At 50.7% G+C, this 57,671-nt stretch carries 50 protein-coding genes (1 of these 50 only partly in view); 27 read left to right on the forward strand and 23 right to left on the reverse strand.

The features are described 5' to 3' along the window. Nucleotides 1–1,968, reverse strand: the 5' portion of a protein-coding gene (locus tag ACYQ8U_RS10070) for a ChaN family lipoprotein (RefSeq protein ID WP_459945409.1). It extends 1,110 nt beyond the left edge of the window; 1,968 of the gene's 3,078 nt are visible here — the first part of the coding sequence; it begins with the start codon at nt 1,966–1,968; the stop codon falls past the left edge of the window. 151 nt (nt 1,969–2,119) lie between these two features. On the opposite strand from ACYQ8U_RS10070, the gene ACYQ8U_RS10075 reads away from it, so the two are divergent. The 8 genes from ACYQ8U_RS10075 (at nt 2,120) to ACYQ8U_RS10110 (ending at nt 14,635) form a co-directional block, all read left to right on the forward strand. Then, the gene (locus ACYQ8U_RS10075) at nt 2,120–3,835 is read left to right on the forward strand and encodes a B12-binding domain-containing radical SAM protein (RefSeq protein ID WP_459945410.1); all 1,716 of its coding nucleotides are present in this window, start codon (nt 2,120–2,122) and stop codon (nt 3,833–3,835) included. A gap of 126 nt (nt 3,836–3,961) precedes the next feature. Beyond that, a complete protein-coding gene (locus ACYQ8U_RS10080) occupies nt 3,962–5,146 on the forward strand; it encodes a phosphoglycerate dehydrogenase (protein ID WP_459945411.1) in 1,185 nt (394 codons plus the stop codon). A 224-nt stretch (nt 5,147–5,370) separates the two neighbouring features. Next, on the forward strand, nt 5,371–6,411 hold the full coding sequence (locus ACYQ8U_RS10085) for a DUF362 domain-containing protein (protein WP_459945412.1): 1,041 nt from the start codon (nt 5,371–5,373) through the stop codon (nt 6,409–6,411). 91 nt (nt 6,412–6,502) lie between these two features. After that, entirely contained in the window at nt 6,503–7,246 is a 744-nt protein-coding gene (fabL, locus tag ACYQ8U_RS10090; protein WP_459945517.1) for an enoyl-[acyl-carrier-protein] reductase FabL, read from the forward strand. 8 nt (nt 7,247–7,254) lie between these two features. After that, nucleotides 7,255–7,866, forward strand: coding sequence for a Maf family protein (locus ACYQ8U_RS10095; RefSeq protein WP_459945413.1), 612 nt, complete (start codon nt 7,255–7,257; stop codon nt 7,864–7,866). Between the two features lie 146 nt (nt 7,867–8,012). Then, nucleotides 8,013–9,353 (forward strand): TIGR03013 family XrtA/PEP-CTERM system glycosyltransferase, encoded by a 1,341-nt coding sequence (locus tag ACYQ8U_RS10100; protein WP_459945414.1) that lies wholly within the window; start codon nt 8,013–8,015, stop codon nt 9,351–9,353. 53 nt (nt 9,354–9,406) lie between these two features. Beyond that, complete coding sequence (locus tag ACYQ8U_RS10105; protein WP_459945415.1) at nt 9,407–12,793, forward strand: cyclic nucleotide-binding domain-containing protein; 3,387 nt, start codon at nt 9,407–9,409, stop codon at nt 12,791–12,793. Beyond that, complete coding sequence (locus ACYQ8U_RS10110; protein ID WP_459945416.1) at nt 12,794–14,635, forward strand: DnaB-like helicase C-terminal domain-containing protein; 1,842 nt, start codon at nt 12,794–12,796, stop codon at nt 14,633–14,635. Nucleotides 14,636–14,666: 31 nt separating this feature from the next. Here the strand turns inward: ACYQ8U_RS10110 and trmFO are convergent, their stop codons facing one another. The 3 genes from trmFO to ACYQ8U_RS10125 form a co-directional block, all read right to left on the reverse strand. Then, nucleotides 14,667–15,989 (reverse strand): methylenetetrahydrofolate--tRNA-(uracil(54)-C(5))-methyltransferase (FADH(2)-oxidizing) TrmFO, encoded by a 1,323-nt coding sequence (gene trmFO, locus ACYQ8U_RS10115; protein WP_459945417.1) that lies wholly within the window; start codon nt 15,987–15,989, stop codon nt 14,667–14,669. A gap of 77 nt (nt 15,990–16,066) precedes the next feature. Then, entirely contained in the window at nt 16,067–17,287 is a 1,221-nt protein-coding gene (locus tag ACYQ8U_RS10120) for an MFS transporter (RefSeq protein WP_459945418.1), read from the reverse strand. A 46-nt stretch (nt 17,288–17,333) separates the two neighbouring features. Then, nucleotides 17,334–17,897, reverse strand: a complete 564-nt coding sequence (locus ACYQ8U_RS10125) for a 3D domain-containing protein (RefSeq protein WP_459945419.1) — start codon at nt 17,895–17,897, stop codon at nt 17,334–17,336. A 309-nt stretch (nt 17,898–18,206) separates the two neighbouring features. Here ACYQ8U_RS10125 and ACYQ8U_RS10130 point away from each other — a divergent pair, with 309 nt between their 5' ends. The 6 genes from ACYQ8U_RS10130 (at nt 18,207) to secA (ending at nt 24,655) form a co-directional block, all read left to right on the forward strand. Beyond that, a complete protein-coding gene (locus ACYQ8U_RS10130; protein ID WP_459945420.1) occupies nt 18,207–18,392 on the forward strand; it encodes a ferredoxin family protein in 186 nt (61 codons plus the stop codon). Nucleotides 18,393–18,474: 82 nt separating this feature from the next. Beyond that, nucleotides 18,475–18,909 carry a hypothetical protein gene (locus ACYQ8U_RS10135; RefSeq protein WP_459945421.1) on the forward strand — a complete coding sequence of 145 codons (435 nt, stop codon included), beginning with the start codon at nt 18,475–18,477 and terminating at the stop codon, nt 18,907–18,909. Nucleotides 18,910–18,932: 23 nt separating this feature from the next. Continuing rightward, nucleotides 18,933–20,060: an alanine racemase gene (gene alr, locus ACYQ8U_RS10140; protein ID WP_459945422.1), complete on the forward strand. Its 1,128-nt coding sequence runs from the start codon at nt 18,933–18,935 to the stop codon at nt 20,058–20,060. Between the two features lie 6 nt (nt 20,061–20,066). Then, complete coding sequence (gene argS, locus ACYQ8U_RS10145) at nt 20,067–21,725, forward strand: arginine--tRNA ligase (RefSeq protein WP_459945423.1); 1,659 nt, start codon at nt 20,067–20,069, stop codon at nt 21,723–21,725. A gap of 14 nt (nt 21,726–21,739) precedes the next feature. Further along, nucleotides 21,740–21,985, forward strand: coding sequence for a hypothetical protein (locus tag ACYQ8U_RS10150; protein WP_459945424.1), 246 nt, complete (start codon nt 21,740–21,742; stop codon nt 21,983–21,985). 117 nt (nt 21,986–22,102) lie between these two features. Next, nucleotides 22,103–24,655 (forward strand): preprotein translocase subunit SecA, encoded by a 2,553-nt coding sequence (secA, locus tag ACYQ8U_RS10155; RefSeq protein ID WP_459945425.1) that lies wholly within the window; start codon nt 22,103–22,105, stop codon nt 24,653–24,655. A gap of 91 nt (nt 24,656–24,746) precedes the next feature. Here the strand turns inward: secA and ppk2 are convergent, their stop codons facing one another. From ppk2 to cls, 3 genes are all read right to left on the reverse strand, one after another. After that, nucleotides 24,747–25,691: a polyphosphate kinase 2 gene (gene ppk2 / locus ACYQ8U_RS10160; protein ID WP_459945426.1), complete on the reverse strand. Its 945-nt coding sequence runs from the start codon at nt 25,689–25,691 to the stop codon at nt 24,747–24,749. Between the two features lie 165 nt (nt 25,692–25,856). Continuing rightward, nucleotides 25,857–26,606, reverse strand: a complete 750-nt coding sequence (locus ACYQ8U_RS10165; protein ID WP_459945427.1) for a metallophosphoesterase family protein — start codon at nt 26,604–26,606, stop codon at nt 25,857–25,859. A 6-nt stretch (nt 26,607–26,612) separates the two neighbouring features. Next, nucleotides 26,613–28,175, reverse strand: coding sequence for a cardiolipin synthase (gene cls / locus ACYQ8U_RS10170; RefSeq protein ID WP_459945428.1), 1,563 nt, complete (start codon nt 28,173–28,175; stop codon nt 26,613–26,615). Nucleotides 28,176–28,396: 221 nt separating this feature from the next. Between cls and argJ the strand changes: the two genes are divergently transcribed. The 5 genes from argJ to ACYQ8U_RS10195 all read left to right on the forward strand — a co-directional run bounded on the left by argJ (nt 28,397) and on the right by ACYQ8U_RS10195 (nt 33,117). Next, entirely contained in the window at nt 28,397–29,581 is a 1,185-nt protein-coding gene (argJ, locus tag ACYQ8U_RS10175; RefSeq protein WP_459945429.1) for a bifunctional glutamate N-acetyltransferase/amino-acid acetyltransferase ArgJ, read from the forward strand. 1 nt (nt 29,582) lies between these two features. Next, on the forward strand, nt 29,583–30,275 hold the full coding sequence (locus tag ACYQ8U_RS10180) for an ATP-binding cassette domain-containing protein (protein WP_459945430.1): 693 nt from the start codon (nt 29,583–29,585) through the stop codon (nt 30,273–30,275). Continuing rightward, nucleotides 30,265–31,014 (forward strand): ABC transporter permease, encoded by a 750-nt coding sequence (locus ACYQ8U_RS10185; protein WP_459945431.1) that lies wholly within the window; start codon nt 30,265–30,267, stop codon nt 31,012–31,014. The genes ACYQ8U_RS10180 and ACYQ8U_RS10185 overlap by 11 nt, the downstream gene beginning before the upstream one ends. A 57-nt stretch (nt 31,015–31,071) precedes the next feature. Next, nucleotides 31,072–32,073 (forward strand): ABC transporter substrate-binding protein, encoded by a 1,002-nt coding sequence (locus ACYQ8U_RS10190; protein WP_459945432.1) that lies wholly within the window; start codon nt 31,072–31,074, stop codon nt 32,071–32,073. 261 nt (nt 32,074–32,334) lie between these two features. Continuing rightward, nucleotides 32,335–33,117 carry an SH3 domain-containing protein gene (locus ACYQ8U_RS10195; RefSeq protein WP_459945433.1) on the forward strand — a complete coding sequence of 261 codons (783 nt, stop codon included), beginning with the start codon at nt 32,335–32,337 and terminating at the stop codon, nt 33,115–33,117. 7 nt (nt 33,118–33,124) lie between these two features. Here ACYQ8U_RS10195 and ACYQ8U_RS10200 read toward each other — a convergent pair whose 3' ends face one another. From ACYQ8U_RS10200 to ACYQ8U_RS10230, 7 genes are all read right to left on the reverse strand, one after another. Beyond that, complete coding sequence (locus tag ACYQ8U_RS10200) at nt 33,125–34,780, reverse strand: sensor domain-containing diguanylate cyclase (protein WP_459945434.1); 1,656 nt, start codon at nt 34,778–34,780, stop codon at nt 33,125–33,127. Between the two features lie 193 nt (nt 34,781–34,973). Then, entirely contained in the window at nt 34,974–35,834 is an 861-nt protein-coding gene (locus ACYQ8U_RS10205) for a radical SAM protein (protein ID WP_459945435.1), read from the reverse strand. A 213-nt stretch (nt 35,835–36,047) separates the two neighbouring features. Beyond that, nucleotides 36,048–36,359 carry a YdhR family protein gene (locus tag ACYQ8U_RS10210; RefSeq protein WP_459945436.1) on the reverse strand — a complete coding sequence of 104 codons (312 nt, stop codon included), beginning with the start codon at nt 36,357–36,359 and terminating at the stop codon, nt 36,048–36,050. A 126-nt stretch (nt 36,360–36,485) separates the two neighbouring features. Further along, nucleotides 36,486–37,835: a hypothetical protein gene (locus ACYQ8U_RS10215; RefSeq protein ID WP_459945437.1), complete on the reverse strand. Its 1,350-nt coding sequence runs from the start codon at nt 37,833–37,835 to the stop codon at nt 36,486–36,488. Continuing rightward, nucleotides 37,786–38,532, reverse strand: coding sequence for an outer membrane lipoprotein-sorting protein (locus ACYQ8U_RS10220; protein WP_459945438.1), 747 nt, complete (start codon nt 38,530–38,532; stop codon nt 37,786–37,788). The genes ACYQ8U_RS10215 and ACYQ8U_RS10220 overlap by 50 nt, the downstream gene beginning before the upstream one ends. Before the next feature lie 12 nt (nt 38,533–38,544). Then, nucleotides 38,545–39,789, reverse strand: a complete 1,245-nt coding sequence (locus tag ACYQ8U_RS10225) for an ABC transporter permease (protein WP_459945439.1) — start codon at nt 39,787–39,789, stop codon at nt 38,545–38,547. Continuing rightward, nucleotides 39,782–40,480 carry an ABC transporter ATP-binding protein gene (locus tag ACYQ8U_RS10230; protein ID WP_459945440.1) on the reverse strand — a complete coding sequence of 233 codons (699 nt, stop codon included), beginning with the start codon at nt 40,478–40,480 and terminating at the stop codon, nt 39,782–39,784. Before ACYQ8U_RS10230 ends, ACYQ8U_RS10225 begins: the two co-directional genes overlap by 8 nt. A 411-nt stretch (nt 40,481–40,891) precedes the next feature. Here ACYQ8U_RS10230 and ACYQ8U_RS10235 point away from each other — a divergent pair, with 411 nt between their 5' ends. Both ACYQ8U_RS10235 and ACYQ8U_RS10240 read left to right on the forward strand, forming a co-directional pair. Then, on the forward strand, nt 40,892–41,428 hold the full coding sequence (locus ACYQ8U_RS10235) for a hypothetical protein (protein ID WP_459945441.1): 537 nt from the start codon (nt 40,892–40,894) through the stop codon (nt 41,426–41,428). 309 nt (nt 41,429–41,737) lie between these two features. After that, nucleotides 41,738–42,532 (forward strand): C-GCAxxG-C-C family (seleno)protein, encoded by a 795-nt coding sequence (locus ACYQ8U_RS10240; RefSeq protein WP_459945442.1) that lies wholly within the window; start codon nt 41,738–41,740, stop codon nt 42,530–42,532. Nucleotides 42,533–42,698: 166 nt separating this feature from the next. Here the strand turns inward: ACYQ8U_RS10240 and ACYQ8U_RS10245 are convergent, their stop codons facing one another. From ACYQ8U_RS10245 to ACYQ8U_RS10270, 6 genes are all read right to left on the reverse strand, one after another. Next, nucleotides 42,699–43,781 (reverse strand): GTP pyrophosphokinase, encoded by a 1,083-nt coding sequence (locus ACYQ8U_RS10245; protein ID WP_459945443.1) that lies wholly within the window; start codon nt 43,779–43,781, stop codon nt 42,699–42,701. A 231-nt stretch (nt 43,782–44,012) separates the two neighbouring features. Then, a complete protein-coding gene (locus ACYQ8U_RS10250) occupies nt 44,013–44,513 on the reverse strand; it encodes a universal stress protein (protein ID WP_459945444.1) in 501 nt (166 codons plus the stop codon). 252 nt (nt 44,514–44,765) lie between these two features. Next, nucleotides 44,766–45,659, reverse strand: coding sequence for a CBS domain-containing protein (locus ACYQ8U_RS10255; protein ID WP_459945445.1), 894 nt, complete (start codon nt 45,657–45,659; stop codon nt 44,766–44,768). Nucleotides 45,660–45,756: 97 nt separating this feature from the next. Continuing rightward, entirely contained in the window at nt 45,757–46,227 is a 471-nt protein-coding gene (locus ACYQ8U_RS10260; RefSeq protein ID WP_459945446.1) for a CBS domain-containing protein, read from the reverse strand. Next, the gene (gene dmeF / locus ACYQ8U_RS10265) at nt 46,224–47,198 is read right to left on the reverse strand and encodes a CDF family Co(II)/Ni(II) efflux transporter DmeF (RefSeq protein ID WP_459945447.1); all 975 of its coding nucleotides are present in this window, start codon (nt 47,196–47,198) and stop codon (nt 46,224–46,226) included. The genes ACYQ8U_RS10260 and dmeF overlap by 4 nt, the downstream gene beginning before the upstream one ends. Before the next feature lie 387 nt (nt 47,199–47,585). Further along, on the reverse strand, nt 47,586–48,623 hold the full coding sequence (locus ACYQ8U_RS10270; RefSeq protein WP_459945448.1) for a TRAP transporter substrate-binding protein: 1,038 nt from the start codon (nt 48,621–48,623) through the stop codon (nt 47,586–47,588). 370 nt (nt 48,624–48,993) lie between these two features. Here ACYQ8U_RS10270 and rph point away from each other — a divergent pair, with 370 nt between their 5' ends. The 5 genes from rph (at nt 48,994) to ACYQ8U_RS10295 (ending at nt 53,216) form a co-directional block, all read left to right on the forward strand. After that, nucleotides 48,994–49,746, forward strand: a complete 753-nt coding sequence (gene rph, locus ACYQ8U_RS10275) for a ribonuclease PH (protein ID WP_459945449.1) — start codon at nt 48,994–48,996, stop codon at nt 49,744–49,746. Nucleotides 49,747–49,794: 48 nt separating this feature from the next. After that, the gene (locus tag ACYQ8U_RS10280; RefSeq protein ID WP_459945450.1) at nt 49,795–50,376 is read left to right on the forward strand and encodes a pyridoxamine 5'-phosphate oxidase family protein; all 582 of its coding nucleotides are present in this window, start codon (nt 49,795–49,797) and stop codon (nt 50,374–50,376) included. A gap of 47 nt (nt 50,377–50,423) precedes the next feature. Continuing rightward, on the forward strand, nt 50,424–52,043 hold the full coding sequence (locus ACYQ8U_RS10285; RefSeq protein ID WP_459945451.1) for a DUF2339 domain-containing protein: 1,620 nt from the start codon (nt 50,424–50,426) through the stop codon (nt 52,041–52,043). After that, a complete protein-coding gene (locus tag ACYQ8U_RS10290; RefSeq protein WP_459945452.1) occupies nt 52,018–52,164 on the forward strand; it encodes a hypothetical protein in 147 nt (48 codons plus the stop codon). The genes ACYQ8U_RS10285 and ACYQ8U_RS10290 overlap by 26 nt, the downstream gene beginning before the upstream one ends. Before the next feature lie 89 nt (nt 52,165–52,253). Then, nucleotides 52,254–53,216, forward strand: coding sequence for a putative transporter (locus ACYQ8U_RS10295; RefSeq protein WP_459945453.1), 963 nt, complete (start codon nt 52,254–52,256; stop codon nt 53,214–53,216). 90 nt (nt 53,217–53,306) lie between these two features. Here ACYQ8U_RS10295 and ACYQ8U_RS10300 read toward each other — a convergent pair whose 3' ends face one another. Next, entirely contained in the window at nt 53,307–54,404 is a 1,098-nt protein-coding gene (locus ACYQ8U_RS10300) for a hypothetical protein (RefSeq protein WP_459945454.1), read from the reverse strand. A gap of 53 nt (nt 54,405–54,457) precedes the next feature. Here ACYQ8U_RS10300 and ACYQ8U_RS10305 point away from each other — a divergent pair, with 53 nt between their 5' ends. After that, entirely contained in the window at nt 54,458–54,610 is a 153-nt protein-coding gene (locus tag ACYQ8U_RS10305; protein ID WP_459945455.1) for a hypothetical protein, read from the forward strand. A gap of 42 nt (nt 54,611–54,652) precedes the next feature. Here the strand turns inward: ACYQ8U_RS10305 and ACYQ8U_RS10310 are convergent, their stop codons facing one another. Both ACYQ8U_RS10310 and trhA read right to left on the reverse strand, forming a co-directional pair. Then, nucleotides 54,653–56,548 carry a response regulator gene (locus ACYQ8U_RS10310; RefSeq protein WP_459945456.1) on the reverse strand — a complete coding sequence of 632 codons (1,896 nt, stop codon included), beginning with the start codon at nt 56,546–56,548 and terminating at the stop codon, nt 54,653–54,655. Nucleotides 56,549–56,854: 306 nt separating this feature from the next. Then, the gene (trhA, locus tag ACYQ8U_RS10315; protein WP_459945457.1) at nt 56,855–57,514 is read right to left on the reverse strand and encodes a PAQR family membrane homeostasis protein TrhA; all 660 of its coding nucleotides are present in this window, start codon (nt 57,512–57,514) and stop codon (nt 56,855–56,857) included. Between the last annotated feature and the right edge of the window lie 157 nt (nt 57,515–57,671).

The following is a 57,671-nucleotide window of genomic DNA, read 5'->3' on the forward strand; positions in this document are numbered from 1 at the left end:
GACAAACCGGAGTCCGGAAGACGTCGGTTCAATCCTTTTGGTCACGTTCCGCCCATTTTTGAAGGTCAGGTAGGAGTATTTGCCATAATGGCCGATGCGACGGGCAAGAGCTGCAGTCTGCTCTTTTGCACTGCTGGAAACCAGAACGGCCACATGATTGGGGTTCAGGGGATGACGACGTACATCGACAGTGAAGCCTTCTTCTGCATGATCCGCCCGGCCGAAAAGCCCTCTGGCCGGCGCCTGGTCGGGGCCAAGAAAGAGCAGATCATGTTCACTCAGTTCCAGGTTGCTGACTTCTGCGGCGGTGGTAATGCGCAGCCCTTTTTCATCCAGCGTATCGAGAAATGGTTGATAAAGGTCCCGGTCACTCTCCTTGCCAAGGATGACCAGCTTTTTTTCCGCGCCCATGAACCTCGACCAGACGGGGGGCAGCTCTTTTACAGTGAGCTGCCTGAGAAAGGCATGATCGGGATCAACAGTAAATGCCAGAGGTACCTGGTCAAGAGGAATGGATATATGGTTTTTTTTCTCGGTAATCGCCTTGTTTACCTCAATGGTCGATGACATCGTTTCAATGCGGATCGGCACGACCAGCGAAAAGGGCTCCGCCGATTGCTGGACCAGGGTAAAAGAGAGAATGGGGCTATTCCGGGCGTGATCGATTTTGATCTCTTCGACACCGAGTTCGGCAATCTCGCTTCTGGTCAGCCTTTCGGTGAAAAAACTGTCCAGGTCACCTCCTGAAGTGATGGTAAAACTCTTTTGCAGGTCGCTCCAGTCGGCCTGTTTGCCGTTATAATCGGCATAAAAAAGGCGTATGCCGTCAGCAAAGGCCTTTTTGCCGATCTTCTCGCGTAATTCGTAAAAGAGCAATGCTCCCCGGTTATAGCCCACTGCTCGCCGTGCTTCAGCCATCGGCTGGTTATGGCTTGCAGAGGTGAAAGCGGCCAGGGGAATGGCGGATTCCTTGTGCACATAGCTGAGGTATCTGGTAATACTCTCCAGGCGATCGGCAACCCCTTCACCTTTCTCCTCGCGAAAGGCATGGTCGGCGAGAAAGGCGGTCAGACCTTCACACCAGTTGCCCTCCGACGAGTCGACCTCTACACCATTACCGAACCAGGAATGGACGATTTCGTGGCCAAGGGAGGTTTCCTTGATGAAGGGGAGGCGCAGGACCATCTGGCCGAGAAGGGTAAAAGTCGGCATGCCGTAGCCGGTGGGAAGTCGGTTGGCGACGATAACATAGTGGTTATAGGGATAGGAGCCGATCTCTTTTTCATAACGTCTGAGAAAGTCTGCCGCTGCCTGGAGGTAACCGTCGGCAAGTTCGGCGTCTTCTTTAAAAAACATTGTATAGACCACCAGACCTTCACGGACGCGCTGTTTTTTCATGGAGTATGGGCCGGCATTAAAGTGGATGTTGGTGACCGGTTTGGAAAAAGTTGCCGAGACTGTGTTGCCCTGTTGTTGCAGTGGAAAGCTGTCGGCCTCCATGACTGCGGAAAAATGATCGGGCAGGATGGCGGTAACCTGGAATCGCATCGGCTGTTGCGGCAGCGGGTACCAGTTGCTGGACAGGGAAATCCCGTTAGGGCTGATCAGGTTGTCAAAATCTTTGTCGATGCTTCGGGTATACGAAAGGTAGAGGGTGCGTCTCGTCTCTGCCGCGGGAAGAATGAGCACATCACCGGGCGGCAGGAGTTCATGTTCCCTGCCGTTTTCATCCTGGAGCAGGGAGCCGGTTACCTCGAGGCCGTATAATGAAAGGGTAAGTTTTTCACCTTTTTTAATGGTAATCTTGCTGGTACCGATCAGCCGGCCCTCTTCAGGGACGAAGGACAGGGACAGCTCGTAGTTGCTGTTTTGCACTGCCGCTGCCAGAGATGGTAAAGCAAAATAACTGCAGAAAACAACAACGACAATGGTGATAGCGGTCGGTAGGTGATCAAAAATATATGTCATGTGACCTATTCCATGATAAATGAATGTGCTTACTTACCGGGGTGCATGCCCCGGTGGCCATTTTTCCCTTCCGGTCCGGTATAGAGTAATGTCAAAAGTCCGATCGTGCTAAAAATAATTCCAACTTTATTGTGGTTACAAGGTGTTACCGGTGAACAGCAACAAAAAACAGATAAAAATAGTCGGTCTCAACGCCAGGTTTACCCATTCGTGTCTGGCGCTTTTTTATGTCCGCAATGAGCTCTTGAAAAATTGTCCTGATATCGACTGCCAGTTGCTGCAGTTTACCATCAATGACAATTACTACGAGATGCTGCTTCGCCTGAGTGAGGAGCGTCCCAACGCCATCTTTTTTTCAGCGGCAATCTGGAACAGCAGTCTGATCGAGAAATTGACCGGTGACCTGCGTCTCTGCCTCCCTGACTGCCGGGTGGTCATCGGCGGGCCGCAGGCCTCGGTACTGGGGGATCGGCTCAATTGCGCAGAGAACAAAGGCGAGGATATCTGTACCGTGGTGCTGGGTGAGATTGAAGCAGTCGAACCGGAATTTTATCCCGACCTGCAGGCGGGGTGCCTGCGGTCCCGCTACCGTGGCTCATTTTTTGCCATGAAGAACCGAGGTTTTGACTATCCCTATCGATCGGAGGATTTTTCCGGACATCTGCAAAATCGGCATATTTATTACGAAAGCAGCCGGGGCTGCCCGTTCAGCTGCACCTACTGTCTGTCGGCGGCGGAAAAAGGGTTGTATCACAAGGAACTTGACACGGTACAAGAGGAATTACGCGATATACTCAGCCACCGGCCCAAGGTGGTCCGCTTCATTGATCGGACCTTTAATGATATGTCTGACCGGGCCCTGGCCATATGGAGGTTTCTCGCGGCCGAGGGCGGGGAGACACTCTTTCATTTCGAGATGGCCCCCGATCGGTTTACCGAGGAGATGTGCGATTTTCTTGCGACGCTGGCACCTGGGCGTTTTCAGTTTGAACTTGGTATCCAGTCAACCAATGAACAGACGTTGCTGGCGGTCAACAGGCGGGTGGATCCGGTCGAAGCACACCGGAGCATTGCCCGGCTGGTCAGTCTCGGCACCATACATCTCCATGTTGATCTTATCCTTGGTCTGCCCCATGAAACTGCTGTCAGCTTCGCCCAATCGTTTCGGGATGTTTTCGCCATGGGCGCCCACTATATCCAGATGGGGCTGTTGAAAATACTGCCGGATACGCCCATCTGTCAAGGAGCCGATGAATTCGGCTATGTGCACTGCAACGAGCCGCCCTATGCTGTCCTGCAAACGAGATGGATGGATCACCCGACCCTCGGGGATTTATATTGGTTTTCCGAAGGTGTGGAAAAATTTCATAATAACCGCTATTTTGTTTCTCTTTGGCGATACTTGCGCAGACGAAAGGAAGATATTTTTGTTTTTTTTCATGAGCTGCTCTCACGCTGCCGTGCCGACGGTTTTTTTCAGTTGGCGGCGACCCAGGAGCTGATGTGCACGAAACTGGTTGAGCTGGCCTCCAAACGAGAGGACCGGCAGCTGATCCTTGAGCTTCTCCGATATGACTGGCTTCGCTGCGGCTTTCGTTTTCTTCCCCCTTGTCTGCAGGTTGACAGTAATATAGAACAGCCGGAAGAGACAAGGTCCGTCCTGTATCAGACCTTGCCGCCGGAAATGGCCGGTGTCTACCAAAAAAATACACGTAACCATTTCTTCCGAAAATCCTATTTTTTACGAATTTCGCAGGGAGCGCTAACGGAAATTGGGCTATCGACAAATTGTGCCCGGCCCTGTCTGTGTATTCTGCAGGAGCGTGAGAATTCATTGCATTTGTTTTGCAATGTCATGATCTTGTAGGATAAATAAAGAAATACTGGAAAAAAGTTGACCTTCGGTCGAGTCGTTATATAGTGAGCAACTGTTTGGCCTTGTAACCAATGCTGAAAACGAACAAAACTCTCAATCAGAAAAAAGGAGTGTCGCATGCCGGTGTATAAGATTAAGAAAATAAACAATATTTCCAAACTGGGTTTGAAGCTGTTCGGCGAGAAATTTACAGTTTCCGCAGAGGAAGAAACTCCGGATGCCATTGTCCTGCGCAGTTCGCCCCTCAATGTTGACGATTATCCAACACTTCTCGCCGTTGCCCGGGCCGGGGCGGGCACTAACAATATCAATGTTGATCGGGCGACGGAAAGAGGTATCTGTGTTTTTAATACCCCGGGCGCCAACGCCAATGCGGTTGTCGACCTGGTGTTTCCGATGGTCGGCGTGTGGAAGCGAAATATATATCGCGGGATCGAATTTTGTAAGTCCCTTGCCACCTTAGAACCTGATAAGGTTAATAAAGAGGTTGAGGCACGCAAGGCTGCCTATAAGGGAGAAGAAATTGCAGGGAAGACCCTGGGCGTTGTCGGGCTCGGTCAGATCGGCGTGCGGCTGGCCAATGGTGGAGTGTTCAGACATATGAAGGTTAACGGCTTTGACCCTGCCCCGTCTTTGGCAAATATCCACCAACTGTCCCCGGAGGTTCGAATCTGTCGCAATCTGGGCGACGCCGTCGGCAATGCCGACGTGGTCAGTCTGCACCTGCCCTTGCTCGACCGGACACGTAATCTGGTCGATGCCGAATTTATCGCCAGAATGAAAAAAGAGGCGGTACTGGTAAATTATTCCAGGGGACCAATTGTCGATGAACAGGCAGTTATCGATGCGCTTGACAGCGGCTTTCTCGAAGCGTATCTTTGTGATTTTCCCAGTCCGGCCCTGGTCAAACACGAAAAGGTACTGACAACACCTCACCTGGGCGCATCCACCTCGGAATCAGAAGAAAATTGCTCGACCATGGCGGTGAAAGAGATCTCCAACTATTTGAAATACGGCAATGTAACGCACAGTGTCAATTTTCCGAATATCGAATCGACGCCAAGCGACAAAGCGCACTCGAGATTAATTGTCATTAACCGAGACGTTCCGGGAATGATTGCCTTTGTGTCAAATATCTTCGGTGACAATGATGTGAACATTGCAAGTTATTTGAACCAGTCCAACGGTAAGGTCGGCTATAATATCATCGATGTCGAATCCCCGGTTCCACCGGTGGTTATTGAACAAATTGAGAAGAACGCCGATGTTATCCGCACTCGGATAATCACCTTTAAACCGTAATTGCAAGAGTAAGTACCTGATTGTTAAAAAAATTAGTCGAGCTATCTCTTTGTAATCTTTTCTTAAGAGGAAATGCTCCTACGCTTTTTTTGATATAAAGTATAAAAAACTGAACACCGATGGATGGTTTTTGCTGGATTTGGCTGCAGTCACCTTTGTAATGTGCTGAATTTACGGTTTAACGTGATTGGATGAGAAATGGCATATGATATGCAATACTATTTATGCTTTATCTCTTCTCTCTTTTCTCCTGGAAAAACCGGACCCCCCTGCTAGGGTCCGGTTTTTCTATTTTCATCGACCATATCGGCAGACATCATCTTTTTTCCATGAAGACCACATCCCATAAGGTGGTGTTGCAGCGTTGCAACTTTTATGACAGATTTGTTCTCGCCGAGTACATTGATGTATCGATGAAACATATCGGTCCGTTTGGTTCACTTTACGGAAAAAAAGTGCTTTTGAAGCCGAATCTTATCAGCAGTGGTGGCCCTCGGCTCGCCTGTACCCATGGCGGCTTTGTCGCCGCAGCCGCCTTGTGGTTCCTTGAGCAGGGGGCTAAAGTGCTGGTGGGGGATTCCCCGGCCTTCGGCAGTGCGGCAAAGGTCTGTCAAAAACAAGGGATATCTGCGGCATTGCAGGGACTCGACGTGAAATTGGTTGATTTTGTCTCCCCGGTCCGGATGAAGCTGCCCGGCGGTTGCTGCGTTACTGTTGCCAGGGAGGCGCTGGCCTGCGATGTATTTGTCGGGCTGCCGAAAATTAAGGCCCATAATCAGATGTTTGTCACCATGGCCGTGAAAAACATGTTCGGCGTCATAAAAGGGGTTAACAAGGCAATGCTGCACATGGTTCATGGCGACGGTCACGACCTGTTTGCCGGAATCATTCTCGATCTCCTGTCGCTGTTTCCCTGTCAACTGCATCTGGCGGACGGCTTAGAGGTTATGCACGGATCCGGTCCACTTGACGGCAGCCCGCTGACTCTCAACTGCCTGGCCACGGCACGCTGCCCCGTGGCTCTGGACACCGCTCTCCTCGATCTTCTCCAGTTGAACCGAAACAGAAGTCCTCTTTGGCGACTTGCTGCAGCGAGAGGGATGGACGGCAGCGATAGAAACAATCTCTGTTTTCCTCTTCTTTCGCCACAGGATTTTTTTGGCTCAGGATTTATGCCTCCCGGCACCTTGAACAGCATACGCTTCAATCCTCTTCGATTTTTACGAGGATTACTGAAAAGAGTGCTTTTGCACGGTTCCGGCTGAAGGGGATTGGGATAGAGCGGACAGAAACAGCGCATTGTTTGGTCACCAGGAAAATAATTTAAAAATACGCATAAGGATCTGCATGTTTGATTTGCACGGAAAAGTCGCCCTCATTACCGGAGGGTCCCGGGGAATTGGCCGGGCCATTGCCATTCGCCTGGCGGAACAGGGCGCTGATGTTATCGTAAATTATGTCCGCCATAGAAAGGATGCGGGAGAGACTGCCGCAGAGGTAGAAAGATTAGGCCGGAAATGTCTTCTAGTCAAAACCAATGTTGCGAAGAGTGAAGACGTCAAGAAGATGTTTGCCGCTATTGACGAGGAATTTGCCCACCTGGATATCCTGGTAAGCAATGCCGCTTCAGGTGTGTTAAAACCAGCCCTGGAGTTGACGGAACGCCACTGGAACTGGGCAATGGATATCAATGCCAGGGCGTTATTGACGCTGGTGCAGCAAGGACTTCCTTTGATGCGGCGTGGAAGTCGGGTGATGGCCGTCTCAAGCCTTGGCTCGGTTCGAGCCATAGAAAACTACACCACGGTAGGGGCATCAAAGGCGGCGCTGGAATCGCTTGTCCGGCATCTGGCGGTAGAATTAGGTCCGCAGGGAATCAATGTCAATACCATCAGTGCAGGTGCCGTCGATACCGATGCACTGAAGCATTTTCCGAATCGGGATGAAATTCTCAGCGCAGCCATGGCTCGGACGCCTTTGGGACGTTTGACCACAGCACAGGATGTCGCCGATATTGCCTTGTTCCTCTGCAGTAATTTATCAACGATGATTCAGGGCCAGGTGATCACCGTCGATGGCGGTTATGCCATCAGAGGTTAGTGGGAAAAATGTATCATAACCAAGATAAAATTATTCTTGCCTCCGGATCTCCCCGCAGGCGGGAGTATCTTCAAGAGATGGGCATACGCTTTACCGTTCGAACCGCAGCTGTTGACGAGCAGCCTTTTGACCAGGAAAGTCCCCAGGACTTTGTGCTGAGAATGGCCAGGGAAAAAGCTGCCGTGGTAAGCGCTGACTTTTCCGACTATTGGGTGATCAGCGGCGATACCATCGTTTGCCTCGGGGATAAAATTCTCGGCAAGCCAGCTGATGAACGTGAAGCCGTTGCCTTGCTCATGAACCTCGCCGGCCGTGAACACTGTGTGAAAACCGGTTTCTGTGTTAGTCATCGAGCCCGTGGAGTGCAGATTGTCCGGTTGGTTACGACCAGGGTCTTTTTCGCCGATTTTTCTGAAGCGGTGGCTCGCGCCTATGTCGCTGCGGGAGAATCCCTAGATAAAGCCGGGGCCTATGGTATTCAGGGAAGAGGTATTTTTCTTGTCAAATCAATTGAAGGCTCCTACTCGAATGTCGTTGGTTTGCCGCTGTACGAGCTGATAGAGGTTTTACTGGCAAATGGTGTTATTGCACCGGGTTCACCCGGTTGCCTTGACGCCTGAGTGTGAAACCAAAATTTTTCTAAAAAAATTTTGGTGTAGAGTTCGATTTAGCATATACTGACATTGTAATTTTTTGAAAATCCAGAAAATATAAGACTGAAATAATGCCGACCTATTTCAATAAATATTATCCTGTAAGGACGATTGTGTTTTTTCTAGGCGAAGCGGGGCTTATTTTTTTATCCCTGCTGGCTGTGGACTGGGCCATGCTGGGCACCAGCCCGTTTTTTCTTGACCTTGTACCTAATGCGGCAAGGGCCTTTCTGGTTACGCTTATCTTTCAGCTCTGTCTCTATTTTTTTGATCTCTATGATCTTAGCAATGAGGTATCGCTGCCGGACACATTTACCCGGATGACCCAGGCCTTCGGCGTTGGCTGTATCATTTTAGGAGTAGTCTATTATTCGGTCCCGTCCATGATAATATCCGCGCGGATTTTCTGGGTTGGCTATCTGGTAATTTGTCTGTCGGTCTCTTTTTGGCGGGGGGCCTATTATCTCATTCTGCGGAAACGCATGTTCGTGCAGAATATCCTGGTGGTTGGAACCGGAGCGCTGGCATCGGACATTGCCAGGTTAATAGAGGGGGTGCAGGATTCCGTGTACCGGGTAAAAGGCTTTGTCGGAGAAGAAGAACCGGAGTATAACCCCCATGGAGCACCCGTTCGGCCAACGCTAGAGGATTTCGAGGAGCTCTTTTTTAGACGTGATTTTGAACGAATCATTGTCGCTCTTGATGATGGGCGGGGAGCAACCCCGGTAAAAACCCTTTTATATTACAAAATGCAAGGGATAACCATTGAGCCGAGCACGACTTTCTATGAGCGGGTTGCCGGGAAAATTCTGGTGGAGAAAATTGCCCCGAGTTGGATAATTTACTCCGATGGATTTTCTCTCAGTCGTTGGAAATATCATGTGAAAAGGCTGATTGATCTCTGCTTTTCCTTTATTTTCCTGATAGTCAGCCTGCCTGTTCTTCTGGTAACCGCCATCTTGATTAAACTCGATTCGGCTGGTCCGGTATTCTATTTTCAGGAAAGGGTCGGGCAGAAGAACAGACCTTTTCGAATAATAAAATTTCGTTCCATGCGACAGGATGCAGAGAAAGACGGGGCAGTTTGGGCCAAAAAAAATGATGAACGGGTAACCCGGGTAGGAGAGGTGATTCGCACCCTGAGAATAGATGAAATTCCCCAGCTCTGGAATATACTCAGAGGAGAGATGAGTCTGGTCGGTCCCCGTCCTGAACGTCAGGTTTTTGTCGATCAACTGGTCCAGAAAATACCCTATTACAACATTCGTCATGAGATGAAACCGGGCGTAACCGGGTGGGCTCAAGTCTGCTATCCGTATGGCGCGTCAGAGCAGGATGCGCTGAGGAAGTTGGAATATGATCTCTACTATATGAAAAATGTATCAATCGGTTTTGATCTGCTGGTTATTTTCAAGACAGTGAAAACAGTTCTGTTTAAAAAAGGTTCCCGGTGAGCGAGGATGGTTGCGGTCAAGTTTGTCAAAGATGTTCTTTGTAGCGGTGTCAGATGATGAACCAGATAGAGCAGCAGGGTAAAGATATTGAAGCACTGAAGTCGTTCAACAATACCATTGTCACGAGCAGGCTGTATCCCCCGGAAGCCCCGCAGGTCGCCAGCGCAGTGGATAGAGGGTATAAAGGTATGAAACTCTATCTGCGGCAGTATGGGGACTTGCAGTACGCCCTGCAAGGCGGAATGCCGTTTCTCTGCGGGCAGCCTTTGAGTCAGGAAACGGTTGATTCCTTCGCAAACCTGGTTGTTTATCGGCAGTTGCGGTTGCTTGGCCTCTCGAAGCTGGTTGTCAGCTCCGAGATGGACCGCTTCGCTTTTGGCCAGCTCCTTCAGGTTTTTAACGCCTCCGTTGAAAAAATCAAGAATGAGGGTGGGGGGCTCGAGTATATCACCAGCCTTGGTCTGGCCAGTTATTTTCCCGACGAGAGCGGAGAGTCCGACCAAAACACCCCCGTTGAAGGCCATGCAGATGAACCACCGACTCGGAAACCGGCAGCGGTGCGACCGGAATTGGTGGCCTGTCTCTTTGGCAAGGATACCAGACCTGTCATAGAATCCGAGCTGCAGAAAAAAATGGCCACCACGGAAACGGCAATTGATATTCTGGCGGCCGGTGCAGCGCGTGTTTTGCAGGATACGCAAAAGAAAAAGATGATTGTCGTATCAGCGGATTTTCCCTTGATGCTGGCAAAGGCCGGGGCATTGATCGCCAAGGACAGGCGACCGGAAGTGGCACTGGGGCTGGCCAAGGTATTGGATGGAAATCTTAAGGAACCAGCCCTGGGGGTTTTACTGGTTCAGGAATATTCTGATGGGCCTGATACTTTTGCCAGCACGCTCTATGATGGGCTGGTTGGTTTCCTAAGCACGGAGAAGCTAGCCGGCATAATACGGTTTTTTAAAGAGCAGTTGGCAAAAGCCCGACGTGTCGGCGGCGCTGATTCACCCCAGGTGCAGTGCCTCGGTAAGGCGTTGATGCTGCTGATGAACAGCAAAAAAGGAAAACATTTTCTTGGTGCTGAAAAGGCCAGAACTATTATTCACGAAGGTGAGAAAGAAAGGAAAAAACGCCGCCTCGAGGCCGGTATCCAAGGCTTTTTGCAGGGAAATACCAGCCTGTTAAAAAGTGAGGAGCTGGTTGATTACCTGCCGCATGCGGTGCGACAAATACAGAAAAAAACCGGGGAGGCAGAGGTGGCAATACTTCTGCGCCGCCTGACGGCATCTCTTCTAACGGAGGCTGAAGACGTTCGGCAATTACTGTTGAAAAGTATCATCACTATCGGCGAGGATTTTCTTGCAGCCGGGCAATGGAGCCACGTCGATCTCCTGCTCAAACCGCTCATGGAAGAGGTTCGGAAAGGTGGGTATGGGGATGCCCTGCTGGAGAAGGCATTTGCCCTTTTGCAGCAGGTGATGCAAAAGAGCTGGCAGGACGGAGAAAACGACCGTGGCGATGCAATACTCCGTCTTTTTCATCAGATTCGCTCCGGTCAGGGATCCTTTTCGCCTGCAATAAAGGGCATAGTGGCCAAGGTGCAGGACAAAGGAATTCGTCGGGCATATTTGCCGCAATTGCTTGCCCAGTGCCTTGCAGCTCCGCAAGATGAAAGGCTCAGTTATCGCCTGATACTTCAAGGGCCGGTTGTGCTTCGTTTCCTTGTTGAATCCCTTATCAATACCGGCAATGCGCCTGATCGTATAAAAATTATAGATCTTCTCACCGGCAATCCGCATTTCCTACCTGAGGTGATTCACGAGCGACTGCAGGAACATATGCCCTGGTACGGCAAACGGAATCTGATCAAGCTGCTCGGTGAGACCGGTACAGAAAAAGATGCCGAGAACATTCTGCCCTACCTGCGCCATGATGATTTCCGTGTGCAGCGGGAGACCTTTCTCACACTCTACAAGATAGCTGGACGAAACAGAAAACAAGTGCTGCTAAGGGCTCTGGAAGAATCCTCCGAGTCGATAAAGATTCAGATTGTCGGGGCGCTGGCCAACTCCTGTGATGCCGAAGTGGCCGGAAAACTGGTTGACCTGCTCGCCTCCCATGAACAATTCAGCGAACAAAACCGTAACGATCTGCTGCTGCAATTAATGGAAACGCTCGGTCGATGTCCCTATCCCGTGGCGCATAAGGGGGTCGATGCCTTTCTCCAGACACGCGGGCAGCGGGCGGCGAAGAAAATTTCCGAACAGGTCTGGTCCGCGGCGGAAAAGGCCTTGAAGTTTTTACAAGACGAGCTGCAGGAAACCCGAAAAAAGCATATCCAGGCCAGCCAGCTGCGGAAAAATGCCCTGAAACAGGCGGCAAAAATGAGCAAGACAGCGGTAATGCAGCGGGTTATCACTGGTTTACCGCAAGAACAGGTCGTCCGAAGCCATCTTGCGCGCGGGGATAAAGAAACAGCGGGAAAACAGCTGCTTGAACTCATTGAAAGGGCTGCTCGTCTGCGTAATTTTGTTCAGGCGGAGAAATTACGGGAATGGCTTGCCGAGATCGATTCGACGGCTCTTGGTCCTATCGTTCTGGCCGCCGAGATTATTGATCGGGAGAAAATTGCTGCGATTGATAAAGGCCATCTGGAGATTTGGAGCGACTTGTATGATATTCTGACCACGGATGAATTCAGCGCCGTCTCTCACGCCCTGAAACATAAAACCTATGAAAACGAGGAGATTATCGTCAATCAGGGGGCTTTGCAGAGCTCGCTCTTTTTCATCAACTCAGGAAAGGTCAAGCTCTATTTTGGGGGTCAGGGCAGTGAAGTCCTGGTTGACACCATGGAAAAAGGGCAGATTTTCGGGAAAGGGGCATTTTTCGAAGCCTCGGTGTGGACCGTTTCAGTGGCCGCCGTTGGAACGGCGGAAATATCCGTTTTGAAGCTGGATGCCCTGGTGCAATGGGCAGAGGACTTTCCGGGTCTGGGCGCAAAATTACAGGCTTTTTGTAAAAGGTTTGAAAATATCGAAGACTTCATCAAGCGGACCTCGACTGATCGGCGGCAATACAAGCGCTACCGGATCGCCGGCAGGGCGACAACAACACTGCTCGATGATCGTGGGCGTAGTATCGGTACCGGTTTTATGGCCGAACTTTGTGATATCTCCGAAGGTGGCCTTTCTTTCCTGCTGCGGATCTCGCAAAAAGAAAATGCCCGTTTACTGCTGGGAAGAAAGATGCTGCTGCAACTGCCGAAGGGCATGAACGTACCAGCTGGTATCACCCTTGCCGGTGATATTCTGGCCGTGAAAAACACCTACGCCGTGGAGAACGATTATTCTCTGCATATGAAATTTGATACGGTCATCGATCGCAAGGTGCTGCATGATGTGGTGAGCATGATGGGTGAGGAATCACCGGTGACCGAGTAAATGACCAGAAAGATATATAGCCAGCCTCCTGAATCCAACTCTTCAGAGCTTCGACTGGCTGCCGGGAACGATCCGATTTCCCGGTTCTATCTCAAACACCTGCCGGGGGAGTGGCGGGAAAAATTCGTTACCGAGTGTCCTTTTTGCACACAACATGGCTATGGTAGCGGTCGCCTGGTCATTTTTTTAAACCGGGAAAGTTTCTTTCATGGGTATTTTCGCTGTCTCAATCGCTGTGTTCCCGGCGGATTTCCACTCTGGTTTGCCCATCTTGCCGGCATCTCGCTCAATGAGGTGCCGGATTATGACGAGGATCGGCAGGCCGTTTTACAACAATTTGATTTTCCAGTGAAAAATATCAACGAAGAGGTTCGTGCCTTCCAGGACCGGATAAGCGAGCCTGTCTACAGGCAGTTTGAGCAGAGTGGTGTTACACAGGCTGCCCTTGTGGAAATGCAGGTGGGTTTCAATGGTCGCTATATCGTCTACCCCTATATTCAGGACGACGGCAATTGTTATTCCGCCCGCTGTGTCTATCCGGAGAAGACGGAAGACTTCTTCTGGCATGGAAATGAACAATTCAGCAGAGAGCCGTTTACTCTCTTTAATGTTCAGGATATGACCCGGTGTGAAAATGGAGCCCTGTTTCTCTGCGAGGGGGAGGAAAATCTTCTGACCTTGAAGCAGCTCGGTTTTCCAGGCGTGGCCGTGTCGCACTACAACGTATTGGAAAAACTTCCCGCCCAGCTGTTTGATAAGCTGAAAACAGTCTTTATCTGTTGCGCCAATACCCTGGAATCACAGAAGAGTGCTGCAAATCTTGCGTCAAAAATCGGTTACAAGGCGAGAATCCTTGCCTGGCCGGAAAAGAGTCCCAGGCAATATACTCTTTGGCAGCTGGCCAGGGATGCAGGGAAAACCTTCGGTGCACAGGTCGGAGAAATGGTCAAGGCGTCCCGCGCCTTCTCACCGTTTGCCTCACCCCTGCGGGAATATCATGGTTTTTTACACACTCTGGCCAAAGAGCAGGGGGAGGAATACCTCAATCTCTCCTCGGGGTTTTCCCGCCTGGATACGGCTCTTGGCGGTATTCATGGACTCAATGTCATTGGCGGGGCGCCGAAGGTTGGTAAATCGACCTTTTTAATCCAGATTGCCTCGGAAATGGCCTCAAGGAAGATTCCGGTTCTCTACTATGACTTTGAAAACGGCCGGCAAAAAATCTATCAGCGCACCTTGAGTCGCCTGGCGCGGCTGTCAACCGACCAATTGCGGAAGCAGCGGTTGTCGGCAGAGCAGCAAAAAATCTTTGAGGCGGCACAGAGAAAACTGCAGAAAATGTTTTTTTTCTGGCGGGTAATCAATGATCGCAAGGTAACCCCTGAATTGATGCGCAAACATATCGATTTTATCCGCCATGAAACGAGAAGTGACTACACCGTCGTGGTCATCGACAGTCTGCATAAACTGCCGTTTAACGAATTTACCGAGAGGCGCACCGGCATAGATGCCTGGCTGCGGCAGATGGAATCTATTCGTGATGAGCTGCAGGTGTCTTTTCTGGTTATCTCGGAACTTTCCCGGGGCGCCGGGGGCTCCTACCTCGAAGAACCCCATCTTGGCATGTTCAAAGGATCCGGGGATATCGAATACAGTGCCGATAACGCCATGGTCCTCCACCGCCCGGCCCTGAAAAATGGTCAACCGGATCAATCTGCCGGAAAAGCAAACACCCTTTCGCTGGTGGCGAGCAGGGAACATAGCCCGGGGCGCGTTGCCGACTATCACCTGGATTTTCCCTATTGGGGTTTCACCGAGCGTCCGGTATCGGACCAAGGTTAACCCGACAAAGAACTAAGAGGCAATGTCTCTTCTAGAAGAGATTTTCCAGCTGCCATTTTTCGAGCGCGGCCAAGGCCCTTTCCGCCCGTTCCTGTCCCCGGAATTTCTTTCTTATTTTTTTCTCCCAGGCTGGAAAGAGGCCGAAGTTGATGTTCGATGGTTGAAAGCGAGCTGGGTCGCTCTCCGTCAGGTGGAAGATCAGCGAGCCAAGCGCGGTCTCACGCGGGGGCACAACGGGCGGTTGATTTTTTATCAGGCGAGCGGCGTTGATTCCTGCCAGCAGCCCCATGGCGGCCGATTCCACATAGCCTTCAACGCCGGAGAGCTGTCCTGCCAGCAGCAGATCAGGCCTGATCTTGAATTGCAGGGTTGGTTGCAGCAGCTCGGGAGAGAGGACGAAGGTGTTGCGATGGATCGATCCCAATCTGGCAAATTCGACCTTCTCCATACCGGGGATGAGTCGAAAAATCCGCTCCTGTTCCGGGTAGGTCAACTTGGTTTGAAAACCGACCATATTATAGGTGGTTCCGGCCTGATTTTCCTTGCGCAGCTGGATTACCGCGTACGGCTCTTCTCCTGTCTTGGGATCGGCCAGACCGACCGGTTTCATCGGCCCAAACCGCAGGGTCTCGACCCCGCGTGAGCACATGACTTCCACCGGCAGACAGCCTTCAAAATATTTGACATCCTCAAAGTCTTTCAGGGGCATACACTCGGCTTTGCCAAGTTCGTCAATAAATTTCAGGTAGGTGTCTTTGTCCATCGGACAGTTCAGATAATCGCCGGGGCCGTCATCGTAGCGTGATTTACAGTAGATAATGTCCATGTTCAGTGAATCGGCAGCCACTATCGGCGCTATGGCATCGTAAAAGGCCAGGCGCTTTTTGCCGGTAAGCTCGGCGAGCGATTCGGCAAGGGGAGTGGAGGTGAGGGGACCGGTGGCCAGAATGACCGGCGCGTCGCCCGGTGGGGGGATTTTGCGTACCTCCCGCCGATCAATTTCGACCAGAGGGTGCGCTGCCATGATTTCGGTGATCCGGCTGGAGAATCTTTCTCTATCCACCGCCAGAGCCTTGCCGGCCGGCACCTGGGTCTCGTAGGCCGTTCGTATAATCAGAGAGTTGCAGCGCTGCATCTCTTCTTTCAGCAGGCCGACGGCCGACGTCTGATCGTTTGACCTGAGTGAATTGGAACAGACCAGTTCACCAAGTTTATCCGATCGATGCGCCGGGCTGAACTGCAGGGGTTTCATGTCGACAAGATGAACCTGACCGCCTCTTTCGGCAATCTGCCAGGCCGCTTCGCAACCGGCAAGTCCACCGCCTATGATAGTAACTGTCTGCTGCTTATCCATGGGTTCTGTTTTGCTGAAGAGATTATCGGGAAGAATATCAAAAAGTAGAGGCCGTCACGGCGCATTGTAAGCACGCCTCAGGCATCGTCAATTGGTTTTCGACCGGCGAGGACATAGTAGAGGAATCCCAAAAATTCGAGAAGCAGCATCAGGAAAAAACCGACGGCGAAGCCTTGCGGGGAGAGGGCCGTTGCGTCCCTGGTAAAAATATCGATGATGCCCCCGATAGCCCATTGACCGGCGAAGGCGGCGACGAAAACAAGGAGATTGACGGCGGTGGTAACCCGGCCGGATAACTGTACCGGAAAGGACTGGGACAGAGCGGAATAGGCGATAATACCCGAAGTTCCAAGAAAACCAAACGCCAGCCAGACAGGAACATGCCATGCGGTCGGGCCAAAAATTAACAGCAGCTGGACGACCATGAAAAGAGTCATGCCAGTTACTGCGGTGGTGGCGACAGAGACCCCCCGCTTGTTTAACTGTTCAGTGATGCTGCCAAGAGTGATAAAGCCGGCAATCATGGCCACAGCGATCCAGAAAAGCAGTCCCGCCACTTCCGTTCGCTCAAGGCCCGCAACATGGCTGAGCCATGGGCCGGCCCAGAGTCCCTGGATGGCTAAAAAAGCGGCTTGGGACATGGTGGTGAGCGGGGCGGTTCGCCAGAATTTCCTGCTGGTAAATACCTCTCGGATACCCCGCAATTGATTGTGCAGACTTTCTCCGGCGGCGGCGATTTTTTTTTCAGGGACAATAGAGAAAACAGCCACTGCCGTTAAAAGGGTCAACAGGGCCAGACCCATGAATACCCCTCGCCAGTTGGTAAACTGCAGAGTTGCTTCTACCGGGGCGGTGGCAGCCAGGGCACCAAGGCCACCGGCGGCCATCTGAAAGCCGTTGACCATCGCCCACTTTTCTCTCGGAAACCACAGGGCATAGCCCTTGAATGCGGCCATCAGGCAGGCGGAAACGCCGAATCCGATAAAGGCGCGGCCGACGACAAGACCGGCAAGGCTTTCAGCCCGGGCAAAGATAAAGGCGCCGACCGCGGCAAAAAGAAGCAGGACGGCTGCCACCTTTCTCGGGCCAAACCGGTCGAGCAGGACCCCGAGTGGCAGTTGAAAGGAGGCAAAGGCGATAAAATAGGTGGCTGTGAGCAAACCCAGGGCGGATGGACCGACGCCGATGTCGGCGATAAGATCGGGGGCTATCACCGCATTGACCACCCGATAGAGATACGATATAAAATAGCCGGCGGCAAAGGGGAGAAAAACCCGGAGGATAGTCAGTGGTTGCATGGTCACAATCCATTAAAATGGCAAAGGTTCCCTTGGGCCGGGGGTGTCATCGGTGATATTCAATGACAACCCGTACTTTTTTCCTGCCCCAGACAAGTGCATCACTGTGCGAATTAAAAAAGAGGTCAATCCGGTCCGGCCCCTTGATGGCACCTCCCCGGTCTTCGACCACACCCCAACCATAGCCCGGAACATTCATGCGGGTACCGAAAGGATAATATGTTGTATCGGCGGCGATAGTACCCTCCTGGGGCAGGAGATACCAGGGGAAAAACACCAGACGAATGGGGATCATCCAGGGACGGTGGAGAGAGTCCATGGAGAACAGTCCCTCCTCTGCTTCGTAGGGCACCGTGCCACTGGCGGTCAGGCCGCTGTATGGTTTGCCGGCACTCGGACCTGCACTGACGTAGCGGTTCCAGAAATCGAGTTTGAGCAGGTGCCAGCTCCCCCTTTCCCAGCCGCAGCAGGAAGAGCAGCCGCAATAGGCGGTGGTTTCCATTATTCTCGCAACCGGTGGCTTGGCACAGCCGCTGAGCAGCAGCAGCGCAAGCATTGACAACAAAACGAGCAGGCGACCAGCTCGGTTGCCCGGTGTATTGTTCTGCATTGCGACTCTTCGTCTCATGGCATTGTAAGGAACTCAATGAAGGAGCAATTATGCCGGCGTGCGGCAATTAATGGAAAATATTTTTATACTGCACCATGATACCACGATTCGTCGGTAATCAGTAGGTTACAATAACGGTTCCAATGATGATATGGTTTTGCGGCAACCGGTAAACCGTTTTTTCTTGACAAAAAACTGGCCGTGAATTAATGCAATATGACACCTGATAACAGGATCGTAATGATGTTCGGATAGCCAACTAAGTATGATGAATACTTGTTTTTCACTCACAATTTATGGAGGTAATTCATGTTTGAAGTAATAGTAGACAAAGATAAATGCATCGGTGACGAAGAATGTGTAGCAGCATGCCCCGCGCAGGTTTTCGAGATGGTCGATGGTAAAGCAGAGCCGGTAGAGATGGACGAGTGTCTTGGTTGTGAGACCTGTGTCGAAGTCTGTCCTGAGGGCGCCATCACTGTAAACGAAGTCTGATACCCGCGCTTCTATTTTTAAAAACAAGCCCATCTCCTGCAAAGGAGATGGGCTTGTTTCATTTATGCATGGTGAGGTGTTAATGGTAAACGATCTGTCTCGTTTTAAACCGGGGGGGAATAGACGCACCCATCTTTTCCTGTCTGCCGTGCTTTGGACGACGATTGGTTTGCTGTTATTTTGCAAAGGTATTTTTCGACTCAGTCAGTTGAGCGACTGGCAGTTCCTGATTCCATCTGCTGCGATCCTCACCGGCAGTCTTAAAGCGTATTTCATCCTCGACAAATCCGCCCGACGCGGAATTGCCCGTATCCTCACATTGAAGAATGGGACCTGTCTTGGCGCGGTATACTCCGTAAAAACATGGATATTGGTATTGTGCATGATGGGTATGGGTGTTATCTTGCGAAATTCTTTTCTTCCCATTAGTCTGCTCATTTTTCTGTATATCACCATTGGTTGGGCGCTGCTGTTGTCCAGCAGGCTCGCCTGGCAGGCATGGCTCAATAGAAAGTAATCTTCTCCGCATTTTTTGCCGCTATGTATACTACATCGTTTAATAGCATAAAAATAAACTGTACCGCGTTACAGCAGAACTATACCTTGCTGCAGAAGACAGCAGGCGCAGGGGTTCCGGTCATGGCCATGGTCAAAGCTGATGGGTACGGCCATGGCATGGTGATGGCGGCAAAGGCCTTTGAACGTGCCGGCTGCAGGAACTTTGGCGTTGCTGAATTGCGTGAAGCCGTCCTGCTGAGGCAGGCGGGCATGCAGGGTGATATTTATGTGACCATCGGTTTTGCCGAAGAAGACGCCGGGGTTCTGTTTCAATATCAGCTGACTCCGGTCATTTACAGCTATGCAGCAGCCCAGGCCCTTTCCTCTACAGCAGTTGCCCTGGGACAGGAAATCGGTGTCCATGTCAAGGTCGATTCGGGGATGAGCCGACTGGGGCTTTTTCCGGCGGAGATGCCGATGTTTATCGATGCCATCTCGTGTTTACCGAAAATTAAAATCACCGGAATAATGAGTCACTTCCCGGAAGCGGACAATCCGGCTTCGAGGAGCACGGGCCACAATTTTCAACTGTTCGCCGATGCCTGCCGGGAATTGAAAAACCGGTTCAACGGTATTTGTCATATTGCCAATTCCGGAGCAGTGCTTAATTTTCCCGCCACATACTGCGATATGGTGCGGTGTGGCATTACTCTTTATGGATACCATCCTGCCGGTCGGGTTCCCCCAGGCGACGAGAAGGCTGCGGATCTGCTGCCGGTGATGTCCTTTACCTCGAGAATTCTCCAGGTAAAGACGCTGCCTGCCGGAACGGGGGTCAGCTATGGCCATACCTTTCAGACGCATAAACAAACCAGGCTGGCCATCGTGCCGGTCGGTTATGAAGACGGTTATTCCCGGGCACTGTCCAACAGGGGGCATGTCCTTGTTCGTGGTTGTCCTGCTCCTATTCTTGGAAGAATCTGCATGAATATGTGCATGATTGACGTCAATGATATCGAGGGGGTGCAGCCAGGCGATGTGGTTGTCCTGCTCGGTCGACAGGGTTCGGGGAACATCACCGCCGACGATATAGCGGAAAAAATGGGCAGTATCAGTTACGAGGTTCTCTGTCTGCTGGGGAATAATAATCAACGAGAATATATTGAGTAGAGACGAATGATCCGTTCACAATTGAAAAAGGTGCTCGACGACTGTTTTGACCAAGGTGTTGCAGAGGGCGTATGGACAGGCGGCGCGGCCGGCAAATTTACCGTTGAGTTGCCCAAACATGAAGGGCAGGGTGACTTTTCCACTAATTTTGCACTGGTGTTGGCCGGCATTGAAAAGAAAAATCCCCGGGCGATAGCCCAGATCATTGCCGAAAAATTAGCCAGGCAGACTGATCTCGTAGCCCAAGTGGAGATTGCCGGGCCCGGCTTTGTCAACATCTTTATCAATCATGATGTGTGGCGCAGGTTGATCCCGGAGATTATTGCCCAGGGTGCAGCCTTTGGTAAAAGCAGGGTCGGTGGCCAGCGCAAGGTGATGGTCGAGTTTGTCAGTGCCAACCCGACCGGGCCGCTCAGTATAGGCCATGGTCGTCAGGCGATTCTTGGTGATGCCATCGCCAGGTTACTTGAGGCAACCGGCCATGATGTGTTTCGGGAATATTATTACAATGATGCCGGTAGACAGATGCGGGTCCTCGGCGAGTCAACCCGCGCCAGATATCTCGAGTTACTCGGTGAAGAATTTTCCTTTCCCGAAGACGGCTATCAGGGCGAGTATATAATCGATATCAGTCGCTCACTGATTGAAGAACGGGGCGATTCCCTGAAAGACCATGAGGATGTCACCCCCTTCAAGGAACAGGCGGAAAAACATATCTTCAAAGATATTTCTGCGACATTGGAACGGATGGGTATTGTTTTCGATAATTACTATAATGAACGATCCCTCTATGAAAACGGCCATATCGATGATGTGGTTGCCGAGCTGCGAGCCAAGGGTTATGTCTACGAGCAGGACAATGCGGTGTGGTTCAGGACCACGGCCTTCGGCCACGAGCAGGACCGGGTCATCATCAAAAGTAGCGGCGAACCGACCTATCGTCTGCCGGATATCGCCTATCACCGGGAGAAGTTCCGGCGAAATTTTGACTGGCTGGTGGATATTTTCGGCTCCGACCACATTGCCACGGTACCGGATGTGCTCGCCGGGGTGAAGGCACTGGGGTATGATCCGGACAAAGTGACCGTGGTTCTGCATCAGTTTGTCACGCTTACCCGGGACGGGAAACAGGTAAAAATGTCGACGCGAAAGGCCAACTTTGTCACCGTCGACGAGCTGGTGGATGAGGTTGGCGTCGATCCGGTCAGATTCTTTTTCATGATGCGTAAGGCGGATAGCCAGCTCGAATTTGATCTGGATCTGGCGACCAAACAGAGTCAGGAAAATCCAGTGTACTATGTGCAGTATGGTCACGCACGGCTCTGTGCCATTCTGCGTCAGGCGGCGGAGAAGGGATTTGCCGAACCGCAATTCGATGTTGCCGAATCGGTGCTCCTTACTGAGCCGGAAGAACTCAAGCTGCTCAAGACTATGTCGACCTTTCCGGCGACCATAGAAAGCAGTGCGCTGGAATTGGCACCGCATAAAATGATCTTTTACCTCATGGAACTTGCGGGACAATTGCATAGCTACTATAACAAACACAAAGTAATCACCGATGACATCCCCCTCAGTCGGGCCAGGCTCTGTATGATCAGAGCACTGCAGGTGGTGCTGAAAAATGGTCTCGATATGCTCGGCCTCTCCGCTCCGGATCGAATGTAAGGTGGTTGCGTCAAATGGCAGTGAGGCGAAAACCCCAGGCAAAAAAGCTCAAATTTGAGTTGACGAAGAGTGCGATCGCCGGCATCGCCGTGATAACTTTTTGTCTTTTTCTGTGGATGTTTTTGCTTGGCGTCTGGGCCGGGCAGTCACTTTTGCTGCCCACCTACGAAAAAAACGGTGTTGTTGCCAAGGAGCCTGCAAAAAAAATCGGTCCTCTGGTGATTCGTGCGGAAAAGAAGGTTGTCAAAGAAGCAGAATAGGCAACAATACAGTGTTATCCGCATGCGTGAATTTGTGCAAAGAGGATCAGCGGCGATTTTTTTGCCTTGTAATAATGTGAAGATGCTTTCACCGATAATAATAAACGGCTGGATACGATGATAGGAAAAATACTTACTAAGGTTTTTGGCAGCAGTAATGAAAGGTATCTCAAGCAGCTTCGACCTGTAATTACCCGGATTAATGAGCTGGAGAGCGGCATCCAGTCGCTGGATGATGCGGCAGTGGCGGCAAAATCCGTGGAATTCAAGCAACGACTTGAAAAGGGTGAGCCTTTGGACGATCTTTTACCGGAAGCCTTTGCCGTTGTTCGCGAGGCGGGTAAAAGGGTTCTTGGCGAGCGTCATTATGATGTCCAGTTGGTCGGTGGAATAGTGCTGCACCAGGGTAAAATCGCCGAGATGAAAACCGGCGAGGGAAAAACGTTAACCTCAACGCTGCCGGTTTACCTCAATGCGCTGACGGGGAAAGGAGTACATGTCGTTACCGTCAATGATTATCTGGCCGCCCGTGACAGTGAATGGATGGGCAAGGTGTATACCTTTCTCGGTATGAGTTTCGGCAAGATTATTCATGGCCTAGATGACAAAGAACGCCGTGCCGCCTATGCCGCCGATATTACCTATGGAACCAATAACGAATTCGGCTTCGATTACCTGCGGGACAATATGAAGTTTGACCTTGTTGATTTTTGTCAGCGTGGCTTTAATTTTGCGATTGTCGATGAGGTCGATTCCATTCTGATCGATGAAGCACGAACGCCGCTGATTATCTCCGGTCCGGCAGACATTTCCACGGATCTCTATAAAAATGTCGACCGGATTATTCCCAAATTCAAGAAAGATGAGCATTACACCCTGGACGAGAAGTCCAGGCAGGTATCCCTGACGGAAGAGGGGGTTGCCCTTGGCGAAAAACTCCTTGAAGTGGAGAATCTCTATGATCCGACCAGTATAGAAAAGCTGCATCATCTGAATCAGGGACTGAAGGCCCATGTCATTTTCAAAAAAGATGTCGACTATATTGTCAGGAACGATCAGGTTATCATTGTTGACGAATTCACCGGCCGAACCATGGAGGGCAGGCGCTACAGCGATGGCCTGCATCAGGCCCTCGAGGCCAAAGAACGGGTGAAAATCGAACAGGAAAATCAGACCCTGGCCTCGATTACTTTTCAGAACTATTTCCGGATGTATGAAAAACTCGCGGGCATGACCGGTACCGCCGATACGGAAGCCCCCGAGTTCAAGAAGATTTACAATCTGGACGTGGTGGTCATGCCGACCAACCAGCCGATGGTCCGGATCGATTACGCCGATGTTATCTACAAGAACGAGGCAGCAAAATATCGGGCGGTGGTCAAGGAGATTGCCGAACTGCACAAGATTGGACGTCCGGTGCTGGTGGGGACTATTTCCATTGATGTATCGGAGAAAATCTCCACTATGTTGAAGAAAAACAAAGTTGAGCACGAAGTCCTCAATGCCAAACATCATGAGCGAGAAGCGGAAATCATCGCCGGTGCCGGACAGCTCGGCAAGGTGACCATCGCCACGAACATGGCCGGCCGAGGAACGGATATCAAGCTCGGGCCGGGAGTCGTCGAGGTGGGCGGTCTGCATATTCTCGGCACGTCGCGCCATGAATCCCGTCGTATCGATAACCAGTTGCGCGGTCGTTCCGGTCGTCAGGGGGACCCTGGGTCTTCACGGTTTTATCTGTCTCTGGAAGACGATTTGTTACGGATCTTTGGTTCCGGGCGTATTACCGGTATCATGGACAAGCTGGGCATGGAAGAAGATGAACCCATTGAGCATAACATGATATCCCGGGCCATCGAGAACGCGCAGCGCAAGGTTGAGGGCCATAACTTTGATATCCGGAAACATCTGCTTGAGTATGATGATGTCATGAACAAGCAGAGAGAGGTTATCTATCGGCAGCGCCGGGATGTACTCGAAAAAGACGATGTGAGCCAGGTTGTCCAGGATATGATCGAGGATCTTGTCGATGAAGTCACTGGAGAATTCTGTCAGGATCGCCTGGACTCCGCCGAATGGGACTGGCCGGGATTTACAACCCGTATGGGGGAACTCTTCCACCATGTGCCTGAATGGCCGGAAGAGGAACTGGTCGGATTGAAAAGGGAATCCTTTACGGAAAAAACCCTTGATTTTGTCCGACAGGCCTATAAAACCCAAGATGAAATAAATGGGGTCAAGACCCAGCGGCATATCGAAAAACTCATTCTGCTGCAGGTGGTCGACAGTCATTGGAAAGACCATCTCTTGTCCATGGATTACCTGAAAGAGGGTATCGGCTTGCGCGGGTACGGTCAGAAAAATCCTCTCAACGAGTATAAACGCGAGGGATATGAGATGTTCGGCCGGATGGTCGAGACGGTTAAATCACAGGTTGTTTCCAGCCTCATGCGGGTACGGGTGGTACGCGAAGACGATGTGGAACGTATGGAGGAGGAGCGGCGTAAACGTCATGAACAGGAACAGCTGCGCATGAATAAGATGGCTGCCGGGCAGGAACCGGAGCTCGCTCAACCGGTGCGGCGCGAGGGAGACAAGGTCGGCAGAAATGCTCTCTGCCCGTGCGGTTCCGGTAAAAAATATAAAAAATGCTGCGGCAAAGAGGCCTAGCTCTCTAACGCAAGAGGGTACAGGCAACGCGGAATGCCGAGATTTACGCAACAGGCCGACTGGTTTTTCCAGCCGGCCTGTTGGCGCTTTATCAGCCGTGCAGAAGCTCCGGCTGCATCAGGTTTTCTTCCATATGCTTGAGTTCGTCGATGCCGGAGACAATAATTTCAGGATCAGGGGTAAGTTCCTCCACCCCAAGCTTGTCGGCATAGTCCATCTGGCTGAGGATGGTTTTTATGCAGTTGATTCGAGCCCTTTTCTTGTCATTTGATCGAATGATCGTCCAGGGGGAGAGGGTCCGATTGGTTTCCGAGAGCATCTGAAATTTACGAATGGAGTATTGATCCCAGTACTCCTGGGCCAGATTATCAACCGGAGAGAGCTTGTACTGTTTCAGGGGATCGGTTTTTCGTGACTCAAAGCGGGCATTCTGCACTTGTTTTGATACGGAAAAATAGAATTTGAACAGTTTGATACCGTCTTTCACCAGCATTTCCTCAAACATCGGCACATCCTTGAGAAAACGCTTGTTTTGTTCATCGGTGCAGAAGCCCATGACCGGTTCAACCATTGCCCGGTTATACCAGCTGCGGTCAAAAATGACTATTTCCCCGGCCGATGGCAGATGCGCCACGTAGCGTTGAAAATACCACTGGCTCAATTCTGTCTCATTGGGTTTCATCAGGGCGACAACCCTGGTGTTCCGTGGATTAAGATGAGCAATTGCCCGCTTGATAGTCCCTCCCTTGCCGGCCGCATCCCGTCCTTCGAAGATAGCCAGAACTCGCTGTCCGGTCGCCTTCATCGAACTTTGCATTTTCATAAGTTCGATCTGGAGTTTTTTTAATTCTATTTCATACCGGAGATGTTCGTTTTTTACCCAGATAGCCGTCTTGTCATCACCCTTTTCGGTGTTGATATTTTTATAGGCGGTTCCTTCCAATAGCCTCGTTTTTTCCAGTACAGCGGTTTCTTGCGATATTTTAGGGTCTTCCGACGGACGCTGCTGCTTTTTTGTTGCTTTCTGTTTAGCCATACGAGGTTCCTCGATTGAAAGGGAAGGTGAATGTCTCAATGCTGCCGGGAGCACCTGAAGCAGGAGCCGTCGCTGGTGCCTTACCGGTCCTGCCAAACGTGCATGCCTGGGTGAAAATGTTTGCTGTTGCAGTACAATAGCAAAGAAATCGACAAAATGTACAGGTTAATTCAATTTTTTGCCCTCCTGAAACATGGTGGCGTATATTCCCGGGAGGCCGCTCTTCCTGATTTTCGCGACTACTTCGGCTATATCATAGTCTATCCTGAAGTGGTGGACGGTGAGCGAGTCTGCGGTAATCTCCAGGGTGGCGCAGGACGCTCGTGGATCGTCGTCGAACATCCTGCCCGCCGAGCCCGGATTGATGAAATGGATGTTTGCCACGGTTTTGTGGTAGGGGGTATGCGAGTGGCCGGTGACGACAATTTGACAATTGGTCAGCTCGGCCAGTTCATGGAACCTGGTGTCCGGCGTATCGGTAAAGAGGAATTCATCATCGTCGGCGGGGCTGCCGTGAAATATCCCCAGTCTCATCGCGTGCTTTCCGGTGCTTTTTCCCTGGGGGAAGATCTTCAATATATAGCTTGTCGTCAGGGAGAGGAGATAGCGACGGCTTCTTGTCGATAAATCTTTCGCAGTTGAAGTGTACATGATGCGTTTATCGGGTTTCCCTGGTTTCTTGAACGACTTGCCCAAAAGCAGTTTGATGACTTTCTTGTCGGTGTTGCCGAGGATGGAGATGGCCTGGTGTTTGGCCAGCCAGGTGAGTGTTTTATTTGGAAAAGGTGCATAGACGAGAGAATCGCCGGGGTTGACAATGTAGTCGAAGGAGGCGGCATCCAGCTGTCGGTCGATCGCCTGCAGGGCAGGATAGTTGCCGTGGATATCGGATATGAGTAAGATTCGTATAGTCATCAATCATCAGAGGAGGGGGGCAACCAGCAAGACGGTGTTTTCTTTAAATTCTTCCCACCGGCCTCTTGCCGAAAAGAGATCTATGTCGAGTTCCAGAGACTGACTGAGGTAATCCTGTTGTACAGCGAACAGTTCTTTGGTGAATGCTTTGCAGTAAATTATGAGCGTGGCTTCAAAATTGAGCCAGAAGCTGCGCATATCCAGATTGACTGACCCAAAGAGCGAAAAATCACGATCGACGGTAATGGTCTTGGAATGGAGAAGGCCGCCATGAAAAAGAAAAATATGTACTCCGGCGTCGGCGAGTTCCTGATATCGGGCACGGCTGGCATACTTGACCAGGAGGGAGTCGTTGTGTCGGGGGATAATGATTTTCACTTTTACACCCCGCTGGGCGGCGGCTTTCAGTGCGGCCAGCAGCGGCTCGTCCGGAATAAAGTAGGGGGTGGTCATGATTAATTCTTGACGGGCGGCGTAGATGGTGGTGAGGAGCAGGTTGTGAATAGCCTCGGGGACCAGACCTGGTCCCGAAGGGACAAGCTGGATTGCCGATTTTCCGGCAACGGCCTGGGGATGCTTGGCACCCATATCAGCGGCAATGGTTATGTCTTTGAGGAATGACTCGGCGCGAATATTTTCCCCGTCCGTATCGAGAAACCAGTCACTGATAAAGGTTCCGGCTATGCATTCGACCACCGGACCTTCCACCTTGACCATCACATCAATCCAGTTGCCGACTCCGGCATCTTTTTTAAACACCTCGGGGTCGACCATGTTCTGGCTGCCGGTAAAGGCAATTCGGCCGTCTATGATGACAAGTTTCCTGTGGTTACGGATGTCAATTCTTGAAAACAGGGCATTGATTATGCCGGCGGACAGTGATTCCTGGATTTTTATCCCGGCGTTTTGCATTCTGGCTGCGGTTTCGCTCCTCAGAAAATCACGGCTGCCGATGGAATCAAGTAATATTTTACAGCTCACGCCCCTGGCTGCAGCCTGCATCAGGGCATTGATAACCGTGTTCACCCGTCCGCCTTCCTCCCAGATATAGAATTGCAGGTGGCAGGTAGAAGTTGCGGCCTGGATTGCCTGGCTTATCGAACTGAGGATTTCTTCCGGGCAGGTAATAAGCGTCAGATTATTGCCGGCCATCGCCGGGATGCCTACCAGTGTTTGGGCCTGCCGGTGGAGAGGGATGCATTCGGGATTGATGTTACGCCAGGAAACCGGCGCTCTGTTCTGCAGGGTTTTCTGCCAGCGGAGATAGGTATTGTAGGCAACCTTTGCTCTCGCCGTGCGTCTTTCTGGTAGCCGGTTTTCACCAAGGAGCAGATAGGAAAAACCTCCGAAAAAAGGTACGACGAGGACGACCACCAACCAGGCGAGTGAAACCCCGTAGGGGCGTTTGCGCATAATAACCCTGACGGACAGGCCGATTCGGATAAAAAAATCAGCCAGCAGCACGAGCGTTGAGAAGAGGGTGTAATTCCCGTGGGGGTCTAGAATATCCATGACATAAAACCGTCTAATTCCATTGAGTCCGATATGGTCGGATTGCTTGCCGAACATTGCATTTTCCCGCATACCCCAGAGAGAATATCTATCAATGATAGTGGAAACCAGGTATTACTGTTTTGTGACCGCTGTGCCGATAATTTTAAAGTAGCATAATCAGCTGGATAAGTGGTAGATGTATTTTGCGTATCTGTTGGATGCGTGAGAAATTAATCTGGATGGGTAACCGCGATTCAAAACAAAAGCTGAATAATGACTAATGGACTAGAAATGTTATGAACATTAAAGGATTTTTATTTTCCGCCGTGCAGGCGGGCATACGATATGCGGACAGGCTGGATCTCGGACTTATCTATAGCGAGACCCCTTGCGTAACAGCAGGATTATTCACCACCAATCAGGTCAAGGCGGCACCTGTCCTTATCGATAAAGAGCGGCTGAAGGGCGGACATGCCCAGGCCATTCTGGTCAACAGCGGCTGTGCCAATGCCTGTACCGGCACTAAGGGCATGGAGGTGGCCAGGGCAACGAGCAGTCTGGTTTCCGGGGCGCTGGGCATTGCCGATGATTTGGTACAGCTCTCCTCCACCGGTGTCATCGGCGAACAGCTGAACCTCGAACCCTTTGCGCGGAGTATGCCGGCACTTGTCAACGAACTGTCTGCCGATAATTTCGAAAAGGTTGCCGAGGCGATAATGACCACCGACACCGTCCGGAAAATTGCCGAAACTACAGTGAATATCGGCGGGAAGGAGGTCAAAATAATGGGCATGGCCAAAGGGGCGGGAATGATTATGCCCAATATGGCGACGATGCTGTCCTTTGTTTTTACCGATGCCCGAATCAATTTTCCGGAACTGCATAGATCTCTTAGCAAAAGCGTTGAACGGACCTTTAATCGGATAACCATTGATGGGGACACCAGCACCAATGACATGGTGCTGGTCATGGCTAATGGGGCCGCTGAAAATCCCTGGATCGACGGTGATTCTCCACAGGACAGACAGGTTTTTCAGGATGGGCTCGAAAATGTCCTGAAGGATCTGGCCCTGCAGATAGTCAGCGATGGCGAGGGTGCGACGAAAACTATCACCATCAGGGTCTGCGGTGCCAAAGAGAATGCGGATGCAGAAAAAATTGCCAGAACCGTCGCTACCTCCAGCCTGGTGAAGACAGCATTTTTCGGAGAAGATGCCAACTGGGGAAGAATCCTTGCGGCCATGGGACGCTCCGGCGTACGATTTTCTCCCAACCGGGTTGATCTGGCCTTCGGCAATGTGCTGATTGTCAAGAATGGTCTGTCGTTGGGACCTGAGGCCCTGGCTGCCGCCACGCAGGTTCTGAAGGAGAAAAGTTTCGCCGTCTGTATCGATCTGAAAGACGGGCCCGGCTGTGAAGAAATTTACACCTGTGACTTCTCCATCGACTATGTGAAAATTAACGCGGATTATCGGTCATAGGATGTCCCTGATCTGCGACAAGGTTGCTTTCACCTATCCCGGAGCACAACACCAGCTCTTTGAAGAAGTGTCATTTCAACTGACGACACCGGGATTCCATTCGTTTTTCGGCCCTTCAGGGGTGGGTAAAACCTCTCTGGCGAAAATCATCACCGGCGATATCAAAAGATCCTCCGGCAGGGTTGCAACCGACGGGCTCAACACCCTCTTCTACTCACATAATAAGGAGCGGCTGCCCGGCTGGTCCGCGGTAGGCCGTCATTTAACGCGGGTCATTCCGCCGTCGATGCGTGCCGGCATTAACGAGCTGGTGGAGATATTCGGCCTGTCCGACTGCATCAATTCCCGGTTTGACCAGCTGTCCATGGGACAACAGAACCGGGTCAACCTGATTCGCTACCTGCTGCAGGACTGCGACCTGCTGATTATGGACGAAAGCCTGGCCAACGTCGATGAACTTACCCGGGAAAAGATTATTCTGGCCATCAAGGCGATGTTTCCCCAGCGATATTTTATCTATATTTCCCATAATGTCATGGAGGTTGCCAAATTCTGCGATTCGATCCTGGTTTTCCGCGGCAGGGGCAAGGCGCCACAGACCATCATGATTCAAGGCTGCAACGTCCTGAAAAAAGGAGACCTTTCGCGCGCGGCCCTGGATGCGACCCTGCTGGAGATCATGAATGCTGCCTAGACGCGTCTTGCAATTCTTTATCATCTACGTCCTGTTTCTCGGCGGCCTGATGGCGTTGAAATATAGCCTCGCGCTGTCCGATTACGTCATTCCGGCCCCCTCCGGCATTTTCCAGACCTTGATCGCCGAATACCGTGGGTACAGCCTCGCCACCTTAAATACCATGTCTGTGGCGGTGATCGGCCAGATCATTTCGGTGGGCATGGCGTTTGTTATCGGCATCACCGGCCGTCAGTCCACCTGGCTTGGCTCGTTCATCAAGGTCGCCGCCTACAATTTTCAGGCCTACCCCATTGTCGCACTGGCGCCGATTCTCTTCATCCTGCTTGGCGACGGTTTTCTCACCCGTTTGTTGATCGCGGCGATGATCTGTTACTTTCCGGTGCTGCTCTCCGTTTTAGGCATCATGTCCAAGCCGGTTGACGATATCGAACATTTCTACCGGGTCACCGGTCGCATGCGCTGGCAACTGGAGGTCAAGATCCGCACCTTTGAAAACCTGGCGCAACTGACCACTGTCATCGCCGGCAGCGCCACCCTGGCCATGGCCGGGACCATTGTCGGGGAATTCATCGCCGCCAATGCCGGCATCGGTTACAATATCCGGATCGCCCTCTATCAAAGCGATCTGGGCAAGATTCTCATCGCCCTTTTTCTGATCGGCATCACCATTGCCATCTACCAGGCACTGCTGGAATCGCTGGGGGCAGTCATAAAACGGGCCTGGACCGGAAGGTAATTCCCCTCACTGGATATGGGATACGACCGGACCTTTCATACCAAAGAAGGAGCAACAATGAACAGCAAAGCCAAAACTCTCATTCTGCCTGCCTGTGTTCTGTTGGCAATGGCGATGCTCGTTGCAACCAGCGCCCAAACGGGTGAAAAAATCGTTTACCGCCTGAAGTGGCTCCGCAATGTCAGCGTGGTCGGGGCCTTGTATGCCGAAACCCACCATCTGTTCGACAAAGCCGGGCTTGATGTGGAGGTCAAAGCCGGTGGACCGGAGCGGGATGCGATCAGGGAGCTGGAACTCGGCTACGCCGATTTTGGCGAGGCCTCCGCTGACCAGGTGCTTCGGGCGCGCGCCAAGGGAGCGCCGGTGGTGGTGATCGCCCAGCTGTTCCAGGTCAACCCGCTGCAATGGATGTATCGCCCGGAGGAGATGCAGATAGGAAATCTTGCCGATCTGCAAGGGAAAGTCATCGGTGTCACCTTTGGCGGCAACGATGAAACCATTATGAACACCATGCTGGCTGAAGCCGGCCTCGGCAGCTCCGACGTGACGCTCTTTAGTGTCCGCTACGACTACACGCCGTTTTACCGGCGCCAGGTTCAGCTCTGGCCGGTCTATCGGAATGCCCAGGGCCCGCTTATCGCGGCACAACTGGAGAAAGCCGGAGAAAAGACCGCCTTTTTCAATCCGGCGGAATTCGGGGTGAAATTCGTCGCCAACTGCGTCGTCACCGAAACGCGCACCTTGACGGAACAGCCCGAACTGGTGCAGCGTTTCCTGGCGGCCCTGCTTGCCGGGTGGCAGCAGGCGCTTGATCCGAAAAATCAGGAAGAAGCCATCGATACTCTGCAAAAGTACGATCCGGATACGCCGCGCCCGATCCTGGAAGAGCAGCTGAAAATCACCCGCGATTTAATTCAGCCAGATACTACGCTTGCCATCGGCACAATCGATAAACAGGGCTGGGAGCAGACCGAGCGTATCATGCGGGCTCAGAAACAACTGCCCAGGGAGGTCGATATCCGGGCAATATTAAGGCCGATTGACGGTGGTGTCGAATAGGGGAATCATACACGGCTTCGCATTGCTTCCGGTGTCGGTGTGCCATTCATCAACAAATAACCTTTGGCTTATCTCTGGGAATCAAAATGAGCCAGGAGTATGGAAACGCTTAAAAAGCATAATTCTCTGTCATTCCGTTCTCTCCTTTGATATTCTTTTGTTAAAGACATTGTCAAGCCACTTACGATTGTGTTTTTTCAAGAGATATATTTACATAGTGGGCTTTTCTCTCAATCCTCTGAATACTTGCATATGATCTTCATGCTGCTGAACAAACGATTCTCATCCGACTCCCTGGTAGTATTCTTCCTGTTTGTCGTTTCCACCCTGCTCTTTGGTTGTTCATCAATGAAAGAAGCGGAAGTCCTGCATCAAAACAATATATTACAAGAAAAAAACAACCAATTGGCGGCCGAACTAGTTGAAAAGAATGCAGTAACCGCCAGCTTGGCGATTAAGTTAGTGGAGAAACAGAAGGAAATCGACAGGATCAAATCCACGCAGGAACATCTTACCCAGGAGATAGCACATACCAAGGCAATGATGTTACCTACTCTCCACACCAAGGTTGAGGTGGTGACATATCTGGCTGAGGTTGAGACGGATATCAATGCAGCTAAGAAGCTTGCCTCTGACGGTGAGCAACTCCTCTTTGTGCAGGCCGATCGTTTCATAGCGGAGAGCAAGGTTGAGTTGGAGCAAGGCAATTACGACACGGCCGTTTCTCGGGCGTTTCAGGCTGTGGAATTGATACAGGCTATACGGAATAAAACAGCTATGAACAGGAGCATGGAAAAAAGTACCTATGCAGAATTCATCCGCCCCCTGCATCTGAATTTAGCGAAACGAAGCAATATTCGAAAAAAGCCCACCAAACGAGGGAAAATCTTAGTGACACTGGCCCCGGGAACACCTGTTACCGCCAGTGGATATCAAGGAGATTGGATAAAAGTAACCAGCAATATCACCCAGGAGGGCTGGATCCATTATTCCCTGCTGGCTGTTTCTGAAACAACTCCCCCATTCCCCAGACCTGTCAAATAACCGGGAATCATGCGGGGCAATCCTCGCTGGCATGAGAGGAAATCGATGCGTTGTCCGAGGCCAGGAAAATTCGGTTTCGACCGGCGGCCTTTGCCGCATACAACGCCTTGTCGGCCCTATCGATCAGGCTGATGCCATTTTTGTCTTCCGCAACGACTCCCGTCAACCCAATACTGATGGTGATATGCAGCGACACATCCTCACAGGTAAAAACATGCTGGTCCACCGCCTGTCGGATTCGCTCAGCAGTTTGCAGTCCCTCGTGAATGCCTGTTTCTCCCAGAATGACAAGGAATTCCTCTCCCCCGTAGCGCCCGGCACTGTCCACGATGCGCAAGGTCTCCTTGAGAATGCCGGCGAGTTGGACCAGAATGGCATCACCTGCCAGATGTCCATGGGTGTCATTGACCGTTTTGAAATAATCAATATCGATCATCAGGATTGAAAACTCAGATGAATATCTTCGATAGTGTTCAAAATTGGTCGCCAGATCTTCCATGATCTGCTTCCGATTGGCCAGCTTGGTGAGCGGATCGGTCGTGGCTAACTGCACAAGTGCTGCCCGATTCTTCTTCAATCGACACACCATTTGATTGAACATCCTGGTGACAATGCCTAGTTCATCATTTCTATGAATATTTACAGAGACATCCAGATCTCCACCAGCCACCCGCAACACACCATTGGTTAAGGACTTGAGTGGGATGATGATCTGACTGGTGATGATGCTAGCCGTACCGCCGATGATTATGGTGAGGAACAAGGTAATCAATATGATTTGATTCCGCGCCTGGATCAGATCGGCAAAGACATTGTCATAGTTTTCGGCAATGAGGAGTCCCCATGGGAGATCGTCAAAAGAGATCGCCAGACCAACAACCCGCACGTTCCGGTCATCAACGAAGTCATGAAGGTGGTGGGGATTCTTGAACAGGTCCAGAACCTGAGCTGGGGCACTGGTCGTTTCTTTGTGATTCTCAGGCGAGGCCGTGGACAAAATATAGCGACCGTCCTTTTTAAGCAGAATGATCGTTTCGGAGTTCATCCCCTTATCGGTTTTGGACCGAGAGGCCTTGAGCAGCGGTAGAAGCCCCTGTAGCCGCACCTCCATGACAAAAAATCCAAGCTGAGTCGAATCCTGCCCCAAAAAAAGAGGAGCCCCGATAACGATCATGGGAGAGGGATCCTCTTCGATAAAATACGCGTCTCCGGTAAAAAAACGCGACCTGACAATCTGACTTTTCCAGTTGTCAGGCAAGATAACCGGGCGATGCTGATCAGAAGTATCTGAGGCGGCAATAATCTGCCCTTCGCAGTCGAGTACCAGCAAGCGTCGGTAATCTGTGAATTGATTCCTGATAAGTGTCAGATAATTATTGATTATGTGCAGATTCGATGCTGTCTTTATCTCCTTGTTCGGTACGTTGCTTCGGCTTGCTGCATGATATTGGCTCAAATTGTCGAGAACAACAAACGAATCGGCAAAAACGTGCAGATCGTAATTTCGTTCCTTGAACCAGAGGTTGGTTTCACGTTTGGCGATATCGACAGAATTAAACAAATTCTTTTCAACTTTCTCGGTTGTGGCCTTGTGGCTCAGGTCATACCAGAACCAGCCCATCCCTAACGACGGGATCAAAGTGACCAGTATTGAAAAAAACAAAATCCGATTTCGAATAGACCTGAATCCTGCTGTATGTTGTTGATTATTCATAAAATTAGGGAGGAGAGAGATTAGGAGATGAAATGCTCATCGATAAGGATACTTCATTGTGAATTGTAATTACAAGCATCCTGTCAGTATAAAAAAAATAACAGGCTTATTACGTATTATTAACTCTGGTCACAAAATTGGCTTATGTTTCAAACGGATGAAATTTGACAAAATTAGGCTGGTAACATTCACAGCTTTCCAGTTCCTGGACCCAGCCGATTTCCAGGCCGAGAAAGTCCATTTCGTCCAGGACTTCAGCGTATTCCTCCTGGCTCACCCCTCGATCCAACTCTGGGAATGGGCATCCTCCTGACTGTGGGCTGTATTGGGACATAAGCGAAATGGTGATCCGGGGGGAGATTTCTTCGGCCAGAAAACGCAGCACACGCCGACTGTTCTCGACTTGACCGGGAAGCACCAGATGGCGCACAATCACTCCTGACTGAATCTCTCCTTCACCATTCAGCACGAGATCCAACCCCTTTTGCCGCACCATTTCCCGAATCGAACGCATGGCAACCTGTGGATAGTCGGGAGCCCCGGAGAGCTGCCCGGCCAAGTTGCTATCGATATATTTCAGATCGGGGAGATAAGCATCAATGACAGGAGCCAGGGCAGCGAGACTTTTTACCCGGTCGTAACCATTGGTGTTATAGACGGTGACCGGATTACGCCCCTGGTCGCGCAATGCACAAATGATGCTTTGTACCTGCGGAATCACATGCGAAGGCGAAACAAAACCAACGGCATGGGCACCTTGGGCCAATATCGCCGCAATTTTGCAAACGACATTATCGAGCGCAAGAGTGTACTCAACTTCCAGTCCGAAATTACGACTGATTTGATAATTTTGACAGTAGCAGCATTGCAGATTGCAGTGGCTGAAAAAGACATTGCAGATACCGTGTTGTCCGCTGATCACCGGTTCTTCACCGTGATGCAGACAAATGGAACCGATCTGATACCCCGCTCCGGTCCGACAATATCCCAAGTGCCCAGCCAAACGATCAACACCGCATTTTCTGGGGCAAGACTCACATGAGCTTAATGTTTCTCCATAGGTATTTATTACCAACGCCGTTATTTACTTTCCGTTAACATTTGCAAACTGCATACGCGTACCGCGCAATTTGAACCGCGCGGTACCCTCGACAAATCGCAGCCAGGACATGTGCACTGCTGCGATAGAGACAATCCGACTTTACCCCATTTCTTTTCAATCTGAAATTATCTCATTGGAAATATTATCGACCACCACGGGACACTCAAGGTAGGTAATCAAAGGATCCGTACCATATTTTCTCCGAACAAAAGTTTTCCACTCTTCCGTGTAAATTCGATCGGCATCTTCGCGGGAATGCCAGAGATAGATTCCTCCTGCCTTTGTGCCATCTTCCGACAGAAAATAGTATTTCCGCTGGAGTCCCGCCATCTTTTTATATTTTGGCGCCGTACTCAAAAAAGTCTCTTTTGCCTGGTCTCTTGAAATTTTTTCAGGCAGTTTAAATTCTACAATTACCGTAAACATTGGCACCTCCAATTTCGTACAGATATAATCTTAACCTTCCATGGTGGATTCGTGTGAGAAAAATGTTCCAGAGAAAAATGTTCCATATTGGGTAAAAATGAGGGGCATGAAAAAAATGTGGAATTTTTAAAAGAAATATCGCAGCCGCAGTTCAATCCTGCTGCTGTTCTGTTTTTCGCCAAAGTCGCTTCCCGTGTTGCCTTCCAGGATCGCGCAGCGTAATCGGATTTCCCAGTTGGTGTACCCGGTATAGATGAGCTCCGGAGTGAGCGTCAAGCTGTCATCGTCGAGGTTGACGATGGTGGTCACCGCTGGAGTGAAATAGAGAATATCAAAAGGATCCTTCCGGCTGAACCTGGCGTAGAGATAGTTTCTTCCGGCATAGGGTCGAATATAGCCGCTGGAGCCGGGTATGGTGCCCGGCAGAGCGTTTTCGCCGGAGTTTATCCGCCGTGCTGCGGCATTGTCGACCAGGTCGTGAAAAAGAGCCGTTTCCTTTGCCGAATAGCCGCCGCCATTATGGTAATATTCGATGATCGAGGTGAGCTCAGCCCTGCTGAGATAGCGAATGCCGACTAGCGCCGAGGTGATATCGTCGGTCTTATCTGAAATTGAACCGTCTTCCCAGAGAACCGGTTTGTCAATGTCGGTCAGGTGGGCGAGTTCGCCGTGGATTTCGAAATTGGTTGTGATGTTGCGGGAGAAATCGAGGCCGAATCGATCGGTCCTGCTGTTGCCGGTGAAGACAATAAAATCGATATCGGTATCGCAATAGAGAAGATAGAGTTTGGCGGCCAGATTGACATGGCTTTTGCTGCCGAAATCATCGTTCAGGTTCCGATTGACCGGAAGAACCACCCAGGTGACAGCGAGATTTTGCAGGTCGCCGGAAAAGCTTTTGATCCATTCAGCCTCAACCGTTGCATAGCCTTCCAGGGCTTCTTCCGGATTGTTCGGGTCCTTGGTTCGGTTGATAAAACCTGCCAGGTTCCAGGCGTAGCCCTTGCCCCAGGTGTAGGACTTCTTGCCGAGAGCCGCATTGATCGCCGGCTTTGGCTGCAGGGTCAGATATCCTTCGTAGAGGTCGAGACTGTCAGCCCAGCCGAGGTCATCCTGCCGGGCGAATCCCGCCGCCAGCCAGTTGAACCCGGCAATCCCTTTTCTGTATGAGCCATTGAGCTGCATACTGGTGGTCAGTCTGTTCAGGGTCGAAGGAGGATTATGAAGGTTCAATAAAGTGGCTGTCCCATCTTTCCGGATATGCAGGCTTTCCCCCTTGATTTCGGCAAACCCGCCGAGGGTGCACGATTTTTTTTCAAACTCGGTAAGCTCCAGGCTGAAATCTTCCCCGGCGGCGGTGAGCGGGAGCAAGATACCGATCAACAGTCCGCCAAACATCGCCAACAGCCAGGGAACCCTGCAAGAGTCAGCGAAGTTCGTCAACTTTCGGCAGATAGTTGAGGGTGAAAACTTCATCCTTGAATTCCTTTTCCCGGAGTTTGGCAAAGACCATGACCGATTTATAGCCTTTATAGAGCGGACTGTCGGTCTCCAGCACCGACGGACGGACCAGGCCATTGCCGAAATCCTCGATCTTGTCGTAGCGCAGGGTCTTGATGAGCATGCCGCTTGCCGCATAACATTCAATGACCATCGGCAGCAGGGTGGTTTTCTCCACCTCCATCTTCAGACCGTCATAAGCTACACTGGCGTTTCTCGCTTTCAGGTCGAGAAAATAGCGTTGACCCTCCTCGATGATATTCTTGACCGTGTATTCGACGCTGTAGTCCAGGCTGAGGATATCCGAGTTGTTGAACACCCCGCCGATGACCGACTGCAGACTGGTGATGCGGATGGGTTTGCCGACATTGGGGATATACAGCCACATATTATCGCCGAGCCGCAGCGTTGAACGTCCTTTTTCGCTGGCCGGGGAGAGAAAGAGGGCGATCATCTTGTCCCGATCCTTCTTGGCGGTATAGAGGATGTATTCTTTACGGCTGCCGTCCGGTTCGATATTGATCAGTTTACGGTACATCTCATAGGATTCCGGCTGCATTTTGCGGTCGACCTGCTCGAGGATGGCTGTGCCGTCGAGGGCAGAGGCGGAATTGGCGAACATCAACAGCATGAGGGTAGCCAGGAGGCTCATGAAGGCGATTGGTCTGTTCATATAGTGTTTCCCCTATGTATGGCGCAGGGCAGTGATCGGGTCCATTTTTGCCGCCTTCCAGGCCGGCTGCAGGCTGCCGATCACGGCGATGCAGATGACAATTGCAGAGATGGTGATCATGTCCGCCACACCAAGAGTCGGGTTGAGAATAAGTCCTTTTTGCTGGCCGAAATCAAAGCTGAGTTGCGCCGCTCGCAGGGCGGTGATGGCGACCAGACTGACTATGACGCCAAGAGTCGCGCCAAGCAGGCCAAGCAGTGTTCCTTCGGTGAGAAAAAGAAGCAGAATCTTGTTCGGACTTGTGCCCATGGCGGCGATGGTGCCGATCTCCCGGACCCGTTCATAGACCGACATGACCATGACGTTCATGATGCTGACCAGAACAATGGCCACGAGCATTATTTTGATAAACAAGCTCATCAGGTCGATCATCTTGACGATATTAAAAAAAGGAGTAAGTCTTGCCCAGGTGTGCACTTCAAAAATTGGTTTGTCCATCTTGTTGCGGATTGACTCGAGCTCACTGCTCAGGGCGGTGAAAACGCTATCCAGACGATTCATGCTCTTCAAGCGGATGGCGATTTCGCTGACTTCTTTGGTCTCCATGCGCAACAGACTTTGCGCATCTTCGAGATGGATGTACCCGTCACGGCCTCCCGGTCCGGTAATCCCGACGATGACGCCGCCGACCCTCAAGGATTGGCCGTTTACCGAACCGTCTTTATTGGTCGCCACCAGGACGATGTCGTCGCCGACGTGCACCTGCATACCTTTGGCAAGCAGCTCGGGAACCAGAATTTCCCCTTTTTGCAGCAGGGTCTTCGAGTTGCCGCCGGTTATGCGATCCCGCAGCAGCGGCACGGTCTTCAACTCCATTTGCGGGATGACCGCATTTAAGCGGATATTGGTGGTCTCGGCATAATTGCTGAACATTGCGCCGATCTTGATGCGCGGTGAAAAAGCTTCGACCTCGGGATGCTTTTCAAGGATTTCCCGGATCTTCATGACTTGCTTCTCGTTCATGTTCAGGTTCAACGGCAGACTGTCGATAGCGGCCAGATAGCCTTTGTGATGCACCTGGATATGACCCAGCATCGAATCGGTGATTTGGCCGATCATCATGTTCTTAAAAGAACCGGCGGCGGCAATAAAGAGAAGCACGGCGACCACCCCCAGTGTAACCAGGGTCGAGGTGAGCAAAGTCCGCCGTTTGTAACGAAACAGGTTGCGGCCGGCGATTTTAAGGATATTAAGCATGACGTTCCCCTTCAGCGTTTGATTCTCTCATCGTCCCGTCTTCAATGACGAAAACTTTTTCGGCATTTTCGACTATTTTCGGATCGTGGGTCGAAAAGATGAAGGTTGTGCCGAATTTGTCACGCATGTCTTTCATCAGGGTGATGATGCGCAGGGCTGTTTCCCGATCGAGATTAGCGGTCGGTTCGTCGGCGAGTACCAGCTTGGCCTGGGTAACCAGGGCCCGAGCCACCGCCACTCGTTGTTTCTGGCCGCCGGAGATCTGATGGGGAAATTTATGGCTCTGCTCCGTCATGCCGACGGCGGCGAGCAGTTCCTCGACCCGCTTGCGGCGCTCTTGAGCCGGCCGGTTCTGGACCATCTGTAGGGGGTATTCGATGTTTTCAAAGACGGTCAGTATGGGGATCAGATTGAAATCCTGAAAGATAAAGCCGATATTTTTGCCACGGAAGGCCGCCGCCGATTTTACTTTCAGCAAGGAGACATCCTGCCCGGCGACGGTGAGTATCCCCGAACTGGGCGGATCGAGGCAGCCGATCATATTCAGCAGGGTACTCTTGCCGCTGCCCGAGGGGCCGACAAAAGAGACAAAGGACGCCGGCTGGATAGTGAAACTGACGCCGCGGATGGCCTCGACCGGAATATCCCCGGCATAGGTTTTTTTCAGGTTTTGAGCGGTAACAAGCTCCATTTTCTCTCCATGCTGGCAGGTGGTACGCTACGATGAATTTTCAGCGCATCCGGTAGGTTAAGTATTTTATGATGAATCCATTCCCATGATACAATAAAACACTATACAGTAATAAACAGCAACAAATGTGCCGCCCATTGAGTGTGTTATTTTTCATGCTATCTCTGAAAAATGTGGAGATTGCCGGGATGGTTTCCGTCCCGGCAATGGATAAGAACAACCCAGATGCATAAGTCGGCTGGATAAACATTACCCGCCGTATTGGTTTGATGAAATCCAAAATCAACAATTTGGTACTCTATTCTCGCAACATCACAAATAGTTGGGGCTGAAGGTCAGGGCTGAAAACAGGGATTTAATGCGACAAGTGTTTGTAATATTATGTTTATCAACTGACCAAAGCAGCTATCTTTGGTTTTTGTAAAAATAAAAGACCTGGCCGCCCATCTCGGCATAGGGGTAGCCGAAGGTATTGAGGGAATGGCCGGTTTAAGGCGGGTTGAGCAGCACATCGCGTCCCTGTGCAATCACCACCCGGCAGGGATCGATGGCGCCCCAGAAAAATTCGCGATATTCCTTGGTCTTTGGATTTTTCAGGTCAAGATTTTTCATGAGCATGACTTTGCGTACATCAGCTGGATCAACGGTAACCCAGCCGTAGCCAGGAAGAAAGAACTCAGCCCAGCAATGCTGCCAGGTGGTTGTGTCTTCCTCAGCCTTTTTACCGAGCCGAACACTGAATATTTCCCGAGCAGGCACACCAGCGGCACGGCACAAGACAATGTAGACCTAGGAAATGTCTGTGCATTTTCCGCCTGGCTTCTTCAGCAGCAGGCAGACATCCCCTTTGCCGCAGCCAAGGGTGTCGGGATCGCAGTGCATGATGTCGATCGTCCAGTCATAAATAACCCGAGCTTTCTCCAACACGGTTTTTTTTTAGTTATCTGAAGATAAATATGATTGTTGCAACCGATAAACAAATATGATATATATCACATTGTGGTAATAGTGGTGTCATGTGCAGGCAGAAATTCTCATTCTGAATGGCAGGACATGGTGAACATTTTTGCAGGTATTATGGCTCAACAGACATTTGCTCTTGGACTATGAACGATTTTGATTGGTGCTGTTGCTTTTGCCGGATACAGCAAAATATTACAACAGGATTCTCGAATTGAAGCCGAAAATGAGGCTGGAAGGGGTTGGAATCGAGTGAAAAACAGGCAACCATTGTCTGAATTACAAGGAGGAATACCGATGAAAACAGAAAACGAAACAGAATGTTCTGGGATTTCTCGACGCCAGGTGCTCGCCATAACTGGAGCCTTCGCGGCAAGTGCGACATTGGCACATTTCGGTGGACTGTTGAAACCCGCTCAGGCCAGGGATGGTGCCACGGAAAAATGGCCCTGGCCGTATGAAAAGCTCGATCCAGCCAAAACAGCGGAAATCGCCTACGAGGAGTGGTATCGTGTGTTTTGCGGCGCAGCGGTCATCAACAGTGTGGTCAGCCAATTACGCGAAAAAATAGGTGAACCGTATACCTCATTTCCTTCCGATGCCTTTGTCTTCCTCGAGGGAGGGATGGTGGGGTGGGGCATGACCTGCGGTTCTAACGCCGGAGCGGCCATTGTCGCCAATCTTATTGTAGGTCCGCGAATCGCCGGCAATACCGAGGGGCACCAGATAACCGAAGATATCTTTGAGTGGTATTCTGAGGCGTCCATGCCGATTTTCGTTCCCAAATCGCCAAAGGTTACCACGGAACTTGTCAGGACCACCAGTGAATCGCCCCTTTGTCATATTTCCGTCGGCAAATGGATGAAAGCGTCGAATTTTCCGATTACCAGTCCGGAGAGAAAAGACAGATGCGCGCGGGTTGCCGCGAGTGTCGCTTTTCACCTGGTCGAGTTGCTCAATGATTGGAAAGACGGCAAGTTTGCCGCGACGAGTACACATTCTCCGGTCAAGGAGTTCGGTATCACGGCCCAGATGAACTGTATGGAATGTCATGGCAGCGATGTTCCGACGCCGCCGGCAGCCAAGCTGTAGCCGAATTCACTGTCGATAATCCCTGGAGACCGCTTTCCGGCGGAACGGCTCTAAGCAATTCGCCGGATCGAGGTCTCCGGAGGCTGCGGTGTACATGCAGTTTGTTCGAGGGAATACTCTTTTCGGCCGATAGCCGTTCACTGACAAATTTTGTACTCCGGCGGCATTATGCAGGGTTCTTCTGCAAATCATTCAACCAGTCGACAAACCTGGCCCTGATTTTCTTGGATAAGATCCGCCCGAAAACTTCTCGATCGTACAGGTAGAGACAGTGCCTGATTAAGGTAAAGGGACTGAAAGCTCTGCCCGGGTTCTCGGCGATGAAATGTTCATGGAATTCTTTGATGATGGGGAGATTTTCGTCCAGGCATTGATGGAAGTCCGACTTGGTGAAGTCACTGTGCAGTTTCAGGATCTCTTGGACAAAATTGTCGACTTTGAAATCGTCGAACTCAAAATCCCTGAAAAAGTGGCCGGCGATGCGCAGAAAATTAAAGGCATTGATGATTTTTGCGCTGGTCGATGGGGTTCCCTGCTGTACAGTTTTTCCGGCATTCTCGGCTGGTTCGTTTATCGGCGTCACCGTTTCCTGCTGCATCAGTTCCGTGGTGGCGTTGCGGATTTCCTTGAATTCCCGGTCGGCAAGCTCAAAAAGCGCGGAAAGAATATTGATCCGGCGTTTCAGATCAATGGGGATGGATTTTTTGTATTTAATCTTGTGGTCCAGGACACTCCAGGCATCCTGGATCAAGGATCTGATCTGCACCTCGAAGGACGTGTCGGCATAGGGATGGTACTTTGCTACAGAGGCCATCGCATCGTTCAGGGCCAGGTCCATATGCAGGCCTTTATAGCCGAAGAATTCCTCGGTACTCTCCACTGCGGCGATCTTGTCGGTAATGTCGAGAATTTTGAAATGTTGCTGCAGCAGCTCCGACAAGGGCATGATCTGGTCTTCATAGAGACAGACGATGCGGATACCGATCAGGTCGGAGATAAATGACTTGATCTCATAGGGCTGTTCAGCTGTTTCGAGTCGGTTCTGGTACTTGCGGTGAAATTTTTTGATGCATTCGTCTTTATCCTTGACCCGTCCTTCAATTTTGATCACCTCATCAAAGCCTAATCGTTTGATCAATGCGACGATAAGGCGGATGTAGGTGTTCTTCGCAGCGAAAAAATGTTTCCGGTTGCTATCATAGTACTTCTTGAAAACGGTTTTTTCCTGCTCGAAATCCAAAGAAGCCATGGGTGGTTCCAATGTAAAGTCTATGTCATGGCAGGGTGCGCTGCCATCCGAACTACGGTTCTGTATACTACCATGAATCGGAACCGTTTGTCATGATGGCTTGACCGCAGCTCTCTTCGATCAATGCGTTTTTGCAGTGATAATGACGCAAAAAAGCGATCAGGTACTTGAAAAAACAATGTATTGTTTTGTGTTGTTCTCGGGGTGCGGATTTTCCGCCGAGAAGGCTATTTATTCGCTATATCCTTTGGGGATTTTTATGACAAGAACCGGTTTTTCAGCACTGTGCAGCACTTTGCGGGTGGTACTCCCCACTAAAACGTCATCGACCAGGCTGTGGCCCTGGCTGCCCATGACGATCAGATCCGCAGAGCAGTCTTTGGCGAGTTTGAGAATAACCTGATCGGGATAGCCTTCAACGACATGGATTGAAGCGACGGTATTTTCGCAGGACGGGGCGTTGTCACATTCGCGTGCGCAGAGTTGCTCCATGCGATTTTTAAGTTGCGTCCTGACTGACTCCCGTGCCTTGGTGTGCATTTCCACCGAGCTCTCATGGGAGATATACTGTTCAACCAGGCTCTGGCCAAAGGTGGTGAGGGGTTCCATGGCATGCACGGCGACGATCTTCGCCTGGTGTTGACGAGCCAGCGCCAGGGCGTAGCGAAATACGTACGGAGCACCTGGGCCAAGGCCGGTGGTGTAGAGGATGGTCTCGATTTTTGGCAACATTTTTTACTCTCCTGCATTGAAGATAGGATCCTGATCGACCAATTCCCGGATAAGCCGGGAATTGGTTCGGATGGTGGACTGCTTAATCTATACGGTTTGCAGACCTTGTCGACCTCAATGTGCTGTGCACTCACAGCCTGCGCCGTAGGAGATCGACACCGCCAGTAAAGAATGAGACACAGGATGGAGCCTGTCAAGCTAGAGGCCAGGCCGCCGGCTATGGTTTTTTACAGTACCAAAAACCCTGATTCTTTATCCATGGTCTTCAACCTTTATCCGGCTGGAAACACAGCCATGGCATGAACCGGAGCGGCCACGGGCCGCATCGGTCAGGGACAGGACACCGATAAGCGTGTGTACCTTGCCTTCATGGACGAACAACCTGTGGATATCCGCCATGATCATATTTTTTATGGCCTCTTCGAGTAATGCCTCTGCGTCGCAGGTGTGCACTGGGACGGACATAACCTCGTGGGCGGCGACTGAAGGAGAGACGCCATGCTTATATGTCAGGGCGAGATCCGTTTTAGATATGACCCCGGCGGGCCGGCCGTTTGTATCGGTAATCAGCATGGCCCCGAAGCTATACGCCGAGAGAGCCTCCATCACCGTCGTCAACGTCGCATCCGTGGGGAGGCTTTTCACCCCCGCGGTCATCAGTTCCCGGACCTTGAAACGGAGGATTTCGCCGGTATTGTCGGGTTGCATTTTTCGATTGAGCCGGCTGTAGGGACAACGGCGGCAGTATTGGTAGAGAAGTCCGACGATGTCGGGGTATGCCAGGGCGCCGACAAGTTCCCCTGACTGGTCATCGGTGACATACAGGCGGTAGACCTTGCTGGTGCGCATCTGCTCCAGGGCCGTTTCCAGGGACTCGCCGGCTTTACAAAAAAGCGGCGGCGAGAGCATGATGTGTTCGAGGGGGGAATCGATCGGCAGCCCTGCGTAATAGGCCCCCATGATATCGGTTTTCGACACCACGCCTACCGGCTGCAGCTGTGCATCAACAACGAGAAGAGCGTTTACCTTGTGCTTGATAATTGTATTGATACCATGACCGATGGTCTTGTTTAGCTCAAGGCGAATAACCTGCCGTCGCATGGCCTTATGTACACTGAGGTTTCTCAGAGTGTTAGCCTGTACCATAACCGCACCAGCCTTTGAAAATACCTTTTGGTGAAATGAAACGTGAAGGATGAATACATTTCCTGCGCCGCATCCACAACAATTGAGCGTGTGCTGCTCAGTCGCCAATTCGCTCCAGCAGGTGGTTGAACAGGTCGGAAATATAGACAATACCGATAATGCGCTGGTCTTCCACCACCGGTAGCCTGCGGACGTGTTTTTTGATCATGATATCAAGGACCATAAACAGATCAACATTGGGGCCGACGGTGATCACTTCCGGGCTCATGATATCTCCCACCTGGATTGCTTTGAGACGGCTGCCGGCGGCATCGATCAACCCGGCGACGTCGAGATCCTCCATGGCGCCCCAGACCTGGATGTGTTTTGGCCGGATATACAGCAGGATATCGTACATCGACAGCATGCCGACCAGATGTTGATTTTTATCGGTGACCATGATGCCGAACAACCGCCGGCCATGTTGCCGGGAGGATTGACGAAAGAGGCGGATGGCGTCAGTGAGGGGCGTTTCGGGGAGCAGTGTCGGAAAGTTAGTCGTCATGATGCCGGCTGCGGTCGATTTCATTGACTCTCTCCCGCCTGGTCCTGGTCAATGCTCTGGACTGTTTCAACATCTTGCGGGTATTCATGAACTTCTACTGCGACATGGACAAGCCCAAGACTTTTGGGAATGCGTGTTTTGTACTCTGCTGGTGTGACAGGTTGATTGGTCACTACCGAGATAAGCGCAGAGTAAATTTCCGGTCCAATGGACCAGATATGAAGATCGGTAACCCGCGTAGTATCGTCTGCTTCCATTCTTTCCTTGATTTCATGGCGGAGGCTTTGCGGTGCCTGGCGATCAAGCAATACGCCACTCGTTGAACCGAGCAAACCAAGGGACCAGCGGGCCACCAGAATGGCTCCGACCATGCCCATGACCGGGTCCATCCAGATCAATCCGAAATACTTTGCCGTGAGTAAGGCGATTATCGCTAAAATGGACGTCAGGGCATCGGCCAGGACATGGAGGTAGGCTGATTTCAAGTTGTGGTCATGATGGTGACTGTGGTGCTGGTCGCCATGATCATGCGCATGGTCATCGACGCCCAGGATAAACACACAGACACCATTGACCAGCAAGCCCAAAACAGCAACGAAAATCGCTTGATTGAAAATGATCTCAACGGGATTGATCAGTCGATGAAAACTTTCAAACGCCATTATTACGGCAAATACTGCCAGCAGCACTGCGCCGGTGAAGCCGCCAAGCGCATTGACCTTGCCGGTACCAAAGCTGTACAGCGTGTTACTCGCATTGCGCCGTGCATAGATATAGGCAAATGCGTTGATGCCGAGGGCCACGGCATGCGAGGCCATGTGCAGCCCATCGGCCAGCAGGGCCATGGAACCAAAAACAATGCCGGCGACCAGCTCAATGGCCATCATGGCGGCAGTAATCGCGATAACGATCATGGTGCGCGATTCTCCCCGGCGCTTCAAATCCTGGCCGAACGTATGGTCATGATGCAGTGTAGGTGTATTTTTGATAAGCATACTTTTTACGAGACCTAAAGGCGAATTCGATGAGCAGTCACTCTAACCTGGCACACTAGCGGAAAGAGACTCACCTGAATGAGCAACATGTCGGGGCAGGATCTCAACTGCTTTTCCGATCCTTACGCCGATCTATTTCACAAACATGTACGAAACATGTACGAAACATGTACTATGGAGGATATGACGGACAATATCAATGGTCAATTGATTTAAGCAGGTGCGAAGACAAAATAGTCCGTAAAAGCATTGATGCGTGGAGGTATGGTGCTGACAGGGCAGGGTGTCACCGAATGGTGCCGGGTTTTGGAAGAGAAAGTTTCAACAAGGTGTGGAGGGTATTGAAACTTTCTCTTTCCTACAGCTGCGAAATACGCGTTGTATCGATCAGCTGCCCAACCCTGCGCGTACTTTGGCAAGGTACTCAGGGCCGATTTTGTTGCTCCAGTCCTGCAGTACCGGTTCGGCCATTTTCTTCAGCTGGTTAATGTCATCGTCGGAGAGTTTGATGAATTCAACTCCCTCCTCTTTCGCTTTAGCCACCTGGTCGTCGTATTGCAGGCGGGTCAGGGCGCGGCTGCTCTCACTCTCTTCGGCGATAACGGCAAGCAGGATTTCCTGCAGGTCCTGCGGTAATTTGTTGAACCATCTTTGGTTGATTAAATGAACGAACAGACCCTGAGCGTAATCGAGTTCGGTAAAATTTTTGGCGATGGTGAATTTTTTGGTGATATTGCAGACGATAGCGGTGTGGTCAAGTCCGGTAATGACCCCTGTCTGCAGTGCCTGCGGCACATCCGGCCAGGGCATTACGGTGAACTTTAATCCCCAGGCCTTGTAGGTATCAGTATTGACAGGCGCTTCGGCGATACGGAAATTGGTGTTTTTCGCGTCCTTTATGTTCCTGACCGGCGTGGTGGTTGCCCAGCCGTAGGGACCGTACCCGGTTATGTCGGCGACCAAAAGGCCTTGTTTCAGTGCACCATCGGCAAAGGGCTGCCAGAGCTCGGAGGTATTTCTGAACTTGTCGAGTTTGTCAAAGGTATCGACAACGTAGGGAAGATTGACGATGCCGAGAATGTCGGAGACATTGGCCGCGGCGACAGAGGAACTCATCATGCCTTGAATGGCACCAAGCTTGAGCTTGCTGATAACATCCTTCTCACCGCCAAGCTGGCTCAGGGGGCGAAAGTCGACATAGAGTCGGCCTGCCGATTTTTCCCAGACTTTGTCACGAATACGATATCCTACACCGACGCCTTCGATAATCGGGTGTGAAACATTGGAAAGAATATAGGTGAACTCGGCCTTACTCGGATCAAATGCCGGCTGCCAGGCCTCCAGTGGATTTTTTTCTGCCTCTGCGGCAAAAACCGCGCCTGGCAGACAGAGTGCGAGCAGTAAAACAATAAAGAGATCCTTCATGGTGGAGCCTCCTTTGAGCGGATGAGAATTGAGAAAAATCCTTTCGTCGGATATTTTGCGAAAGGATTTGTCCTGTACGAATGCCTTTTTCCATACCATGAATAATCGGTGTTCGTAAACCCTTTTGTTGAAGCAAATGCACCGAAAAACGTAAAGAGAGGAATTGTATTAGGATTATTGTGTTTGTTAATTAATATAATAAGGTTTTAATTGATTTAAGGTGAATGCCGACAACGAACCGGTTTACGTGAAATGGGATTTAAAAATTGATGAGGAGTTTCTGAACAAATGAGGAAGCTCTTGCAGGAATAGTCCGTTTATACTATTTACGATTCTTTTCAGGCAGGCCATAATTTTATACAGGAGCCGTATGCGAAGTAACAATAGAGAACCCGACAGTCTCAGACCAATCACCATTGAACGAGGCCTGCAGCCCCAGGCTGATGGCTCGGTGCTCATTCGCATGGGTAATACCCATGTCATCTGCGGCGTTTCGGTGGAAGAAAAGGTGCCGCCTTTTTTAAAGGACACCGATCAGGGGTGGATAACCGCCGAATATGGCATGCTGCCCTGTGCAACAAACAGTCGATATCGACGTGAGACCAATGGACAGTCGGGAAGAACCATGGAAATTCAGCGTCTGATCGGCAGGAGTCTGCGCATGATGGTCGATCTGGCGACCATTGGCAAGCGAACCATTCGAATTGACTGCGATGTCCTGAACGCCGATGGTGGAACCCGCACTGCCGCAATTACCGGGGGGGCGCTGGCGTTACGAGACGCCTTGCAAAAGCTTGTTGCCGAAGGCCGGCTGGAGAGCCTGCCGAATATTATGCCGGTGGCTGCTGTTTCTGCCGGAATATTGCACGGGGAAGCGATTCTTGATCTCGATTACAACGAAGACTCGTCGGCGGAAACCGATGCCAACTTTGTCATGGCCGGTGATGGCCGGTGGATTGAGATCCAGGCGACTGCCGAGGGGCGGCCGTTTGCCGATGAAGCATATCTGGCCATGGCGAAGCTCGCCAAGAAAGGCATTGAAGAACTTTTTTTGCTCTGGCCTGGCGTAACAAAGATAACCGATGAGGTGTGTTGTAAGACTCGGGATCGAAGCTCTTTCTGAGAATTCGGCTTTGATAAATAACGTGGGAGGTCTGACAGGAGTGAGGAGATGCGCAGAAAACAGAATGAGATAACGGAGAAAACGGTAATTGAAGCTATTTTGACAAAAGAGAGGGTTGGCCGATTGGCGACCCTCGGTGAGGAAGGTTATCCCTACATCACCCCGGTCAATTATGTTTACTGGCAGGGATGCATCTATTTTCATTGCAGTACGCAAGGGGAGAAGCTCGACAACATCAAGCGTCATCAAAAGGTGTGTTTTGAGGTGGACATTCCCCTTGCCTACCTCGATACAGCCTATGACCCTGCTCTACCCGTCTGCGATGTCGGGCAATTTTACCAGTGTGTCATCATCCGCGGCCAGGCTGAAATTGTCGAAGAAGTGGCTGAAAAGGTCGGTGCGCTCAACGCGCTGATGGCCTGCCATGAAAACGATGGACAGTTTGCCAAAATTAATGCCGATACCCCGGCAGTAAAATTCTGTACGGTTGTGGCAGTGCGGCCACTGACCGTTACCGCCAAGGCCAACCTGGCACAGAAAAAATCGGCGGCGGAGAAAGACAAAATCCGTGCCTATCTACGGCAGAGAGATCTTCCTGGAGACAGGGAGGCGGCGGTTCTCATCCGCTAACCGGGAACAGACTTCGGTAAATAGTGGAGAGACGATGCATCTGATTCTTGGGGACGGCACCGCCTATCAGCCGGAATTCTTTTGGTCAACGGAACCGTTTCTGGTGTTCTTTTCTTTGTCTTGTCTATCTGGCGCGTGTAACTCTCTTATGGCGCAGACCTGTTTTTTCCATGCACCTTGTGAGTGAGGTGTTTCTCGCCCTGGGCGTGGTTTTTGGCAGTCTGGCCATTCCCCTTGCCCTGGATGGACAGTGGTCCGCTGCGATCTGGGCCCTTGAGGGTGGCGGCATGGTCTGGGTCGGCTGTCGGCAGAGGCGAATACTCGCGCGGTATTTCGGGATCCTCCTGCAACTGGCGGCCGGGTACATCTTTGTCGATTCGGTCTGGTATCCCTTTTCCTCTACGGCCTTCGCCAATCAATATTTTCTTGGTTGTCTGTCTCTGTCGCTTGCCGCGCTTTCTTCCAGTTATTTCCTGGAGAGATATCGCTGCGAATTGAAAAACTGGGAGCACTATTTCGCCCTGCCGCTGATGATTCTCGGACTCGCCTGGTGGTATATCGGCGGGCTGCGTGAAGTGAACATGCAGATGGCCCACCGAGACATGGCACATGGCTTTCTGTTATTTTGCTGCGCGAGTTCCATTCTCATGGGGATGAGCGTGAAAAAACTTCAATGGCCGCGTTTCGGGCTGTCACTCTATCTGCAGCTGCCGGCCATGGTGCTTCTCCTTCCTCTTAGCATTGGTGCTCTGTCTTCCAGTTCCCATCTTTTCGCGGGCTGGGGGGCAGTGGCCTGGACGGTGGCCTTTGTTACCCAATACCGTATTCTTTATCTCTTTGCCGGAAACTGGCCCAGGCGAAACATGATCGCCTGGCACCTCGGCACCCTGTGGTTCCTGCTCTTCACTTTGAGCCACGAGGGGAGTTGGGCGGTTGGCCGGTTTTCCGGTCTGAGCGAGATCTGGTCGTTCTGCTGCTGGGCCCTTATCCCAAGTGGCGGACTGCTGCTGCTCCTGTATCTGGTTAGAGGTGTTTCCTGGCCTGTCGGCAAGTATGCCACAATTTATCTGGGGTTGGGCGGTGTACTTCCTGCCTTTGGCCTTGTGTTCTGGACCATCGTATCTTTTTCCGTTGCCGGCGACCCCTGGCCGCTCGCCTATATTCCTCTGGTCAATCCGGTTGAACTCTCGGGACTTGCCGTACTTATCACCTTGGTCCTGTGGCGGTTCAACCGGAAAAATAATGCTTACGTGCTGAAATATTTGCCTCTACAGCAGTCTTTCTGGGCAGTCGGCGTTGTTTTCTTTTTCTGGGTAAACAGTGTGGTTGCCCGTTCGGTGCATTTTTATGTCGGCATTCCGTATGATATCGTTTCCTTGTATTGCTCGGCGATTTTTCAGGGCGCACTCGCCGCCCTGTGGGGTCCTGGCGCCCTGGCGATTACGGCCTGGGCCGCTCGAAAGGGGAGTCGCCCGCTCTGGCGGGCAGGAGCTACTCTGCTGACTATGGTAGTGTTGAAACTCTTTGTCGTCGATCTCTCCGGCATGGCAACCATTGCCCGTATCGTTTCTTTTCTGCTGATCGGTATTCTTATGCTCATTATTGGATATTTTTCTCCCTTACCTCCAAAAAAAGAGGAAGATGAGCGAAGGGATAGCTCTTGGTGATTTTGCCGCAGACTGTTATCTTCAGGTCGACCAGACAGGCGCTTTCTCTTCTCTTTTTTACCGTGATCTCAGCAATGAAATGAACAAGGCTGAAGAAAAAAGGGTGGCTGGAAAGAGATAAAGGATTATGGTTTGCCGCTCTTGTACACCTCTCTTCTGTACATCCACGATTAAGCTGAGTTTATTTGTTTTTTTGAGAAGGAAACAACAATGTTTCGATCGTTTTTTAAAAGTAAAAAATGGGCCCTTTGGGCCTATGGTGGTGGATGTGTGTTGTTGATGGCGCTGTTTATTCAGGTGGAATTAACGGTTAAGATTAATCAATGGTACGGCAGTTTTTATAATATTCTGCAAAAGGCCACGGAACACGAGGTGAGTGAATTTTGGGATCAGATGCTCATTTTTGCCAAAATCGCCTTTCCCTATGTTCTCATTGCCACCATGACCGCATATTTTACCCGTATCTATGCCTTCAAATGGCGGGAGGCCATGACCTTCTCCTATGTAACGAAATGGCAGACGGTTGAAGAGGAAGTGGAAGGCTCCAGTCAGCGTATTCAGGAGGATATTTATCGCTTTGCGCGGATTTTCGAGAGCCTTGGTCTGCAGGTAATTCGGGCGATCATGACCCTTATGGCCTTTCTGCCGATTCTCTGGGCACTCAGCAAAGGTGTTGATATTCAGTTTGTCAAGGATGTGCCCGGCAGCCTGGTCTGGGTGGCCCTGCTGGTATCGGTGGGTGGCCTGGTTATTTCCTGGTTCGTCGGTATAAAGCTGCCGGGGCTGGAGTATAATAACCAGAAGGTGGAAGCGGCTTTTCGAAAAGAGCTTGTCTACGCCGAGGACGACAAAATCAATTACGGTAAAACCGAGACCATCACCGAACTTTTTATCGGTTTGAAGTTTAATTATAACCGGCTGTTCCTGCACTATGGTTATTTTGATATCTGGGTGAATTTCTTTGAACAGCTGATGGTTATCGTGCCCTATCTGATCATGGGACCAGGTCTTTTCACTGGCCTTATCACTTTGGGCGTGCTGGTGCAGGTCTCCAACGCTTTCAGCAAGGTGCGGGAATCCTTTTCCATATTCATCGCCAACTGGACCACCATCACCGAGCTTCGGTCAATCCATAAGCGTTTGCGGGAATTCGAAATGAATATTAAATATTAGTGCCTTACAGATTATTTTCTTGGTTTTTGGCCAGACAATAATCTGTAAGGTACGTAGCTCTGACCCGCTCTTTCAGGCGCTGAAAGACGGTCAACTTTTCAAAACAAACAGCATACATCGATTGACGACTGGATGCAGGGTGGTAAATGCACGGAGCCGGCTTCCGATAGTCTGATGGCGTTGGACTGGTGCCCCAGCCAGTGCGGTGTAAAATTGGCACTTAGCGGCGGCAAGGCGAAATTCGGCCATACTGCTGACAGGACCGGCAAGCGACGCCACCAGAGACGGCATGGAACAGGCCGGGAGTTCATGACGTTGCCAGCCACCGGGAAGCCGCATGAAAAAGTGCATGCCGTTGCGCTGCACCCGGTTGCCCATAACTGTTTTCTGTGGGATAGCCTGGGTCGGGATCGGTGGCCGGGAAAAATCAATTATGGTTGCTGATTCGGCAATTTGACGGTGCAGTCGGCAGTCGAGAAAATCCTTGCCTCTGGGCAGAAGATTGATGACAAAATCCACCGCACCGAGTTGCTGCCTCGCTTGTTCTTCGTCCATTAACTTGACATCGCCTTTTCTGGTATATCTGACATCAACCATCGACATGTGATAGCCGTCATCGCCCAGATGTTTTTCCAGTTGTTCACCAAGGAGGCCTCCCCCGACAACGGCCACGGAAACCTGCCGGGGATTTTTCCTGGCAGTCTTTACCAGATGGCTGACAGCCTTCTGGATACTGAAAATGTTACCATAGGTACTGCTGTAAAAGGGTGGTTCCATCGGCAGTCCATGGCGTTTTTCGAATATCGGACCAAGTTGTCCTGCCAAACCTATTGTTTTTGCCCCGGAAAGCTTCTGGACCCAGAGCATGCGCCTGATAATGGTTTCGACCATAGGCCGGTTTTTCCTCTGCATCAATTCCAGAGCCGAGTTCGGAATCACAAGATATATTCCAATAGGGCGCCATCCGTTCATGATTAAACCGGCAGGGGTGGGGCGACCTGAAAAGAATTTTCGTAGCCACTTAATATCAGGACAAAAATCGAGGCACTCAGAGTGGTCTGTCGGATAAATAAGAAACAGGGTTTTGAAGATGCCGCCGTGACCAAAAATCCAGATCAGCAGCCAGATCGGCCATCGTAAAAGTAAGGTGTAAACGAGAAAAATCAGCTGTCGCATGAGCTTGTCCATTGCGCTCTCCTTCTGTTGAATTTGTCAGTTCTCTCTTTGCAGGTGTAAGAAAAATGAAAAAACCTTTATTATTACGTATCGGTACTTGGGATGGAAATAATTATCTCAAAAGAAAAATAAAAGGGCAAAAAATGGTTATGTTTTTTGTTGAGCTTTCCGCCGAAGAAATTGACTGGCACAAAAAAGGCCGCATCATCATGAGATAATGCGGCCTTTTGCAGCGTAAGGATTTCTTCAGAAAATCACTCTTATCCTGCCAGTACATCCTGGATTATCGTGACGATCTCTCCAAGACGATACGGTTTTTTCACATAGCTGCGTACGCCGAGTTCTAGAGCCTTTTTAATCCGATCGGTCTCGGAGTAGCCACTGACAATAATCACCTTCTGGTCCGGCCGGATGGTAAGAATATTCTGATAGGTATCCAGACCATCCATTCCCGGTTCCATGACCATGTCGAGCAGAACAAGATCAACCGTGTGCTCTCTGAGAAAATCCAGGGCTTTCTCACCGCTCTCTGCCGTCTCAGTTTTGTATCCCAGGGTGGTGAGAATACTTTTTCCGAGTTTTTGCTGCGCCTCATCATCATCGACGAGCAGGATTGTTTCCCCGTTGCCCTGTTTCATTTCTTCCGGAGCAGAGACGGCATGTGGCTCCTGGGCCTCTTCGCCTTCCTGTACCGGAAGAAAAACCGTAATAGTCGTACCTTCTTCCGGAGAACTTGCAACATCGAGATATCCACCATGATCCTTGACAGTCCCCCAGACGACCGTCATGCCGAGTCCCGTGCCGCTCCGCCCCATAACTTTACTGGTGTAAAACGGTTCAAAAATTCTCGCCAGCTTATCCGGTGGAATACCCATACCATTATCACTTATTGTCAGCACGACATAGTTGCCGGGAATGGTGGTGTCATAGCCTTTAATGGGGCTATTGACATAGCGGTTTTCGGTTGCCACCAAAACGGTGCCTTGGTCCTCTATCGCTTCAAAGCTGTTCACCAGAAGATTCATGACTGTTTTTTCCAGATGTATCGGTGAGCCGGCCAAACTTTGCAGATCAGGGGCAAGGCGCGTCTCCACTGTCACACCAGGATAATTTTTTTGTAGATTGATAAACTCCGGACTCTGCAGATGGGCATTGACAACATCATTGAGCTGCACTTTTTCTTTGATCGTTATACCGCGGCGGGCCAAAGTCAGTAGATCCTGGACAATGACTGCTGCTCTTGTACCGGCCCGGCGTATATTCTCCAGGGGACCGCGCATGTCACTCTCGGGGGCTAACCTGTGCAGCAGCAGGTCGGGATAACTGACGATACCAGACAGCACATTGTTGAGGTCATGGGCCACTCCACCGGCTAGTCGGCCGAGTACCTCCATTTTTTCGACCCTCTGCAGTTCGGCCTCGAGACGTAAACGTTCTTGCTGTGCCCATTTCCGTTCATCAATTTCCAGGCGTAATTGCTCGTTGGCCTTCTCCAATTCGGCAGTCCTGAGCGCAACCCTCAGTTCGAGTTGATTTCTCGCATCTTCCAGTTCCGCTTCTTTTTTTTGTAATTCGTTTATGGATCCGGCAAGAAGTTGCTGTTTGTCCAGCAAGGCATTTCGAGTAGCGGTCCGGCTGGTTTCTACTAGAAATGCCAGAACACAGACAATCAGATAAGAAGGGATAAAACGAAACGCGAAATTTAAGTCATACACATTGACACTGTCGGAAAGTAAATCGTAGCCGAGCCAGCCGGTGCAAAAAATAAAGAGAAGACTGGTAGACCACATGCCTCGGGGTAATCCTATGAGATAAAGAGAAAAAAGAGGATAGGTATAGAGCCACATGAACGAGGTAGTCTGGACACCTCCGATTAAAAAAAGATAACAAAAAAAGAAAAACAAAATGACGACCCCCAAGTGGGAGGCAATGGGTTCGTTACCGGTTCGATGGAGATAAAATAAAATTACCGAAAGGAGTGCGGTAATAAGAAAATCGGCGATACCCAGAAGAATGGCACCTTGCGCCACAGCAATAATTCCCATGCTGAAGAGAAGAAGAGCGGCGAGAGAAAGAAAAATATTTAACATAATAATTTTTCGCAAGGTCTCACTGTCCTGACCTTCACGCATGCCAGTTGAGAGAAAAGAATGCATCAGTATCTCCAAAATTTTCTGGTAGGCAGTTGCATAGAAAAAGTAGTGGGAATAAGCTGGTCTTAAACCGTCGCGATGGATAGATCCCTAACTATTACTAACTATTGTATAGTATACACCAATATACACCAAATTTAATGCTAGTCCAGTCAATGGCTGATTTTATCAAAAAAATGATTACAATTCTCATTCTTCTTCCTGTCTATGCTGCTCATCATCAACCGGAAATGACCCAGAAGTCCTGTCGGTCAAGCGCTGGACGTCAAGGTTCATATGGAAATATATTGAATTATATCAGAATGATATTTAAGAAAATGATGGCATGACGTAAAAGAAGATGGCAAAAAAATGTGCAGTACTGGCAGCCATCACAAAGAGATGCCAAATAGCATGACTGTATGAGAGGTTTTTCCAGACATAAAAAACAATACCAAAAGTATACAGTAAGCCACCAATCAGAAGAAGGATCAGACCACCCGTTGCGAGAGAAACTGCCAGAGGTTTGATGGCGATAAGTAACAGCCAGCCCATCCCAAGGTAAAATGTAAGAGAGAGCCATTCGATCCGCTTTTTTAAAACCAGCTCCAGCAGGAGTCCACAGAGGGCCATTCCCCATACCAGAGCAAACAAGGTCCATCCCCATGTTCCCTGCAGTGTCACCAATGTAAAGGGTGTATAAGTTCCGGCAATCAATATATAAATCATTAAATGATCAAGTTTTTGAAAAAACTTCTTCAGGCCGTGGAGGGAAAACAGATGGTAAAAGGCAGAGGCCAAATAGAGCAGAATGAGAGAGCTGCCATAAATTGCAGCACTGACAATATGCCAGACAGTGCCGTAGCGGATGGCTGTGAAAAGGAGCGTGATGAGCCCTATGAGAGCGAGACCTGCGCCGATTCCATGAGTAATGCCATTGGTAAGTTCTTCCTTAAGCGAATATTCGTTGCATTGTGGACAGTTCGGCATAGGGGGCTGGAGGATTTCCGCATGAAGAGGTTAAGGTTCTGATTGGGGTCATAGTGACAAAACTATCATCAGGTTTCATCAGGCTGTCAATAAGAACGTTCTTTGCACCAGATTTTTTGTGTTGCCTTGTTGACACAGATAATTTTTTGGTTTATAT

The organism is Desulfocastanea catecholica (genome assembly GCF_054657295.1).

What these genes read in the sequence shown, in the direction of transcription:
- ACYQ8U_RS10185 (WP_459945431.1), top strand. Translation starts at nt 30,265, where the DNA reads ATGCTGCCTAGACGCGTCTTGCAATTCTTTATCATCTACGTCCTGTTT.
- ACYQ8U_RS10125 (WP_459945419.1), bottom strand. Translation starts at nt 17,897, where the DNA reads ATGCAGAACAATACACCGGGCAACCGAGCTGGTCGCCTGCTCGTTTTG.
- ACYQ8U_RS10260 (WP_459945446.1), bottom strand. Translation starts at nt 46,227, where the DNA reads ATGAAATCGACCGCAGCCGGCATCATGACGACTAACTTTCCGACACTG.
- ACYQ8U_RS10085 (WP_459945412.1), top strand. Translation starts at nt 5,371, where the DNA reads ATGCTTTATCTCTTCTCTCTTTTCTCCTGGAAAAACCGGACCCCCCTG.
- ACYQ8U_RS10270 (WP_459945448.1), bottom strand. Translation starts at nt 48,623, where the DNA reads ATGAAGGATCTCTTTATTGTTTTACTGCTCGCACTCTGTCTGCCAGGC.
- ppk2 (WP_459945426.1), bottom strand. Translation starts at nt 25,691, where the DNA reads ATGGCTAAACAGAAAGCAACAAAAAAGCAGCAGCGTCCGTCGGAAGAC.
- alr (WP_459945422.1), top strand. Translation starts at nt 18,933, where the DNA reads ATGTATACTACATCGTTTAATAGCATAAAAATAAACTGTACCGCGTTA.
- cls (WP_459945428.1), bottom strand. Translation starts at nt 28,175, where the DNA reads ATGTTCGGCAAGCAATCCGACCATATCGGACTCAATGGAATTAGACGG.
- trhA (WP_459945457.1), bottom strand. Translation starts at nt 57,514, where the DNA reads ATGCCGAACTGTCCACAATGCAACGAATATTCGCTTAAGGAAGAACTT.
- ACYQ8U_RS10150 (WP_459945424.1), top strand. Translation starts at nt 21,740, where the DNA reads ATGGCAGTGAGGCGAAAACCCCAGGCAAAAAAGCTCAAATTTGAGTTG.
- ACYQ8U_RS10135 (WP_459945421.1), top strand. Translation starts at nt 18,475, where the DNA reads ATGGTAAACGATCTGTCTCGTTTTAAACCGGGGGGGAATAGACGCACC.
- ACYQ8U_RS10130 (WP_459945420.1), top strand. Translation starts at nt 18,207, where the DNA reads ATGTTTGAAGTAATAGTAGACAAAGATAAATGCATCGGTGACGAAGAA.
- ACYQ8U_RS10120 (WP_459945418.1), bottom strand. Translation starts at nt 17,287, where the DNA reads ATGCAACCACTGACTATCCTCCGGGTTTTTCTCCCCTTTGCCGCCGGC.
- ACYQ8U_RS10220 (WP_459945438.1), bottom strand. Translation starts at nt 38,532, where the DNA reads ATGAACAGACCAATCGCCTTCATGAGCCTCCTGGCTACCCTCATGCTG.
- secA (WP_459945425.1), top strand. Translation starts at nt 22,103, where the DNA reads ATGATAGGAAAAATACTTACTAAGGTTTTTGGCAGCAGTAATGAAAGG.
- ACYQ8U_RS10165 (WP_459945427.1), bottom strand. Translation starts at nt 26,606, where the DNA reads ATGACTATACGAATCTTACTCATATCCGATATCCACGGCAACTATCCT.
- ACYQ8U_RS10180 (WP_459945430.1), top strand. Translation starts at nt 29,583, where the DNA reads ATGTCCCTGATCTGCGACAAGGTTGCTTTCACCTATCCCGGAGCACAA.
- argS (WP_459945423.1), top strand. Translation starts at nt 20,067, where the DNA reads ATGATCCGTTCACAATTGAAAAAGGTGCTCGACGACTGTTTTGACCAA.
- rph (WP_459945449.1), top strand. Translation starts at nt 48,994, where the DNA reads ATGCGAAGTAACAATAGAGAACCCGACAGTCTCAGACCAATCACCATT.
- ACYQ8U_RS10210 (WP_459945436.1), bottom strand. Translation starts at nt 36,359, where the DNA reads ATGTTTACGGTAATTGTAGAATTTAAACTGCCTGAAAAAATTTCAAGA.
- ACYQ8U_RS10240 (WP_459945442.1), top strand. Translation starts at nt 41,738, where the DNA reads ATGAAAACAGAAAACGAAACAGAATGTTCTGGGATTTCTCGACGCCAG.
- ACYQ8U_RS10250 (WP_459945444.1), bottom strand. Translation starts at nt 44,513, where the DNA reads ATGTTGCCAAAAATCGAGACCATCCTCTACACCACCGGCCTTGGCCCA.
- ACYQ8U_RS10305 (WP_459945455.1), top strand. Translation starts at nt 54,458, where the DNA reads ATGAAAAAACCTTTATTATTACGTATCGGTACTTGGGATGGAAATAAT.
- ACYQ8U_RS10310 (WP_459945456.1), bottom strand. Translation starts at nt 56,548, where the DNA reads ATGCATTCTTTTCTCTCAACTGGCATGCGTGAAGGTCAGGACAGTGAG.
- ACYQ8U_RS10195 (WP_459945433.1), top strand. Translation starts at nt 32,335, where the DNA reads ATGCTGCTGAACAAACGATTCTCATCCGACTCCCTGGTAGTATTCTTC.
- ACYQ8U_RS10280 (WP_459945450.1), top strand. Translation starts at nt 49,795, where the DNA reads ATGCGCAGAAAACAGAATGAGATAACGGAGAAAACGGTAATTGAAGCT.
- ACYQ8U_RS10295 (WP_459945453.1), top strand. Translation starts at nt 52,254, where the DNA reads ATGTTTCGATCGTTTTTTAAAAGTAAAAAATGGGCCCTTTGGGCCTAT.
- ACYQ8U_RS10225 (WP_459945439.1), bottom strand. Translation starts at nt 39,789, where the DNA reads ATGCTTAATATCCTTAAAATCGCCGGCCGCAACCTGTTTCGTTACAAA.
- ACYQ8U_RS10245 (WP_459945443.1), bottom strand. Translation starts at nt 43,781, where the DNA reads ATGGCTTCTTTGGATTTCGAGCAGGAAAAAACCGTTTTCAAGAAGTAC.
- dmeF (WP_459945447.1), bottom strand. Translation starts at nt 47,198, where the DNA reads ATGCTTATCAAAAATACACCTACACTGCATCATGACCATACGTTCGGC.
- ACYQ8U_RS10105 (WP_459945415.1), top strand. Translation starts at nt 9,407, where the DNA reads ATGATGAACCAGATAGAGCAGCAGGGTAAAGATATTGAAGCACTGAAG.
- trmFO (WP_459945417.1), bottom strand. Translation starts at nt 15,989, where the DNA reads ATGGATAAGCAGCAGACAGTTACTATCATAGGCGGTGGACTTGCCGGT.
- ACYQ8U_RS10095 (WP_459945413.1), top strand. Translation starts at nt 7,255, where the DNA reads ATGTATCATAACCAAGATAAAATTATTCTTGCCTCCGGATCTCCCCGC.
- ACYQ8U_RS10230 (WP_459945440.1), bottom strand. Translation starts at nt 40,480, where the DNA reads ATGGAGCTTGTTACCGCTCAAAACCTGAAAAAAACCTATGCCGGGGAT.
- argJ (WP_459945429.1), top strand. Translation starts at nt 28,397, where the DNA reads ATGAACATTAAAGGATTTTTATTTTCCGCCGTGCAGGCGGGCATACGA.
- ACYQ8U_RS10080 (WP_459945411.1), top strand. Translation starts at nt 3,962, where the DNA reads ATGCCGGTGTATAAGATTAAGAAAATAAACAATATTTCCAAACTGGGT.
- ACYQ8U_RS10215 (WP_459945437.1), bottom strand. Translation starts at nt 37,835, where the DNA reads ATGAAGTTTTCACCCTCAACTATCTGCCGAAAGTTGACGAACTTCGCT.
- ACYQ8U_RS10300 (WP_459945454.1), bottom strand. Translation starts at nt 54,404, where the DNA reads ATGGACAAGCTCATGCGACAGCTGATTTTTCTCGTTTACACCTTACTT.
- ACYQ8U_RS10255 (WP_459945445.1), bottom strand. Translation starts at nt 45,659, where the DNA reads ATGGTACAGGCTAACACTCTGAGAAACCTCAGTGTACATAAGGCCATG.
- ACYQ8U_RS10110 (WP_459945416.1), top strand. Translation starts at nt 12,794, where the DNA reads ATGACCAGAAAGATATATAGCCAGCCTCCTGAATCCAACTCTTCAGAG.
- ACYQ8U_RS10190 (WP_459945432.1), top strand. Translation starts at nt 31,072, where the DNA reads ATGAACAGCAAAGCCAAAACTCTCATTCTGCCTGCCTGTGTTCTGTTG.
- ACYQ8U_RS10290 (WP_459945452.1), top strand. Translation starts at nt 52,018, where the DNA reads ATGAGCGAAGGGATAGCTCTTGGTGATTTTGCCGCAGACTGTTATCTT.